Raw genomic sequence first — 57,671 nt, 5'->3', positions numbered from 1 at the left:
CAGGTCAGTCGGCGATATTCTCGTTGCGGTGATCCGTTGGTTTCTCGGCAGTTTACGCTGCGCTTGACCCTGTACACTATCCAATTTCCTGATGCGCGACGACTTTAGAAATCGACCGCGATCCCCTTCTTTTCCCAATCGCCATAGCGGACCGGTTCTGGCCCGTCGCGACCCCCAAGTTCTGTCGGAAGGTCCAACGCTTGTGCTGCCTTCCGGCGTTCTGCGGCCTCCGCCAACGCGCGTTGCGCGGCGGCGGGAAGCTCTTGGTTTACCATAGGCATCGGATCGGGCGTGGGTTGCGGTGGAATATCCGGCCCGGGCTCCGGCATGGGGGTCGGATCATGGGGTGGGCTTGGCATGGGTCGTTTGACGGCTTCGGTCATTCTCTCATCCTCTTGAGGCCACTGTCACCTTGATATACGCCGGAACCAAGCCCAGACAACCCGGGCACCCTAAAGAAGAAAGCGTATCGCATGTCAGACACCGGCGTTCAGGCCCGCAGAAGTGCGGTGTACCTTTTGGATATGATCCTGGGGGAAGAACGTTTGATGTCAGAGCTTCTTGCGGCGGGTGTGCTGGACAAGCTGCCCCCCGATGATCGTGCGCGGGCACAACGTCTGGCCACTGATACCTTGCGTGGGATGGAAAGGGCGGATCGCCTGCTTCAGAAACACCTCTCGAAATATCCGCCGCTGACCGTGCGCAATGCGTTGCGAGTCGGCACGGTCGAGCTTTGTCAGGGCGGTGCGGCGCATGGCGTGGTGAATGCGATGGTTGAACTGGTCGCGACGCATAAAAAACTGGGTCACCTCAAAGGGCTGACTAACGCAGTGCTGCGCAAGATTGCCGCCGAAGGGTCTGAAGCTTGGGCGGCCTTGCGCTCTCCACGGTTGCCCAAGTGGCTACGTGGTCCGCTTACCGAGGCGTGGGGCCCCGAGGCTATAACCGGCATCGAAGCCGCGCATTTCGCAGGTGCACCGCTTGATTTGACCGCCAAACGCGACCCCGCAGCACTGGCAGAGGCCGTGGGCGGTGTCGTTCTGCCAACGGGTTCGGTGCGCGTTGTGGATGCAGGGCAGGTGACAACCATGCCCGGTTTCGCCGAAGGTGATTGGTGGGTTCAGGATGCGGCTGCCGCGTTGCCGGTCAAAATCCTTGCGCCGCAAAAGGGCGAGGCCGTTCTGGATCTTTGCGCCGCGCCGGGCGGTAAGACCATGCAGCTTGCTGCTGCGGGTGCACAGGTCACGGCCGTCGACAGCTCGAAACAGCGGATGCAGCGGGTCAAAGAAAACCTCGCGCGGGTACACCTGCCGGCCAAATCGGTTGTCGTTGATGCGCGGCGATTCGAGGGAATGTTCGATGCGATTTTGCTGGATGCGCCCTGCTCTGCGACGGGAACGATCCGTCGGCACCCTGATCTGCCCCATGCCAAGGATGGTTCGGAATTCGGCGACCTGATCGAACTGCAGTCGGAATTGATCGACCATGCTTGGTCGCTGCTAAACCCTGGCGGCCGCTTGGTTTTCTGTACTTGCTCGCTGCTGCCCGACGAGGGCGAGGTGCAGGTCGACGAAGCGTTGGAACGTCACGCTGACATGCGTGTGGACCCCGATGCCTTGGCCGTGGCCGGCGTAGAGTCGGCATGGACCACAGAAGAGGGCGGGCTGCGCTTGCGTCCGGATTACTGGTCTGATTTGGGTGGTATGGACGGGTTCTACATCGTTTGCCTGCGCAAGGACGCTTAAACATCCCCAATGCGCGGGCGGATTTTCGTCGCCCGAGATACGGCCTGTCAAAATGCGGTGACTCAGGTGGCAACAGCGGCTAACATCCGCGAAACGCCAGCAGAGCGTACAAGGGCAGCCGCATGACAAGTACCAGCTTCAATGCGCGAAAAACGCGTTTTTTAAATCAGTGGCACGCCCGTGCCGCGACCAAGACGCGTACCAAAGCCACGGGATTCGTATCCTCGCCCGAACCCCGCACGATCGGGTCATTTGCACGCGGGCGGCAGTTGATTGCGGGCAACCTTTTGTTTTCAGGCAGCCTGATCGAAGCACCGGACGCCTCGAGCCTCTGGGACGTCGCCACGCCGGATCAGGATTTTGCCCGTGATCTGCACGGCTTTGCCTGGATGGATGATCTGGCTGCGGTCGGCGACGTGTGCGCGCGCGCCACCGCACAGCGTTGGCTTTGGGGCTGGATCGACCATTACGGCAAGGGCCGTGGCATCGGCTGGACCGCTGATCTGACCGGCCGGCGGCTGATCCGCTGGATCAACCACGCGCTGTTTGTGCTGCGCGGCACCTCGCAAAACGAAAGCGATATCTTCTATCGCTCACTGGTCGAACAAACTGATTTCCTGTCGCGCCGTTGGCATGCTGCAGCCCCCGGATTGCCGCGGTTCGAAGCGCTGACAGGGTTGATCTACGCCGGTCTTTCGCTTGAAGGGCAAGAGGCGCGTGCCGATCCTGCGATCAAGGCGTTGGCCCGCGAGTGCGAGGCGCAAATCGACGCGCAAGGCGGTTTGCCCACCCGTAACCCCGAAGAACTATTGCACGCTTTCACCCTTCTGACATGGGCCGCCGCCGCGCTTAGCGATGCAGGGCGCGGCACGCCGGCTGCGCATATGGAAGCGATCGAACGCATTGCCCCAACGTTGCGGACGCTGCGCCATGCTGACGGTGGCTTGGCGCGGTTTCATGGCGGCGGTCGCGGAGCCGAAGGATGGCTCGATCATGCTTTGGCAACGGCCAAGATCAAGACACGGCAGCCGGACGGGTTGTCGATGGGCTATGCGCGTTTGTCAGCAGGGCGCACCAGCGTGATTGTTGACGCCAGCCCGCCTCCGGGTGGGGCGGCATCGTTCAATGCGCATGCCTCTACGCTTGCGTTTGAACTGACCAGCGGGCGCCGTCCCTTGGTCGTGAACTGCGGACCGGGTGATTCATTTGGTGCCGATTGGCGCCGGGCGGGGCGCGCGACGCCGTCGCATTCGGGCTTGTCGCTAGGGGGGTATTCCAGCGCGCGTCTGGCAGAGCCGGACCGGTACACAGGGGCGGAGGCCCTTATTGAATGCCCGACTTATGTGCCCGTGGAAATTGGGTCGGTCGGGGATGGTACGCAGTTTCAGGGCGGGCATAACGGGTATGTCGCGGGCTTTGGTCTGACCCATGCGCGCAGTCTTGAACTGGCCCATGACGGTCGCGGTCTTGCGGGCGAGGATATGCTGCTGGCCATAGAGGAAGCCGAAAAGCGCGCCTTTGACCGCGAAATGGATGCGGTGAAACTGGGCGGTATCCCGTTCGAGATTCGTTTTCACTTGCACCCCGATGTGGATGCCACTGTTGATCTGGGCGGGGCGGCGATCTCTATGGCGCAGAAAAGCGGCGAAATCTGGGTCTTCCGCCACGACGGGACGCATAAACTGTCTTTGGAACCAAGCGTTTACCTAGAGCGCAACCGCCTTAAGCCCCGTGCGTCCGTGCAGATTCTACTCAGCGGGCGGGTCGTTGACTATGCCAGCAGGGTCAGGTGGTCCTTGTCCAAAGCGCAGGAAACTGCGATTGGCGTGCGAGATTTATCGCTCGACGATCCATATGATGACCAAGATTGACCAAAGGAACCTCCCTGATGCCTGATCTCTACCCCGTCTCCCGCGCGCTTCTTTCCGTATCTGACAAGACCGGTCTGGTCGAGCTGGGGCAGGCGCTCGCGGCGCATGGGGTCGAATTGCTGAGCACCGGCGGCACCGCCAAGGCGCTGCGCGATGCAGGTCTGACGGTGAAAGATGTGTCCGAGGTCACCGGCTTCCCCGAGATGATGGACGGACGGGTGAAAACTCTGCACCCCGTTGTGCATGGCGGGTTGCTGGCGTTGCGGGATAATGACGAACATGTCGCGGCGATGGGTAAGCACGACATCGGCGCGATCGATCTGGTTGTGGTGAACCTTTATCCATTTGAAGAGACCGTCGCCAAGGGTGCGGAATACGCCGAGGTGATCGAGAATATCGATATCGGTGGGCCTGCGATGATCCGCTCGGCGGCCAAGAACCATGGTTTTGTGAATGTGATCGTCGACGTTGAAGATTACGCGACAGTGATGACAGAGCTTACCGAGAATAACGGCCAGACCACCTATGCACTGCGTCAGCGTTTGGCGCAGACGGCCTATGCCCGCACAGCGGCGTATGACACCGCTGTCAGCACATGGATGGCTGCGCAGGTCGGGGGCACCCCGCGTCGTCGTACCGTGGGCGGCACGCTGGCACAGACCCTTCGCTATGGTGAAAACCCCCACCAGCAAGCGGCGTTCTACACCGATGGGTCAGCCCGTCCGGGCGTCGCCACAGCCACCCAGCATCAGGGTAAAGAGCTGTCGTATAACAACATCAACGACACCGATGCCGCCTTTGAACTGGTCAGCGAATTTGATCCTGCCAAAGGGCCTGCCTGTGCGATCATCAAGCATGCCAACCCCTGCGGCGTGGCGCAAGGCACGTCGATGGTCGATGCCTATACCCGCGCGTTTGACTGTGACCGCACCAGCGCTTTTGGCGGGATTATCGCCTTGAACCAGACGCTTGACGCAGAAACCGCCGATGCAATCAGCGCGATTTTTACCGAGGTCGTGATCGCCCCGAACGCCACACCCGAAGCGATGGAGATTTTCGGCAAGAAAAAGAACCTGCGCTTGCTGACCACCAACGGTCTGGCGGATCCGGCACAGGCGGCGCTGTCGTTCCGTCAGGTATCGGGTGGCTATCTGGTGCAAGACAAGGACGTCGGTCGCATTACTATGGATGACCTGAAGGTCGTGACAAAGCGTCAGCCGTCCGACCAAGAGCTGTCGGATCTGATGTTCGCTTGGACTGTCGCGAAACACGTGAAATCCAACGCAATCATTTACGTTAAGGATGGCGCGACCGTGGGCGTCGGTGCCGGCCAGATGAGCCGCGTCGACAGCACACGTATCGCCGCACGCAAGGCACAGGACATGGCCGAAGCCATGGGCTTGCCCGCACCGCTGACGCAGGGCTCTGTTGTGGCGTCCGATGCGTTTTTCCCCTTTGCTGACGGGCTGATCACCGCCGCCGAAGCAGGGGCGACAGCCCTCATTCAACCAGGTGGGTCCATGCGAGACGACGAAGTGATCGCAGCAGCGGACGAGGCCGGCCTTGCCATGGTCTTTACCGGCATGCGCCACTTCCGCCACTAACCACGGAAAGCGGTCGGTATGCGTATTATTTTCTGGGCCGGTTTCGCGGCGTTTTTGGCGGATCAACTGAGCAAGTATATTGTTGTGCACGCGATGGAGCTCAGCCGCATCCGGTCTATCGACGTATTGCCGCCGCTGATCAATTTTCGCTACGGTGAGAACCGCGGGATTAACTTTGGCCTTTTCGGTGACGGGTCCGACGCAAGTCGTTGGATCCTCATCGGGCTGGCCTGCGCCATCTGCGTGGGTGTGGTGGTCTGGGCCAGTCGCCAAACCATGAGCCTTTGGGCCAATATCAGCGCAGGCATGCTGATCGGTGGCGCACTGGCGAATGTTGTTGACCGGTTGATCTATGGCTATGTACTTGATTTCTTGAACATGTCTTGCTGTGGTATCAATAATCCTTTCGTCTTTAACATCGCGGATATCTTCATTTTCGCGGGCGCGTTGGGGCTGATTTATTTCACGGGCGACCCCAAGAAACCGGCAAAAGCCACACCGAAAAAGGCCCCGAAAAAAGGCCAGTGACAATTACCGCGTGACTGCGATATTGGTACAAAGACCTTAACAAGTCCTTAAGGAGATCCGTCATGCGCTTTGTCGCCGCTCTTGTCTTGCTACCGCTTGCCCTTGGGGCCTGCGGCAACACTGGCCTGCGGGACATTCGCAGCTCTGCGAAAGGGCCTGACGAATTCATGATCCAGCCCGCCAAGTCGCTGCAGCAGCCTGATAGCTATACCACGCTGCCCGTGCCAACACCGGGGCAGGCGAACCTGACCGATCGTAATGCGGTTGCCGAAGGGGTCTTGGCCTTTGGCGGCACGCCGCAAAGCAACGCCGAGGGCATTCCGGCGTCCGACGCGGCGCTGGTGCAACAGGCCAGCCGCATGGGTGTAACCAACAATATCCGTCAGGAACTGGCCGAAACCGACGCCGCCTTCCGCAAACGCAAGGCACGGTTCACGCAAATCAAGATCGTACCGACGGATCGCTACGATCAAGCCTATAAACGTCAGATTCTAGACGCCCCCCGCGAGGCCGCGCGTTGGCGTCGTGCCGGTGCGCGCACACCCTCTGCGCCTCCGGCAGAGTGACGCTGGCTGAATTACAATTCTGTTAGGTCCCTTGATCGCCCCGCGAGGTGGCGTAAGTAAGAGGTCTTAGGACCCTGCTCAAAGGACCGACCATGATCAGATTACCGGCCCTCGGGGCTTTATTGGCGCTTGCCTTGCCCACCTCAGCGGCGCTGGCGCGAGACAACGAAGACGTTACCCATTTCACGCTGAATAACGGGATGGAGGTCGTGGTCGTCGAAGACCACCGTGCCCCGTCCGTGCAGCAGATGGTGTGGTACCGCGCCGGTTCCGCGGATGAACCCAAAGGGTCTTCCGGCGTGGCGCACTTTCTCGAACATCTGTTGTTCAAGGCCACCGATAAGATGGACGCCGGTGAATTTTCCGCCACGGTTGCCAAGAATGGTGGGCGCGATAACGCCTTCACTAGCTATGATTATACCGCCTATTTCCAGCGGGTTGCCGCGGATCGGCTCGAGTTGATGATGCAAATGGAATCGGACCGGATGAAAAATATCCGCCTGACGCCGGAAAACATCGCGACCGAACGCGACGTGATCATCGAAGAACGCAACCAACGCACCGAGAATGACCCGAGCGCGCTATTCCGCGAGCAGTTGAACGCGGCGCAATACCTCAACCACCGCTACGGCACGCCGGTCATCGGCTGGATGCACGAAATGCGCGAGCTGGACCTGCAGGACGCGCTAGATTTCTATAAGCTCTACTATTCGCCCAACAATGCTATTCTCGTCGTCTCTGGCGATGTGGAACCTGACAATGTGCGACAGTTGGCTGAGCAATATTACGGTGAAATCCCCGCCAATCCCGAACTGCCTGAACGTTTGCGCACCCAAGAACCGCCCCAAACCGCTGAACGCCGTCTGACTTTTCGCGATGACCGCGTCGCGCAGGAATACGTGAGCCGTTCGTATCTTGCCCAGGAGCGTGACCCCGGTGATCAGAAAACCGCAGCAGCGCTCACGATATTGGCGGAGCTTCTGGGCGGCGGCACGACGTCCTATTTCGCCGAAAAGCTGCAGTTCGATACGTCAATTGCAACCTATTCTGCGGCGTTCTACAGCGGCCAATCGTTGGATGATACGACCTTTAACATTGTCGTGGTCCCGCAACCCGGCGTCTCCCTACAGGACGCCGAAGATGCGATGGACGCGGCTGTTGCCGGTTTCATGAAAGACGGTGTGGATGCCGAACAGCTTGAACGGATCAAGCAACAGGTCCGCGCCGAACAAATCTATGCGCGCGACAATGCCGATAGCGTCGCCAATCGCTATGGCAGCGCCTTGGCGATCGGGCTGAGCGTGCAAGACGTTCAAGACTGGCCCGATGTGCTCGAGGCCGTGACGGCCGATGACATTATGCAGGCCGCCAAGGATGTGTTTAACCGCGAGGCTTCTGTCACAGGGTGGCTGATGCGCGAAGAGGTGACAGAATGAGACTGTTTTACGCTGTAGTTCTGACGGTTTTAGCCGCTCTGCCCGCCCGGGCCGAGGTGGATATCCAAGAGGTCACATCTCCGGGTGGCATCACTGCTTGGCTGGTAGAGGAACATTCGATCCCCTTCGTGGCGCTTGATCTGCGGTTTCGCGGGGGCGCGTCGCTGGATGCGCCCGAAAAACGCGGTGCTACCAACCTGATGACCGGCCTGCTTGAAGAAGGGGCCGGTGACCTGGACGCCCGCGATTTCGCCCGTGCCGCCGAAGGTCTCGCGAGCAGTTTCCGGTTCAGTGTGGATGATGACGCATTGGCAATCTCAACGCGCTTTCTGACCGAAAATCAGGATGCTTCCATCGCGCTGCTGAAACAGGCGGTGCAGTTCCCCCGGTTTGATCCCGACGCAATTGAACGCGTGCGCGGTCAGGTTTTGTCCGGTATCCGGTCCAGCGCCAAAGACCCCAATGATATCGCGCGCAAGAAGATGGATGAACTGCTCTATGGCGATCATCCCTACGGCTCGCCCCTGAGCGGGACGAAAGATACCGTGACCGCCCTGACCCGTGACGACCTGATCGCGGCGCACAAGGCGGTTCTGGCCCGCGACCGCATCTTCATTGGCGCGGTGGGGGATATTACGCCCGAAGCGCTTGGCCTGATGCTGGACGACCTGCTGGGAGATCTACCTAAGACCGGCGCGCCGCTGCCCCCTCGTGCCGAGGTGACCATCCCCTCGGGCACGACGGTCGTGGATTTCCCGACGCCGCAATCGGTCGCGCTCTTTGCGCAGAACGGTATCTCGCAGAAAGACGACGATTTCTTTGCTGCGACGGTACTGAACCAGGTTTTGGGCGGCGGGTCATTTGAAAGTCGTCTCATGACCGAAGTCCGCGAGAAGCGCGGGCTGACCTATGGCGTGTATTCCTCTCTGGTTCCTATGGATCTGGCAGAGACGATCCAAGGCTCCGTCAGCTCGGCCAACGATCGGATCGGGCAGGCGATGGACGTAATCAAGGAGGAATGGACCAAGGCCGCAGCCGACGGTGTGACCCAGCAAGAGCTGGAGGATGCCAAGACCTATATCACAGGTTCCTACCCGCTGCGCTTTGATGGCAACCAGACCATCGCCAGTATCCTTGTGGGGATGCAAATGATCGACCTGCCCATCGACTATATCGCCACCCGCAACGCCAAGGTCGAAGCCGTGACCCTGGATGATGTGAAGCGCGTTGCAGATGAGTTGCTTGATCCCGAAGGACTGGCCTTTGTCGTCGTCGGGCAACCCCAAGGGGTCGATGGCACCGCACCAGTTCAGAACGACTGACGGCTCCTTTAGCAAACCACACATACAGAAAAACGGGCGCTCCACAGCGCCCGTTTTTCGTTTCAGCAGGACAAGCAGACGTTATTCGCCGTAGGGGATCCAGATATTCTTGACCGAGGTCGCGGCTTGCAAGAACGCTTTGCCTTCGCCCTCCGCCCCATCCCAGTCGCGCGCCATGCCGTTGTTCACCCATGTGCGTTTGAGGTTCTGCGCGCTGGCCCGTTCCACGGTTTCGCTTTGCGCTTTGTCGCCAAAGCTCCAGACCGCATTTACATCCATATGCCGCGCCAGTGTTTCGGCCGTGTCCTTTTGCGGGCCGGTTAGGATATTTACCACACCCGCCGGTACGTCAGAGGTTTCTAGAACCTGAACAAACTCCGTCGCCGCAAGCGGGAAGGGGCCGCTGGCCGCAAGAATGACACGGTTGCCCATGGCAATCGCCGGGGCCATGCAGGAGATCAGCCCAAGCAATGGGGCCTCTGCGGGGCAAAGTGCGCCGATAACGCCAACGGGTTCTTTCATCGCAAGCGCGACCCCGCGGATCGGCACGCCATGCACCTGACCGTCGTATTTGTCGGCCCAGGCGGCATAGGTGAACAGCCGTTTGACCGCCAGATCAACCTCGGCTTTGCCGGCCTTGCCACCCTGCATCGCATCCAGCCGTTGCGCGAATTCATTCTCGCGCGCCGCTAGATTTTCAGCGATGTAATACAGGATCTGCGCGCGCAAATGGCCAGTTGTCTTGCTCCAGCCCTTTGCAGCGTGCGCGGCCTCCACGGCGTTGCGCACATCCTTGCGCGACGCGAGCGAGACATGCCCCAGCAGATCGCCGGACTTACCCCACACAGGTGAGGAATAGCCGCTGTCGGGACGGCTTTGCTTGCCCCCGATATAGAGTTTTGCGGTTCGGTCAATCGGGTCTGCGGGCGTGCCACTGCCGGTAAGGGCGGTGACCTCTTTCAACGGCTTTTGCGTGGTTTTCGAACGGGTATAGGCTGCCAGCCCTTCCCAGCCGCCTTCGCGACCAAAGCCGCTTTCGCGCACCCCGCCAAAGCCTGCGGCGGCATCCATCATGTTGGTCCCGTTCACCCAGACGATGCCCGCGACCAGCTTGGGCGCGATATCCAGCGCCAGATTGATATTCTCGGACCAGACCGTCGCGGCCAGACCGTAGCGGGTGTTGTTGGCCAGTTCGACCGCCTCGGCGGGGGTGCGGAATGTGGTGGATACCAGCACGGGGCCAAAGATTTCGTCCTGCATCAAGGCATCGGCAGGGTTCATGCCGGTGATCAGTGTTGGGGGATAATAGCAGCCGGTCGCAGGGATATCGCCTGCGGTAAAGACTTCGCCACTGGTGTTGGCCGCGACCATATCGGTCACGCGCTGCACCTGAACGGGATCGACCAGCGCGCCCACGTCCACGGATTTATCCAGCGGATCACCGACCCGCAGCTTCGCCATCCGCGCCCGCAGCTTGGCATAGAACCGATCCGCCACAGGCTCATGCACCAGCAGGCGCGAGCCTGCACAGCAGACCTGCCCCTGATTGAACCAGATCGCGTCGACCAGCCCCTCGACGGCTGAATCCAGATCCGCATCGTCGAATACGATATAGGGCGACTTGCCCCCCAGCTCGAGCGTCAGCGCCTTGCCGCTCCCGGCTGTCACCTCGCGGATATGCCGGCCCACGGGCGTTGATCCAGTAAAGGCGATCTTGTCGACATCCGCCTGCACGATCAACTCGCCCACGGCACCGTCGCCTGTTACAATATTGACGACACCCTTGGGCAGGCCCGCCTGCACACAGATATCCGCAAACAGCAGCGCAGTAAGCGACGTATACTCCGCCGGTTTTAATACCACCGTGTTCCCCATCGCCAAAGCAGGTGCGACTTTCCACGCCAGCATCAATAGCGGGAAATTCCACGGGATGATCTGCCCACACACGCCAAGCGCCTCTGCGTCGGGAAGCTCGGACTCCATCAACTGGGCCATGCCTGCGTGATAGTAGAAATGCCGCTGTGCCAAGGGCACATCCACATCGCGCGCCTCGCGTATGGGTTTACCGTTATCCAGCGTTTCCAGCACGGCGAACAACCGGCTGTGTTTCTGCAGCAACCGCGCCAAGGCATATAGGAACCGCGCACGCCCGTGACCGCCCAGCTTGGCCCATTTGGGCTGTGCCTTGCGCGCCGCGGCAACCGCGGTGTCGACCTCTGCTTGGCTGGCCTGCGTCAACGTTGCCAGCACATTGCCATTGGCGGGGTTGCTGCTTTCGAAATCATCGCGTGCGTCGGTGAACGCGCCGTCGATGAAATGCCCGAAACGGCTGCCTTGATCGACCAGCCACGCCAGCGCGTCAGCGGCATTCTCCGGTGCCGTCCCATAGTCCATGGTTTCATAGATTTCGGACACGCTCATGGGTTCACCCTTTTCAAAATACTCAAATCCGACATTGGTTTCACGCGGCTCAGCTGATGGCGTGACGATGGCTTGCGGAATAGCTGCCCGACACATGGTGGTCGAGCTGGCGTTCGATGTCGCCCAACAGCGACGACGCCCCGAAACGGAACAGGTCAGGCTGCAACCAGCGGTCGCCCAATTCCTCTTTCATCATGGCAAGATAGACCAGTGCGTCCTTAGCTTTTGAGATCCCGCCCGCAGGTTTATAGCCGACGCGGAAGCCGGTCCGGTCGAAATAGTCGCGGATCGCGCGGATCATCACGAGAGTCACGGGCAGGGTCGCATTAACGCTTTCCTTGCCGGTCGAGGTTTTGATGAAATCTGCCCCCGCCATCATGCAGATCAGCGACGCACGCACGACGTTGCGCAGGCTGCCCAACTCTCCGGTTGCGAGGATCGCTTTGACGTGGGCATCGCCGCATGCGGCGCGGAAGGCACGCATTTCATCATAAAGCGCCTGCCAGTCGCCCGACAGGACATGGCGGCGCGAAATAACGATGTCGATCTCGGCGGCACCGGCGGCGACGCTCATCTCGATCTCGCGCAGGCGCAGCTCGAACGGGGAGAGACCGGCGGGAAAACCTGTAGAAACGGCGGCAATCGGGATGCCCGTGCCCTGCAGTGCTGCTTTGGCGGGGGCGATCATCTCGTGGTAGACACAGACCGCGCCCACGGTGATCTGTGACATGCCAAGCGCGTCCAGCAGCGCGGGCGCAATCGGTTGACGGGCCTTCGCACAAAGCCGTTCTACACGGCGGGCGGTATCATCCCCCGACAGCGTGGTCAGGTCGATACAGCTGACGGCGCGCAGCAGCCACGCGGCTTGATGGTCTTTTTTCACGGACCGGCGTGCGGGCAGGCCAGCGGCACGGCGCTCTACCGCAGAGGTGTTCACCTGCACGGCGCGCACCCAATCCATATCCAACGGCATCCCCGGATTGCGGGGGTCAGTCACCTGTGGCAGGTGGCTTTGGGCCAGTTCGGTCGGGGTGTTTACATGCGTGGACATGGGCGCTTTCCTGTCTGATCAGACAGGTAATGTGCCACGGGGCAGCCGCGCAATGCAAGCATCGCGCCCTCACGTCACATCCGGCAGCGACGTTCAGCTGCCGCGATAGGTGGAATACCCGAAAGGCGACAGCAAAAGCGGCACGTGGTAATGCGCGTCCGTGTCCGAAATGCCAAAACGCAGCGGGATTTGATCAAGGAACCGCGGTGCCTCTGGCTCTGCCCCAATCGCGTCGAGATAGCCACCGGCGTCGAACACCAGCTCGTACGTGCCGGCTGCAAACTGGCCTTTGGGCAGGATCGGCGTGTCGGTGCGCCCGTCGGCATTTGTGCTCATCTGGACCAGCTTCATGCGGTTGGTCCCTTCGATCCGGTACAGCGTGATCTCCATCCCCCCTGCGGGGCGTCCGCGTGCGGTGTCCAAAACATGCGTCGTCAAGTAGCCGTTTGCCATGAGTAGGGTCTTTCCTGATCCGTTGGACCCTTACGATAGGCAGGTGTCGCGGTAGGTCAATGGCGGATCAGCGGCGAAGGCCGAGGGGCGGGAAAAGTCGCTGATTCGGGCGGCGATGAAAAAATATGCGCATACCGATTCGTTTTTACTTGAGCCGCGAATCATCCTGAGCCTATATGGTAGACAACATACAATCGGAGGTGTCGCCTGCCAGCGATCCATACAATCCGAATATGTATTCTGGGGGACAGAATTCTTATGATCGGGCAAGCTGCACCTGGTGCGGCGATCATTGGGCAGGGGCCGACAGGACTCGTGTTGCATAGCGCAGCAAGAGCGGCCCCTTCCACTCACCTTCCCGCCCGATTTTATCCCCGCATGTGTTTTAGTTTCAGGCCGGCCAGCGCCTTAGAACTTTCGGTATAAGAGAGCAGGGCCACTCGAGCCGATCTGGCAGCCAGCCAACCTTCTGTAAGGGGGTGGCTGGCTGTACATTGCGAAAAATCAGTGCCAGAAAACTGTAGGTTGAACAAAACAATCGGCCCACAGTGCGAGGTTTCCCTTTGCAGGCGGGCGCTGACCAAAGGACGATCTCATGACACGTTACCCTCGTGATTTTCACGGCTACGGCCCGACACCGCCTGACGCTCAATGGCCGGGAGGGGCGCGGATCGCTGTACAATTTGTGCTGAACTATGAAGAGGGCGGCGAAAACTGTCTGCTCCACGGGGATGCCGCATCAGAGGCATTCTTGTCCGAAATCGTCGGGGCCGCCCCTTGGCCGGGGCAACGCCACTGGAACATGGAATCCATCTATGACTATGGCGCGCGGGCGGGGTTCTGGCGGCTGCACCGTCTGTTCACCGGTGCCGATATCCCTGTCACCGTCTATGGCGTCGCCACCGCCTTGGCGCGGTCCCCCCAGCAGGTAGAGGCAATGACCCAAGCTGATTGGGAAATCGCAAGCCACGGGCTGAAGTGGATCGACTACAAGGATCACACTGCCGAAGTCGAAAGCGCCGACATGGACGAGGCGATCCGCCTGCACCGTGAAGTCGTCGGTCATGCGCCGCGCGGCTGGTACACGGGGCGCAGCTCTGTGAACACGGTCGCGCTGGCGGCAGAGACGGGGGCGTTCGATTATATCTCTGATACATACGACGATGATCTGCCCTACTGGACACAGGTGGCGGGCCGCGATCAGCTGATCATACCCTATACGCTCGACTGTAACGACATGCGGTTTGCCACGCCGCAGGGCTTTAACTCGGGTGAACAGTTCTACACCTACCTGTGCGATACCTTCGATGCGCTTTATGCCGAAGGCAGCGCAGGGCAGGCCAAGATGATGTCGGTCGGGCTGCATTGCCGTCTGATCGGGCGGCCCGGACGGATACAGGCGCTGAAACGCTTTATCGACTATATCAAAGGGTTCGAGGGCGTCTGGACGCCGCGCCGCATCGACATTGCCGACCATTGGCGCGCAACCCATCCGCCTCAGCCGCGCCTGCGTCTGGACCAGATGGACCGCGCCAGCTTTGTCGCAAAATTCGGTGGCGTGTTTGAACATTCAGCGTGGATCGCCGAACGCGCCTATGAGCTTGAACTTGGGCCGGCGCATAACTCTGTCGCGGGTATTCACAATGCACTGGCGCGGATGTTCCGGTCGGCGACGCGCGCGGAACGCCTAGGCGTGCTGACCGCGCACCCCGATCTGGCGGGCAAGCTGGCGGCGGCCAAACGGCTGACGGCGGAAAGCACGCAGGAGCAAACCAGCGCCGGGCTGGACGCGCTGACCGACGCCGAGCGTACGCGGTTCGAGACGTTAAACAGCCAATATGTCGCGAAACACGGGTTTCCCTTTATCATCGCCGTCAAAGATCACGACAAGGACGGCATCCTGCGCCAGTTCGAGACCCGCATCGCCAACGCAACCGAAGACGAATTTACCACCGCATGCGCGCAGGTCGAACGGATCGCACGTCTGCGTCTAGAGGATATGCTATGACCTATGCCTTCCCCCCCGGCGGTCTGCCGGATCAATCCGTGTCGCCCGAAAGCACAGCTGTTTTCACCGATGCCTATGCGGTGATCCCTGCCTCGGTGCAGCGGGACATCGTGACCAGCCTGTTGCCGGGATGGGAGAACACACGCGCTTGGGTGCTGGCGCGGCCGCTGACCGGTTTTGCCGAATCCTTTGCGCAATACGCGATAGAACTTGCCCTCAATGGTGGCAGCGACACCCCCGAGCCGGACGCACAGGCGCAGGCGGTCTTGTTTGTGGCGACGGGGACGGCGCAGCTGATGCTGGATGGCGACGCCCACGATCTGGTCGCGGGGTCCTACGCGTATATTCCTCCTGCTACCCCGTGGACGCTGTGGAACACCGGCGATACGCCGTGTGGTCTCCATTGGGTGCGCAAACGGTATGTCCCTGCCCAAGGGATCGACGCGCCAGATGCTTTCGTCACCCATGACAAGGATGTCGCGCCTATTGCCATGCCCGATACCGATGGGGCTTGGGCAACCCAGCGTTTTGCCGACCCCAGTGATCTGCGCCACGACATGCACGTCAATATCGTGACCTTCCAGCCGGGCGGTCGCATTCCTTTCGCAGAGACCCATGTGATGGAACACGGGCTTTACGTCATTCAGGGCACGGCAGATTATTTGCTGAACCGCGACTGGGTGCCGGTTGAGGCGGGTGATTTCATGTGGCTACGCGCTTTTTGTCCGCAGGCTTGTATCGCGACGGGGGAAGAACCCTTCCGCTATCTGCTGTATAAGGATGTGAACCGCCATATGCCGCTAGCGCTATGACCGGCGCTGCCATGCGCGAGATCACCGTTCAGCCCCTGACCGCAGATGCCTTCGCCCCTTTCGGAGAGGTGCTGGACGCCTCGGGCGCGCCGGACCGGATCATCAACGCGGGGCTTTGTGGGCGGCATCATGATCTGGCAAAGCTCGATTTCGGGCCCGACGGTCGCGCGGGCATCAGCATCTTTAATGCGCAGGCCCGTAGCCTGCCGTACCAGTTGGACCTGCTTGAACGGCACCCCGAAGGGTCGCAAGCCTTCCTCCCGCTGACGGGCGAGCCGTTCCTTGTGATCGTGGCACCCGACGAGGGCGATGCCCCCGGCACGCCGCTGGCTTTCATGACGGCACCGCATCAGGGCGTGAACTTTCGCCGCGGGACATGGCACGGCGTGCTTACGCCTTTGGCAGAGCCAGGGCTATTCGCGGTTGTGGACCGCATCGGCACAAGCGCGAACCTTGACGAATACCCGCTGGACCCGCCTTATGTGATCAAGGGGTAAACCCCGCAGATAAACGGACCGCACCAATAGCGGCCAGTGATCAACAAGGGACATTTGACATGACACGCCACGCCATCGGCACGCCGGAACAACTGCGCGACCCCAATTACATGCCGCCGCTGCATCGCGCCATTCCTTTGGGTGTTCAGCATGTGCTGGCGATGTTCGTGTCAAATGTCACTCCCGCCATCATCATCGCAGGCGCGGCGGGCTTTGGCTTCGGGTCGAATTCGCCCGATTTTCCCGAACTGCTGTACCTGATCCAGATGTCGATGCTGTTTGCCGGTGTCGCGACGTTGTTGCAAACATTGACGCTCGGGCCGGTCGGGGCAGGGCTGCCGATTGTGCAGGGCACATCCTTTGCATTCATCCCCATCATGATCCCGCTGGTGGCGGGCAAAGGTGTCGACGGACTGGCTGCCTTGTTTGGCGGTGTGGTGATCGGGGGCTTGTTCCACGCGTTTCTGGGGCTGTTTATTGGCAAGATCCGATTTGCATTGCCGCCGCTTGTCACCGGGCTGGTGGTCACGATGATCGGTCTGGCTTTGGTCAAGGTGGGCATTCAATACGCCGCAAGTGGTGTGCCCGCGATTGGCACGCCCGCCTATGGCAGCCTGCTGAACTGGTCGGCCGCGCTGGTGGTCATCTTTGTCACGCTGGGGGTCAAGTTTTTCACCCGCGGGATGCTGTCCATTTCCGCGGTGCTGATCGGATTGATCGTAGGGTATGTCTATGCACTGGCCGTCGGTATGCTCAGCTTTGGTGATATCAGCGGGTCATGGTCACGGTCCGCCGCTTTTGCACTGCCCAACCCGCTGAAATACGGGTTCGAGCTTTCGGCAGCCGCGATCATCGGCTTTTGCCTGATGGCGTTTATTTCGGCGATTGAAACCGTGGGCGACGTCGCAGGGATCACCAAAGGCGGCGCAGGCCGCGAAGCGACGGATAGCGAAATTCAGGGCGCGACCTATGCCGACGGGATCGGGTCAGCTGTTGCGGGCATCTTTGGTGGCCTGCCCAACACCTCGTTCAGCCAAAATGTCGGCCTGATCGCCATGACCGGCGTGATGAGCCGCCATGTCGTCACCATCGGCGCGCTGTTCCTGATCGTCTGTGGGCTGGTCCCCAAGGTGGGCGGCGTGATCCGTACCATCCCGATCGAGGTGTTGGGCGGCGGGGTTATCGTGATGTTCGGCATGGTCGTGGCCGCCGGCATGTCGATGTTGTCGGATGTGGACTGGAACCGCCGCAATATGGTGATCTTTGCCATCTCGATCTCGATCGGTCTGGGGCTACAGCTGGAACCGGGTGCGGTTCAACACCTGCCCGATACGGCCAAGATCTTGCTGACCAGCGGTCTGCTTCCCGCGGCCCTGATTGCTATTGTACTGAACCTGCTTCTGCCCGAAGAACTGGCCGAAGAATCAACCGAGGAAGTCTCGGGCGGGTTATCGGGCAGATCCAAGGGCAAGCTGCCGCATACAACCAAGACACGTCACTAAGGAGCTACCCCCCATGTACGATATGGCCGCCATTGGCGCTTGGATCGAGTTTGCCGTTCGCTGGGTGCATGTCATCACGGCCATCGCGTGGATCGGGTCGTCGTTCTATTTCATCGCGCTGGATCTGGGCCTGCACCGTGACCGCAACCTCAAAACCGGCGCGGACGGGGAAGAATGGCAGGTCCACGGCGGCGGGTTCTATCACGTGCAGAAATATCTGGTGGCCCCCGCGCAGATGCCCGACGATCTGATCTGGTTCAAATGGGAAAGCTATTCAACGTGGCTCTCGGGCTTTGCGTTGCTGATCCTGGTCTACTACCTCGGGGCCGAATTCTATCTTGTTGATCCCAGTGTTGCAGAACTGGCAAGCTGGCAGGCGGTAGGGATTTCCCTGCTGTCGCTTGGCTTTGGCTGGCTGGTCTACGATCAAATTTGCAAAAGCAAATTCGGCGACAACAACACGCGGCTGATGATCGGCCTGTATGTGATCCTCGTGGGGATGGCCTATTTCTATACGTCGGTCTTTTCGGGGCGCGCGGCGCTGCTGCATCTGGGGGCTTTCACCGCGACGATCATGTCGGCAAACGTGTTTTTCATCATCATGCCGAACCAGCGGATCGTGGTGGCCGACCTCAAGGCGGGACGGGTGCCGGATGCGAAATACGGCAAGATCGCCAAACAGCGCAGCACGCATAATAACTATCTGACTTTGCCGGTTATTTTCCTGATGCTCAGCAACCACTACCCGCTGGCCTTCGCGTCGGACATGAACTGGCTGATCGCGGCGCTGGTATTCCTCATGGGGGTCACGATCCGCCATTACTTCAACAGCCTGCACGCGCGTCAGGGCAATCCGACGTGGACATGGGCGGTCACCGCGCTGTTGTTCGTCACGATCATGTGGCTGTCGACTGCGCCCATGTTCCGCAGCGTCGAGCCGGAAGAGGCCACCGGCCCCGCGCTGCGCTTTGCCCAGGCCGAAGGGTTCGACCGGGTGCATGACATCGTGCGTGGCCGGTGCAGCATGTGCCACGCCGCAGAACCCGCGTGGGACGGGCTGCTCTGGCCGCCGAAATCTGTCCGGCTCGAGACCGAACACCAGATCGCCAGCGCCGCGAAACAGATCTATTTGCAAGCGGGTGTGACAGATGCCATGCCCCCTGCAAACCTGAGCCATATGCAGGCCAGCGAACGCGCCGAGATCGTCGCCTGGTTTAACGCGGCCACACAGGATTAACCTCGCCGACGCGCGTTAACCATCCGTATTCGCGGCTTTCAGAATCGCGCGCCTCTATGCTAGGTCTAGCTGCATGGCACATCCAAACCCCAATATAAGCGAAAATCGTCCGGTTATCCGGCAACTGGACGACTCGGCGATTAACCGCATCGCCGCCGGGGAGGTCGTTGAACGCCCTGCCTCAGCGGTCAAGGAGCTGGTCGAGAACGCGATTGATGCGGGGGCCCGCCAGATCACGGTTGAATATGCCGATGGTGGCAAGACGCTGATCCGCGTCACCGACGACGGCTGCGGCATTGCGGCGGTCGATCTGGCGCTGGCGCTGTCACGGCATGCGACCTCCAAGATCGACGGAACGGACCTGCTGAACATCCACACATTCGGCTTTCGTGGCGAGGCGCTGCCCTCGCTTGGGGCTGTCGGGCGGCTGACCATTTGCAGCCGTGTTGCCGGACAGGACGGGGCCGAGATTTCGGTCAACGGCGGCGTGACCGGCCCTGTGCGCCCTGCTGCGCTGAATGGTGGCACCGTCGTCACCCTGCGGGATCTCTTCTTTGCTACGCCCGCACGATTGAAGTTCCTGCGCACCGATCGCGCCGAGGCGCAGGCGATCTCTGACATCATCAAGCGGTTGGCGATGGCGGAACCTTTCGTGCGTTTCACCTTGCGCGATGTGTCCGGCGATGGTCCAGGCCGCGAGGTGTTTCGCGCGGACGCCGAACAAGGCGATATGTTCGCAGCACTGCATGGCCGTCTGGCGCAAGTGCTGGGGCGCGAGTTTGCTGAAAACGCGCTGGCCATCGATGCCGAACGCGATGGTCTGCACCTGACGGGCTACGCGGCCCTGCCGACGTATTCGCGCGGCTCTGCCGTAACGCAATACCTGTTCGTGAATGGCCGCCCGGTGCGCGACAAGCTTTTGGTGGGCGCGTTGCGCGGCGCCTATTTTGACCTGCTCAGCCGTGACCGCCATCCGGCAGCCGCGCTGTTTGTCGATTGTGACCCCAAGCTCGTCGACGTGAACGTCCACCCCGCCAAATCCGAAGTGCGCTTTCGCGACCCCGGTCTGGCGGGCGGGTTGATCGTTTCAGGGTTGCGGCATGCGCTGGCGGATGCGGGGCACCGCGCCTCGACCACTGTGGCGAACGCGACCTTGGGGGCAATGCGGCCCGAACAACCTTCAGGGCGCGTATATCAGATGGACCGCCCCTCGCTCGGTGCGCGCACGACCGCCTATCAGGCCCAAGCGCCGGAGCCGGGATTTGCCGAAACCGCCGGCATGTGGGGCCGTGTTGAAACGCCCCCCCAGTATGGTGCTGACGCCCCTGATGCACAAAGCCATGACGCGCAGACGCCGGCACCCGCGCCGGACTTTCCTTTGGGAACCGCACGCGGGCAGGTGCATGAGAATTACATCATCGCACAAACGGCGACAGGCATGGTGATTGTTGACCAGCACGCAGCGCATGAACGTCTGGTCTATGAAAAGCTGAAACGCCAGATGGCGGAAAACGGTGTCGCAGCGCAGGCCTTGTTGATCCCCGAAATCGTGGATCTGTCAGCGTCGGACTGTGCGCGGCTGCTTGAGGTCGCGGATGAACTTGCGCGCTTTGGGCTGGGGATCGAACCCTTTGGCGGTAGCGCGATCGCCGTGCGTGAAACACCCGCGATCCTTGGCACGGTGGACGCCAAGGCGATGGTGCTGGATATCCTCGATGAACTGGCGGACCAAAATGAAAGCAACACACTGCAGGCCCGGATCGAGGCGATCCTCAGCCGTGTGGCCTGTCACGGATCAATCCGGTCGGGACGCTGGATGCGCGGCGAGGAAATGAACGCGCTGCTGCGCGAGATGGAGGCGACGCCCCATTCAGGCCAGTGCAACCATGGCCGCCCCACCTATGTAGAGCTGAAGTTGAGCGACATTGAACGTCTGTTCGGACGCACATGATCCAGCTTGGCGGTGAAACCTACGCACTGACAGACCCTGCCATGCTGCTGCTGATCGGTGGCGGTTGCGTGGTCTTGCTGGTGCTAATCTTGCTGGTGATGGCCGTGCGGGCCGCGGGCCGCACGGCGCGTGTTGCTGCGCCGTTGACGCGACAGATGCAAATCTTGGGGGGCCATGTGCAACAGCTTGGCATGGGGCAGGAACAACTGCGCGGCGGCTTGCAGACCGTGTCGGACACGCAGGCCAATGCGCAAGCCCAGATGGTACAAAGCATCGAGACGCGGATGGCCCATGTACAGCAGCAGATGCAGGACCGGCTGGCCGATAACGCGGCCCGATCCGCGCGGTCGCTTGCAGAGATGCAAGAACGGATGAGCGCGACGTTGCACGGGTCAAGCAAGCAGACAAACACCAGTCTGACCCAGCTTCAGGAACGGCTGGCGGCGATCGACAAGGCGCAGGATAATATCACCAAATTGTCCGGCGACGTGCTGTCGTTGCAGGATATCCTGAGCAACAAACAGACCCGTGGCGCATTCGGTGAAATCCAGCTGCGTGATATCGTCTCCAAGGCGCTGCCAAGCGACAGCTATACCATGCAGGCGACGCTCTCGAACGGCAAACGCGCGGATTGTATGATCCACCTGCCGAACCCGCCCGGGCCGATCGCGATCGACAGCAAATTCCCGCTTGAAGCCTATGAAGCCCTGCGCCGTGCCAAGACGGAATACGAGGTCAAGGATGCCGCCCGCGCCATGCGCGTCGCGGTCAAATCACACATTCAAGCAATCACTACGAAATACATCATTGAGGGCGAGACTGCCGATGGCGCGCTGATGTTCCTTCCCTCCGAGGCCGTGTATGCGGAACTCCACGCCAACTTTCCCGAACTGGTCCGCGAAGGCTTTGACGCGCGGGTCTGGATCGTGTCGCCGACGACCTGCATGGCGACGCTGAACACCATGCGTGCGATCCTGAAAGACGCGCGGATGCGGGAACAGGCGGGGGCCATTCGCAAGACGCTCAAGATGTTGCACCGCGACGTAGAGCTTGTGGTGGAACGCGTGGGCAAGCTGAACACCCATTTCGGGCAGGCCCGCGCCGACCTTGAAGGGTTGGGCACTGCCGCCGAACGCGCGGGCAAGCGTGCGGCGCGGCTTGATAATTTTGATTTCGAAGAGTTGTCAGAGCAGGATAGTCGCGTCGTGCCCTTATCGCGCCCTGACAAAACGCCCTGACGGGCTAACTAAGCGAGGAGCCACGCCAAGGGTGTTACAGAAAGTCATAGTTAGTGCGTTATTAACTGCAACTCATGTAGCGTCCGGACCGTGTATCAGCCCAAGCACAGATCAAACCTGACAGACTGGAATTTCTCGCCTTATGCCATTTGAAGCCATCGACCCGCCACAGAACACCCCTTTGGCTGGCCACCGAAAAATTGCCGTCATCGGCGCGGGTATTTCCGGCATGGGGGCGGCGCATATGTTGGGCGACGACCATCAGGTCACATTGTTCGAAAGCTGCCCCCGTCTGGGCGGTCATGCGCGCACCAAGATGGCGGGCAAGAACGGCGACCAGCCTGTGGATACGGGCTTTATCGTGTTCAACTATGCCAATTATCCCAACCTCGCCGCGCTGTTCAAAGAACTGGACGTGCCCGTGGTTAAATCCAACATGAGCTTTGGTGCGTCCATTGACGGCGGGCGGCTTGAATATGGCCTGATGACGCTGGATTCGATCTTTGCGCAGCGGCGCAATGCACTGAACCCCAAATTCCTGCGGATGCTGACCGATATTGTGCGGTTCAACAACACGGCCACCAAACTGGCGCAGGATCGCACGCTGACCATCGCGGGCTTTTTGGACAAGCTGGGTGCGGGCGAATATTTCCGCAAATATTACCTGACGCCGCTGTCCGGCGCGATCTGGTCCACACCCGTAGACAAGATCATGGATTTCCCAGCCTATTCGATGATCGACTTCTTTGAAAACCACGCTCTGTTAAGCCACACAGGGCAGCACCAGTGGTATACGGTCGACGGCGGGTCCCAGGAATATGTGAACCGTCTGGGGGCATCGCTGTCGGGCAAAGGCGTTGACATCCGTCTTGGCACCCCTGTCCAATCCGTCCGCCGCACCCCGTTGGGGGTAGAGGTGAAAACCAACGGCGCGGAATGGGAAGCCTTTGACGAGGTCGTGTTTGCCAGCCATTCGGATGACGCACTTGCACTGCTGGCCGACCCCAGCGCAGCAGAGCGTGCAGCCTTGGGCGCCGTGAAATACCAACCGAACGACGTGGTGCTGCATGCGGATGCGTCCGTGATGCCCAAGCTGCGCAAAACATGGGCATCTTGGATTTATGCTGAGGACAAGGGACAGCAGACCGACCGGATCGACCTGACATACTGGATGAATTCGTTGCAACCTATCCCGATGGACGATCCGCATTTTGTCACGCTCAACACCAAACGCCCGATCCGCGAAGAGCTGATCTATGATCAGGTCACTCTGCGCCATCCGGTCTATGATCTGGGCGCGTTGGCAGCGCAGGAACAGGTGCGCGGTTTCAATGGCGTACAGAACACCTGGTTCTGCGGCGCATGGATGAAGCACGGCTTTCACGAAGACGGCTTGTCCAGCGCTGTTGACGTGGTGCAGGGGCTGCGTGCCAAGACCAAGGTCGCATTGGCCGCAGAATGAGCGCCGGCGTCGATCATATCCGGGGCGTGACCTATCATGGGCGCAAGGGGGCGGTCGAAAACAGCTTTCGCTATTCTATCGATTATGTCGTGCTGGATGCAGAGGCGGATCTGCAAACGCCCGCGCTATTCGGGCGCAACCGTGGCGCTGTGACATCCCTGTGGGACGCGGACCACGGTGGCCCCAAAGGTGCGGGTCGCGGGGCCGCTTGGGTGCGCGATGTTCTGGCGCAGCACGACGTTACGGGTGTGGCTCGGATAGAGCTGATGGCACAGCCTCGGGTCCTGGGGCATGTCTTTAACCCTGTTAGTTTCTGGCTCTGCCGGCGCGCGGACGCGGCGCTGATCGCGGTGATATCAGAGGTGTCGAATACATTCGGCGACCGTCACAGTTATCTGTGTCACCACGATGACCTGCGCCCGATAGAGTCGACCGATCACCTGCACGCAACCAAGGTTTTTCATGTCTCGCCCTTTCAGCCGGTCGAAGGCGGATACAGCTTTCGCTTTGATATTCGCGATGATCATATCGGCGTCTGGATCGACTATACCCAAACTGATGGCGGATTGATCGCCACCCTGACCGGTACGCGCAGCCCGCTGACGAACCGTGCTATTCTGTGGTCGCTGCTGCGGCGTCCGTTCGGAGCGCGGCGTGTGCTCGGGCTAATTCATTGGCAGGCGCTAAAACTCTGGTGGAAGGGCGGCGGCTATCGCCCGCGCCCCGAACCGCCGGTGAATGACGTCTCGAAAACGTGACCCGTTCGGCGCATCACCTGCCGGCATATGCGCTGTTTGCGTCGCTGTTGGCGGCGGCGGGGCTGCCGATTTATATTCACGCGCCCAAGTTCTTTGTTGATGAATACGGGGTGTCCCTTGGTGCATTGGGGTCGGTGCTGTTTGGGCTGCGCCTGCTTGATGTGGTCCAAGACCCGCTGCTGGGGCGACTGTCACATATGCTGCGCCACCAACGCGGGGTGGCTGTCGCTATTGGCACAGCCCTGATGGCAGGGTCGATGTTTGCGCTGTTTGCGGTTCCGCCGTTGCTGCCGCCGCTGATCTGGTTTGCGCTGACCCTGACGGGCGTGTTTTCCGCGTTCAGTTTCCTCACGATCTGTTTTTATGCTCAAGGCGTCGCCAAGGCGGCAACGTTGCCCGGGCGTGGGCATTTGATGTTGGCACGCTGGCGCGAAACGGGGGCTTTGCTGGGCGTCTGCGTCGCCTCGGTGCTGCCTGTGATGCTCGGGGTGGTGTTAGGTGCACCGTTTGCGGGGTTCGCCGTCGGCTTTGCCGTGCTTGGCGCGGCGGGCGTTTTTGCCATGCGGGGCGAGTGGCACAGCACAGGCGTTGAGGGCACCACGGGTATCGGCGTTGTGCTGCGCGATCCCGTCGCGCGTCGGCTGCTGGTGATCGCGCTGTTTAATGCAGCCCCGGTTGCAGTCACGTCGACGCTCTTTCTATTCTATGTCGAAAGCGTGCTGCGCGCACCGGGGTGGGAGGGGCCGCTGTTGTTGGTGTTTTTCCTCTCTGCTGCCGTCGCGGCCCCGTTCTGGGGCAAACTGGCAGAGCGTTTCGGCCCCAAGCCCGTCTTGCTTGCTGCAATGACGCTGGCGATTGTGGTGTTCGCGGGCACATTGCTGTTGGGGGCGGGGGATTTGGCGTGGTTTGTGCTGGTGTGCCTTGCCTCCGGTGCAGTGCTGGGGGCCGATCTGACGCTTCTACCTGCCATGTTCGCGGCACGTATGGCGGTTGTGGCACCGTCTGCCGCCGAAGGGTTCGGGCTGTGGTCACTTGTGTCGAAATTCTCCCTTGCCTTCGCTGCCATAGCGCTACTTCCCACCCTGCAAGCGTCCGGTTTTGACAGCGCTGCCACGGGAAATGCACCTGTGGCGATCACTACCCTTATAGGGCTTTATGCCGGAGTGCCTTGCGTGCTCAAGCTGATTGCCATCGGGTTGATGGCCGCCACGCCGCTGCAAAAGGATGACGAAAAATGATGGATGTGGTTTATGTCTTTATAGGGGCTGCCCTGGTGCTGGCGGTCTGGCTGGCGCGGCGGCTTGTCATGAGCTTTTCTGCACAAAAGCCGTCGGACTATGCGGATGACTACACCGTCTTCGACATGAAGAAGCATCTGAACGGGGCCATGGTCTGCGAGGGCGTAATCTTTGGCCCGTCGGGGCGGGTGACCAGCAGCTTTGTGGCTGACTTTATCGTGACATGGGACGGCGACACCGCGCAAATCAACGAACATTTTGTCTATGATGACAACACCACCCAAGACCGTGTCTGGACGATCACATTGGGCGAGGCGGGGCATTTCACCGCGACAGCACCCGATGTCATCGGCACCGCCAAAGGGCGCAACGTTGGCGCGACGGTACAATCGAAATATGTCATCCAGCTGCCCGATGACGTCGGTGCGCACCAGCTGAAAACTGTGGACTGGATGTATCTTACTCGCGACGGGACGATCATCAACCGCAGCCAATTTCGCAAATTTGGCCTGAAGGTGGCCGAACTTGTTGCGACAATTCGTAGAAAGGATGAACAATGACCGAATGGACCGGAAAGCGCTATTGGCTGATCGGGGCGAGCGCGGGATTAGGCGAAGCGCTTGCGCATAAGCTTGGCCGACTTGGTGCCGAAGTCATTGTCTCGGCCCGATCCGAAGACAAGCTGGCGGCATTGACCAGAGAATTGCCCGTGTCCGCCAGCTATCAGACCATCGATGTGCAGGATATCGATAGTATCCGTGCCGCGGTCAAAGCTGTTGGTCCAGTAGACGGGATTGTCTATCTGGCAGGGGCCTACTGGCCCTTTGGCGCGCAGGCGTGGGAGCCTGAACACGCAACCACTATGATAGATGTAAATCTTACCGGCCTTGTGCGCGTGATGGGAGAAGTCGTGCCTGATATGGTCAAGCGAGACGCGGGGCATATTGTTATTACCTCGAGCCTTACGGCCTATCGTGGATTGCCAAAATCTATCGGCTACACAGCCTCCAAGGCGGGGACCCTGTCGCTGGCGGAATGTATGCACGCTGATCTACGCAAAACCGGCATCAAGGTGCAGGTAATCAACCCCGGTTTTATAAAGACGCAGCTGACTGACAAGAACGATTTCAAAATGCCGTTCCTGATGGAGCCCGAAGCCGCCGCCCAACAGGTGGTCGAACATATGAGCGGCACCAGCTTTAAGAAGAGCTTTCCGTTCGGATTTTCGCTGTTCTTCCGGCTGGCGCAGTTCCTGCCCGACGGCATTTATTACCGCCTGTTCGGGTGATCCGGTCGGGCGGGTGTCTTGCCCGCCCGCAAAGCATTACAGCTTTGCGCTATGCGTAACGAAAAGCGTGCGTGCACGCTGCCAGACAGGGGCGTCATGATCCGCCAGCGCGGACAGCGTCGGCAGCAGCTGCGCGGCGTAGTCTTCAGAGCTTTCCAGCGGCAGCATCGATGGCAGGTTATCAATCGCGGTGACATCCAACGGCGGGGTATTGTGGACGCGCAAGGCGGGCTCTGCCCATGTTGTTGCGCGGTCATAAACCGGCACAGGGTTGAAATCGCTATCGGGGTCGCAGGCAATATCCCCGATCACCCGCAGCGCCCGTGGCCGATCAAGCGCGCTTTGGGGCACGAAAACCGGTGTCTGCGGCCCCGCCAGAATGCAGTTGAAAAACAGCACGTGCTGCAAGATTTCCGGGAAGGGGCCACCGTGAGCCGTTTCCTTCATGTCCCAACCGGTCACTTTGATGCCAAGGCGCGCGCATAAATCCGCCGCACCGCTGCCGACACGCCCAAGTGCGCCGATGACCAAAGCGTCCGGCACCTCGAGTCCGTCAATCTGTGCCGCAAGGTCGCGGGTCAGCGCGTCGGCGTCCGGATAAGGCGTGATCGCGGCGACGGCCTTGTTGCGGGTTTGGGCTGCCCAGCATTTGACGGCCACCGCAGCGCCGGCAAACCCTGCCCAATACCCAAAGGCGGCGACACGGCGACCGGAATCCTCTGTTAGATATTCCAAATCCAGCAACGTGCCGCCGCCAGCCTTGAAACGCCCTAACAGCGTCCGCCCCGCCGATTGTCCTTTATAGGCGTGCCCAAACATGATGTGCCGATGGACCAATGGCGTGCCGTCTTCAGGTAGCTCTTTCAGGCCAAAGATGATCGCATCAGCGGGGGCATCAGGCCAGCTGTTCTGGGGCGCGATGGCGCAGCCTGTGGCCTTGTAGGCGTCGGTTGCGATGACGCGGGTGTCTGATGCTTCGACCGTGACGCGGAAACCCTGTTCCATCAGCGTCGAAACCCCTTTGGGCGTAATGCCCACGCGGGTTTCATTGTTGCGCTGTTCGGCGCGGACCCAGAGATGTGGCGCGGTCATAGCATGCCTTTGTCTTTTACCGTGACGACACTGTCGCGGGCTTTCATTTGCTGCATGAACGCGGTGATCTTGGGATAGGCCGCGGTCTCTACGCCGTCCCCCTCAAGCCAGTTGCACACAACGAACAGATACGGATCGGCAAGGCTGAAAGCGTCGCCCAATACATACGGTCCGCGCAGGATGTCATTTTCGACAAAATCGGCGCAGGCGGCCATGGTCTCGGGCACCTGAGCGGTCATATCGTCAAAGCTTGACTGGTGCTTGGCCCACCGCGATCCGCGCATTTTGTGGGCGTGTGCGACATGCATGGTCGAGGCGAGGTAATACATCGCACTGCGCATCTGTGCCGCTGCAGTCGCGTCCGACGGGGACAGGCCTGCCTTGGGGGCGATGGCGGCGACATAATCAAGCAAGGCACCCGTTTCTGTCAGGATCGTATCATCCTCAAGGCGCAGCGCGGGAACGCGGCCCTTGGGGTTGATCGCCAGATAGTCAGGTTTTGTCTGCTCTGCCGTGGCGAAATCGACGCGCACCGCGCGATAGGGCAGGCCCGCCTCTTCGAGGGCGACCGCCACCGCAACAGAGATGGTTCCGGGCGTGTAATAAAGCGAAAGCATCATTTTACCTTTCAAATATGGGTCTGCGCGACACGGCGTGCAGGCGTGTCCAGATGAGGCACCGCGTTGAACAATACCGGTGACCAATGGCCGCCGATGGGGAACAGCCTGTGCATTGACGTGTGCATAATCGCCAGCGCAATGCGCGACATGGCCGGAATACCCAGCCCCATCGCCTGCGCCATCACCATAGAAATCAGCCCCCCTGACGTCACCACCAGCGCGGGACCGTCCCCGTCCGAGATTTCCTGGAGCACGGATTTGATGCGGCTTTCAAAGTTGGCGTAGCTTTCGGGCGGGTTTTCAAGCTGGTCGCTTTTCCACGTCTCGAACACCAGCGGGAGGTGTTTGGTAAAGCCGCCCTGCTCGGTCGGAAAGGGGATGCCGTGCTGTTGCTCCATCATGGTGGCAAGCGTGAAATACTCAAGCTCGTTCAGCCGTGCATCGCGGACCGGTTCAAGCCCGGTGTTCATGCCTTCGGCGGTTTCTTTATGCCGCCGCAGCGTGCCGGTATAAAGCCGCGTATGATGCGTTTCCGACTGCCGCAGGTGATCGCCCAGCCACGCGGCCTGTTCATGACCAAGCGGGCTGAGCTTGTCATAACTGATTTCGTCTTTGGCATGTGAATTTGCCTGACCGTGGCGGATAAGAGTAATGTGGGACATGGCGCGCCTTTTTCTGTTGCGCCATTGATAGGCAAGCCTTGCGCGGGTTGAAAGGCTGCCGGCACATGGCGCAGGGATTTTTTGCCGCAGGCCCCCGGCGTCGCATATCGGAAACGCCGGTGGCGCAAAAACGGGGCAGGGTGTCGGGATTATGACTGCCGCCGCGCACATGCCCTGCCTATACTGCGGGACGGTACAGGAGGTTTCCACATGGCGAACAAGGTTAAATTCACGCTCGACGGCGAAACGGTCGAGGCCGATGCCGGGCTGACCATATGGGAAATCGCCAATGGTCGCGGGCTGAAAATCCCGCATCTGTGCTTTACGCCAGAGCCAGGGTATCGCCCTGACGGGAACTGCCGCGCCTGTATGGTCGAGATCGAAGGCGAGCGCGTTCTGGCTGCGTCTTGCCTGCGTGAACCAAGCGACGGCATGGTCGTGACCACCAACAATGCCCGCGCCGAAAATGCCCGCAAGATGGTGATGGAACTGTTGGTTACAGATCAGCCCGCGCGAGAGGTGGCCCATGATAAGTCGAGCCATTTGTGGGATATGGCCGAGATGGAGGGTATCTCGGAAAGCCGCTTTCCCAAGCTGGAAGAGGGGCGCATTCCGCTGCTGGACGACAGCCATGTCGCAATGCGTGTGAACCTTGATGCCTGTATCCAGTGCAACTTGTGTGTGCGTGCGTGCCGCGAGGTGCAGGTGAACGACGTGATCGGCATGGCCGGTAGGGGGCAGGACAGCTATCCGGTGTTCGATATGGACGACCCAATGGGCGCGTCCTCTTGTGTGGCGTGCGGTGAATGTGTGCAGGCCTGCCCAACGGGGGCGCTGATGCCCGCCACGGTGGTCGATGACGCGCAGGTTGGGGACAGCGCCGACTTTGATAGCGAAGTCGACAGCATCTGCCCGTTCTGCGGTGTGGGCTGTCAGGTGTCGCTGAAGGTCAAGGACGGTAAAATCAAATACGTCGACGGCATCAATGGCCCCGCGAACGAGGGGCGGCTGTGCGTCAAAGGGCGCTTTGGCTTCGACTATATCCACCACCCGCACCGGCTGACCAAACCGCTGATCCGTCGTAAGGACGCCCCCCCCAAAGGGCTGAACGTGGACCCGGGCAACTGGCAAACCCACTTCCGCGAAGCCACCTGGGACGAGGCCTTGGATTTTGCCGCGGATGGCATGAAAAAGATTGGCGGCACGGGCGTGGCGGGTTTTGGGTCGGCGAAATGCACGAACGAGGAAGCCTACCTGTTTCAAAAGATCATCCGTCAGGGTTTTGGTCATAACAACGTCGACCACTGCACGCGGCTTTGCCATGCATCGTCCGTGGCAGCACTGATGGAGAACGTCGGTTCGGGGGCCGTTACCGCGACATTCAACCAGATCGAAAACGCCGATGTGGCGATTGTGATCGGCGCGAACCCGACCGAGAACCACCCCGTCGCGGCGACGTTCTTCAAGCAATTCGCCAAGCGCGGCGGCAAGCTGATCGTGATGGACCCGCGCGGCCAAGCGCTGAAACGTCATGCGTCGCATATGCTGCAATTCCGCCCCGGCACCGATGTGTCGATGTTAAACGCGATCATGCATGTGATCGTCGAGGAAAAGCTGTTCGATCAACAGTATATCGAGGCTTACACCGAAAACTGGGAAATCGAGAAAGCCCACCTGAAAACCTTTACCCCCGAGAAAATGTCCAAGATCTGCGGCATCGACGCGGAGGTGCTGCGCGATGTGGCGCGGACCTTTGCGGGGGCCAATGCGGCGATGATTTTCTGGGGCATGGGCATTTCGCAGCACATCCACGGCACCGATAATTCGCGCTGCCTGATCTCGCTTGCGCTGATGACGGGGCAAATCGGACGGCCCGGTGCGGGGCTGCACCCGTTGCGGGGGCAGAACAATGTGCAAGGCGCATCCGACGCGGGGCTGATCCCGATGTTCCTGCCCGATTACCAGCCGGTGTCCGATGATGGCGTGCGGTCTGCCTTTACCGACGTGTGGCAAAGCAGCGATTTCAGCAGCCAGAAGGGTCTTACCGTGACCGAAATCATGGACGCGGTGTATGATGGCGACATCCGGAGCCTATATGTTCTGGGTGAGAACCCCGCCATGTCCGACCCCGATGTGGAACATGCCCGCGATGGGCTGGCCAAGCTTGATCATCTCGTGGTGCAGGATATCTTTTTGACCGAAACCGCGAACTTTGCCGATGTGATCCTACCCGCAAGCGCCTTTGCCGAGAAATCCGGCACAGTGACCAACACCAACCGTCAGGTGCAAATGGGCCGCCCCGCCGTGCCGCCGCCCGGCGACGCGAAAGAAGACTGGTGGATCGAGGTCGAACTGGCGAAACGTCTGGGGCTGGGGTGGACCTATACCGACCCAAGCCAGGTCTTCGCCGAGATGAAGCTGAACATGTCGTCACTGAACAACATTACATGGGACCGTCTAAAGAACGAAGGGGCCGTGACCTATCCCTCGACCAGTCCCACGGATCCGGGGCAGGCGATTGTCTTTGCCGACGGGTTCCCGCGGCAAGACGGGCGCGCACGGTTCACGCCTGCCAGCATTATCGCACCTGATGATGCGCCCGACGAAGACTATCCGATGATCCTGACCACAGGGCGCCAGCTGGAACATTGGCACACGGGATCCATGACGCGGCGGTCCTATGTGCTGGACGGGTTAGAACCCGAGGCGAACTGTTCGCTCCACCCGTCGACCTTGCGCAAGCTGGGGGTTCAGCCGGGGGCGTATATCCGTCTGACGACAAAGCGTGGATCGATCGAGCTGATGGCCCGCGAAGACCGCGCCGTGTCGCCCGATATGGTTTTTCTGCCCTTCGCTTATGTCGAAGCCGCGGCGAATATCCTGACCAATCCGGCGGTTGACCCCTATGGGAAAATCCCCGAGTTCAAATTCTCGGCGGTGAAAGTAGAGGCCGCAACAGTCCCCCAACCCGCAGAGTAACCCTGCAAATCAACCCCAACCTTTTGCGCGACCACAATATCGCCTGAGACGTTGGGGCAGATGCCGGCCCGGCTCGATATCTATTTAGGTTCAGTGGCGTAGATACCCGCGGCGTTCAGCACGGTTGCGATAGCGGTCGGCCATTTTTGACGCCTCGCGCAAGTTGCCGAAACACTGGATGACCGCTTTGGGTTGTCCGCCGGCCACACCCCATTCGCGCAGTACGGATACTTCGCTAAAGAGGTTCATCGCGATTTCCACGCGGTAAAACAGCCGTCGTTGGGCCACATTGGTCCGGTAGAGCAAACATTCGATCATCGGTGGAATCTAACGGGCGACAGGGCAGGCGCGCAATACCAAGGTTCATGTCGACGCTAAAAAGATGGGACATGAAAGGGGTGTCAGCTCCATGTAACGTCGCCCAGAAAGATATAGCCCGCCCCATAGATTGTCTTGATAAGCTGGGGGTTCTTGGGGTCTTCGCGCAGCTTGGTCCGCAAACGAGAGATGCGGACATCCATCGCCCTGTCAAAGCTTTCAGAGGCGACGCCGCCCAAGCTTGACTGCATCTGTGCGCGGCTCAGCAGGCGTTTGGGCGCGTCGAGAAACAGGCGCAGGACCTCCCCCTCGGCATGGGAAAACGGGATTTCGGCACCGGTGTCATCCTCCAGCGCGTAGCGGTCGAAATGCGCTTTCCAGCCGCTGAACGCCGCGACCGTGCCTGCCTGCGGGGACGGCTTGGCGCTGCGCAAGCGGGCGCGGATACGGGCGACGACTTCGGCCGGATCAAAGGGTTTGATGATATAATCATCGGCCCCAAGCTCCAGCCCCGTGACGCGGTCCTGCACCTGAGCGCGCCCCGAGATGATGATAACAATCGCACCCTGTTCCAACGCGAGACGGTGCACCAAAGTCAGCCCGTCGGAATCCGGCAGGGACAGGTCGACAAGGCAAACGTCGGGGGTGTGGGTCGCCAAAGCGGCCTCGAACGCGCGGGCGCGGCCGAACGAGAGCGTGTCAAAGCCCGCTTCCTCCAGCGCGACAGCCAGAAGGGTGCGGATTTCGGGTTCATCGTCCAGAATGGTGACAAGGGGGCGGGTCATTGGGCGGCGATCTCTTTCGGGGCAATCAATGCGGTCAGGTCCGCGGCTTCGAACGGTTTGCGCAGCACGGGTGCGAGGGTTTGCGCCTCTAGGAACTGGGCGTCATCGGGCGGCAGCGAGGTCATCAGCACCAGTGGCGGCGCGTCGGGTGGTAGCCGTTTGGCAAGGTCCAGCCCTGTCGCCTCGCCGACAAGCTGGATGTCAGACAGGATCAGCGCGATATCGGGCAGATCGGCGAGTAGCGCGGTCGCTTCGTCCGCGCTGGCAGCTTCGATCACGGAATGGCCCAGGCCCATCAGCATATCCCGCACGAGCGCGCGCAGATCATCGGCGTCTTCGACCAGCAACACCAGCCCGGTGGTGGCAGCGACGGCGGGGCGGTAGGGCAGCCGCATGGTCACCTGCGCGCCATGGGCCGTATTGCCAAGGCGCAGATCGCCCCCCGCCGATTTCACCATATCATAGACCATCGGCAGCCCCAGCCCCGATCCTTCGGCCCCTTTGGTCGTAAAAAACGGATCAAACCCGTGCTCCAGCGCCGAGGGCGAAAAACCGGGGCCGGTATCGCGCAAGACCCATTCGATCCATGTGTCATGGACCTGTCGTACTTCAAGCGAGATCGCCCCCGCAGCCCCGCAGGCATCGCGGGCGTTCAGGATCAGGTTCAGCAGCCCGTCCTGCACCAACCCGCTGTCCAGCAGCACGGGGGTGTCACCCATCTGGTTGTCGATGCTCAGGGTCATGCCCTTGGGCAGGGTGGGGCGCGCGATCAGGGTCAGATCTTCAAGCAGCCGCGGGATATGGGTCGCGGTCGGACGCAGCGTGCGCGCGCCCGTCATATCGGCAATAGAGCTAAGCAACGTGCCGCCCCGGCGCGCCGCGGCAAGAGTGCCTTCGATGAGGGGGGCCGCCTCTGCCGGTTGGCCGTCCAGCCGCCCCAGCCGGGACTGCAGGCCAAGGATGATCGTCAGTAAGTTGGAAAAATCATGCGCCAGCCCCGAAATCACCTGCGCCGCGATCTCGCGCCGGCGGGTCTGCTGCAGCGCGACACGGTTCTGGGTTTCCTCGGTCACATCCATCGACAGGATATAGACCCCGCCGTTTGTATCGGGGGTAAACGCTCCGCGGATGCGCCGGGCACTCATCTCGTCCGTGAATTCGATCACCGACGGCTTTCCGGCAAAGGCTTGGGTGAGCGAGGGGGCGATAGAGTCGTAGGCCTGCTTGCCCAGAACCTCGGTAATATGGCGGCCGATCAGGTCCGCGCGCCGCCCCGGCATGACAGAGGCCAACCGCCGGTTTGAATAGGTGTAACAGGCGTTTGCATCCACATGGGCGATATGGGCCGGCATCATTTCTGTGGTCAGCCGCGTGCGGGCTTCGGACAGGGTAAGCTGGCGTTTCGCCTCTTCCAGCGCGGTGTTCATCGCGGCAAGTTCGCGGTTGGTGGCTGACAGTTCTTCGGCGTGGGCCAGCACCTGCCCCGACAGCGCATCAGACCGCGCGCGCAGCAGTGCCTCTTGCTGTTTGGTGCGGGTGATGTCGGTGTAGACGGTGACCCAGCCGCCTTGGGGCAGGGGCGACCCTTCGACCGAGATGGTGCGGCCATTGGCGCGGGTACGTTCCATATAATGCGCTTCAAACGCGCGGGCCTGTTCCACCCTTTCGGCCACAAAATGCGCCACGTCGTCCACGTCACCGTATTCTCCCAACTGTGCCAGCAGGGTGATCGTTTCTTGAAAGCTCGCGCCGGGGGTGACCAGCGCTTTGGGGAGGTCAAACATCTGCTGGAACGGTGCATTACACAGCACCAGCCGCAAATCCGCGTCATAGATCGTCAGCGCTTGCGCGATCAGGTTCAGCCCCGCAGCCGTCATGAGTTTTGTCTGATGATCGTCGATCTGCATGCGTCCTCCCCCCGGCGGCAGACTGCACCATCCCCAAGGTGCCGCCAAGCGCAACCTTGGGAAATCACGCCTGTTACAATTCGTTAGAATTGAGAAATCATTAGGTAAAAGTTGACGCAGAGCATCGGGTCAACATCATGGTGTGACATCAGAATCGCACCAGCGATCGACCTGCCGAAAAAGAGCAGGGTTTGGGAGGAAGACATTTGGCTCACACGCTCGTGAGCGCCGACGGACCGCAATCGGTTCCGGCGCTGCTGCATCGTAATGCAAAGCAATTTGCGAACGCGCCTGCGTATCGCGAAAAGGAATATGGCATCTGGCAAAGCTGGACGTGGGCACAGACCCGCGACGAGGTCGAGGCGCTTGCGCTTGGCCTGCTGGAGCTGGGCGCGAACGAGGGTGACTTTATCGCCATCATCGGCCGCAATCGTCCCTATCTCTATTGGGCCATGATGGCCGCAGAGATGGTCGGTGCCGTGCCTGTGCCGCTGTATCAGGACGCTAACGCCGAAGAGATGGCCTATGTGCTGGACCATTGCGGCGCACGGTTTGCCATCGTGGGCGACCAGGAACAGGTCGATAAGGTGCTGGATGTTCAAAACCAGCTGACCCAGTTCGAACGTATGATCTATCTCGATCCGCGCGGCTTGCGCAAATACGATCACGCCGCGCTGGACCAATATAGCGCCGTCCAAGACATGGGCCGCAAGGCACGCGATAAACACATCAAAGAGCTTGAGGCACGTCAGGCCAAGCTGGATTACGACAGCACCGGCGTCATGCTTTACACCTCGGGCACCACGGGCAAGCCCAAGGGGGTGGTGCTGAGCAACCGCAACATTATCGAGACAGCCAAATCTTCTTCTGCCTTCGACAAGTTGCGCCAGACCGACGATATTCTGGCCTACCTGCCGATGGCTTGGGTGGGGGATTTTATCTTTTCCGTAGGGCAGGCGCTGTGGACGGGGTTTTGCACGAACTGCCCTGAATCAGCTGATACGATGCATGTTGATTTGCGCGAAATCGGCCCGACCTACTACTTTGCCCCGCCCCGTGTATTTGAAACCCAGCTGACATCGGTGATGATCCGGATGGAGGACGCGAGCCGGTTCAAGAAGTGGCTGTTCGATAAATTCATGGCCCATGCGCGCAGGGTTGGCCCCGCCATTCTGGACGGTAAATCCATCGGCGCGATGGACCGCGCGAAATATGCCCTGGGCGAGCTGATGATCTATGGCCCGCTGAAAAACACGCTGGGCCTCAGCCGCGTGCGCGTCGGTTATACCGCGGGCGAGGCGATCGGGCCGGAGATCTTCGATTTCTATCGCTCGCTCGGGATCAACTTGAAACAGCTTTACGGACAAACAGAGGCGACGGTGTTTATCACCGCGCAGCCGGACGGCGAAGTGCGTAGTGACACGGTCGGCGTGACCTGCCCCGGCGTAGAACTCAAGATCGCTGAGAATGGCGAAGTCTTCTACCGTAGCCCCGGCGTTTTCGTCGAGTATTACAAAAACCCCGAGAGCACCGCAGATACCAAGGATGCCGAGGGTTGGGTCGCGACCGGTGACGCTGGCTTTATCGAGGAAAGCTCGGGCCATCTGCGCATTATCGACCGGGCCAAGGATGTGGGCAAAATGGCCGATGGCAGCCTGTTCGCGCCGAAATACGTGGAGAATAAGCTGAAGTTCTTCCCCAACATCCTTGAAGCGGTGGTGTTTGGCAACGGACGCGACGCCTGCACTGCCTTTATCAACATCGACCTGACCGCGGTCGGAAACTGGGCGGAGCGCAACAACATCGGCTATGCGTCCTATCAAGAACTGGCGCGGCATCCCCAAGTAATGGACACGATCCAGAGCCATGTGGAAGAGGTCAACGCCTCTATCGCCGAGGATGAAATGCTGTCGGGTTGTCAGGTGCATCGCTTTGTCGTGCTGCACAAAGAGCTTGATGCCGACGACGGAGAGTTGACGCGCACGCGCAAAGTGCGGCGCAAAGTCATCGGCGAGAAGTTCGATGACATCATCACCGCCCTCTACGACGGGTCGCCTTCGGTCAGCACGGTCACCGAAGTGACCTATGAAGACGGGCGCAAGGGGTCGATTGCGGCCACGCTGGAGGTGCGCGACGCCAAGGTGTTCGCAGACACCCGCAAGATGGCCGCGCAATGAGCATGACATCAAACGGATCATGCGGGCGCTGCGGTTGCGCAGTGGATTTTAAGACCATTTGGAAGGGGGCTGCGGCGTGAAAGATATGACCGACGGCTATGTCACAGCGGATGGGCGCCAGATTGGCCCCGTTGTGATGGAAATGAAAAACATCACCCTGCGGTTTGGTGGGGTAGAGGCGATCAAGGATATCTCCTTCGATATCCGTCAGGGCGAGATTCGCGCCATCATCGGACCGAACGGCGCCGGCAAGTCATCCATGCTGAACGTGATCAGCGGGTTCTATGTGCCGCAGGAAGGCGAGGTTTGGTACAAGGGGGCCCCACGTCCGTCGATGAAACCTTACGAGGTGGCGCAGCAGGGCATCGCACGCACGTTCCAGAACATCGCCCTGTTCGAAGGGATGTCGGTGCTGGATAACGTCATGACCGGGCGTTTGACCAATATGAAGACCGGCATGTTCTGGCAGTCGATCTGGAAGGGCAAGGCAGAGCGCGAAGAGACCGCGAACCGCGAAGTCGCCGAAAAGATCATCGATTTCCTTGAGATTCAGGCGATCCGCAAGACGCCCGTGTCGCGGCTGTCTTATGGGTTGAAGAAACGTGTCGAGCTGGCGCGCGCGCTGGCTGCCGAGCCGTCAATCTTGCTGCTGGACGAACCGATGGCGGGGATGAACGTAGAGGAAAAAGAGGACATGAGCCGCTTTATTCTGGATGTGAACGATGAATTTGGTACGACGATTGCCCTGATCGAACATGACATGGGCGTTGTGATGGACTTGAGCGACCGCGTGGTTGTGATGGATTACGGCAAGAAGATCGGCGACGGCACCCCAAGCGAGGTGCGCAACAATCAAGACGTGATCGACGCGTATCTGGGGGTTGCCCATGACTGATTTTGCCACTGGTTTTGCGATGAGGAGGGTCTGATATGCCTGAGCAACTGGCCTTTACAATCGAGGTGTTCCTGAACGGTCTGATGGCGGGCGTGCTGTATGCACTGGTCGCGTTGGGGTTTGTTCTGATCTACAAAGCCTCGGGTATTTTCAACTATGCCCAAGGGGTGATGGCGCTGTTCGCGGCTCTGACTCTTGCCGGGATCATCGACGGGCAGGTGCCGTTCAGCCATCTGATCAACGCGATCCTGGGCACGGATATTCACCATTTCGGATGGCATGTACCGGCGTTCCTTGCGATCTTGCTGACCATGGTGGTGATGATCGGTCTGGCTTATGCGGTCCAGCGGTTGGTGTTTCGCCATCTGGTCGGGCAAGAGCCGATCATCCTGTTCATGGCGACCATCGGTCTGGCCTATTTCCTTGAAGGGGTGGGCGATCTGATGTGGGGGTCCGACATCAAATCTATGGATGTGGGCCTGCCGCAGGGTTTGAACACCTGGATCGACGACACCACTTTTAACGCCTTTGGCTACGGGTTCTTCATTGATAATCTGGATATCGTAGCCAGCATTATCGCCGCGTTGCTGGTGATCGGGCTGGTGATGTTTGCACAATACACCAAGCAGGGCCGCGCCATGCGGGCAGTGGCGGATGACCACCAAGCGGCTTTGTCGGTCGGCGTGTCGCTGAACTTTATCTGGATCCTCGTGTGGTCGTTGGCGGGCTTTGTCGCACTGGTGGCAGGCATCATGTGGGGCACGAAATCGGGGGTTCAATTCTCGCTCTCGCTGATCGCGCTCAAGGCGTTACCGGTGCTGATGCTTGGGGGGTTCACCTCTATTCCCGGTGCCATCGTGGGCGGCTTGATCATTGGTGTGGGTGAGAAACTGTTCGAATTCCTGATCGGTGCGCCTTTCCTTGGCGGTGCAACTGAGAACTGGTTTGCTTACATGTTGGCGCTGATCTTTCTGGTGTTCCGTCCGCAGGGCTTGTTCGGGGAGAAAATCATTGAGCGTGTGTAGTTTTGGCAACTTCCTGACCGGGGCTTTGCCAATGTGTAGGGTTCGGGCCCCAGGATTTAAAACCATTTGGAATGAGGGGCGCATCTGATGCTTTATCGTGAATCAGGGGATTTCAGCTCCACCTATGCGGAAGACAGCCAGACGTTTCCGATCAAGTTTGATCGGTATCGCTATTACTTTGTGCTGTTCATCGCCATCGCGGTGATCCCGTTTATGATCAATGACTACTGGGTGAACTCGCTGTTCCTGCCGTTCCTGATCTACGCCATCGCGGCGATCGGGTTGAATATCCTGGTGGGCTATTGCGGACAGGTGAGCCTGGGAACAGGCGGCTTTATGGCTGTGGGGGCCTATGCCTGCTACAAATTCATGACCGCCTTTCCCGAGGTCAGCATGCTGGTGCATGTGCTGTTGTCGGGTCTGGTCACGGCCTGTGTCGGCGTGTTGTTCGGCCTGCCATCGCTGCGGATCAAAGGGTTCTATCTGGCCGTGGCCACGTTGGCGGCGCAGTTCTTTTTGGTCTGGCTCTTCAACCGTGTGCCGTGGTTCTACAACTACTCTGCCTCGGGCCAGATCAGCGCGCCGGAGCGGACCTTTTTCGGGATCGAGATCACCGGACCGAATACGCAAGCCTGGGCGACCTATCTGTTCTGCCTGATGTTTGTGATCTTTAGCGCCTATGTGGCGCGCAACCTGACCCGCGGGTCGGTGGGGCGCAAATGGATGGCGATCCGTGACATGGATATCGCGGCCGAGATCATCGGGGTGAGCCCGCTGCGGGCAAAATTGACGGCCTTTGCGGTCAGCTCCTTCTTTATCGGCATCTCGGGTGCGTTGTTCTTTTCTGTCTATCTCGGCGCGGTCGAGGTCGGCGAAGTCTTTGGTATCCAGAAATCATTCCTTGTGCTCTTTATGATTATCATCGGTGGGCTGGGGTCGATCTTTGGCAGCTTTGCCGGGGCCGCGTTCCTTGTGCTCTTGCCTGTGGCGCTGAAAATCGTGGGTGTCGACTGGTTGGGCTGGCCGACGGATATCGTGGCACACTTGCAGCTTGTGATCGTCGGCGGGTTGATCATCATTTTCTTGATCGCGGAACCGCACGGGCTGGCGCAGCTGTGGCGTGTCGCCAAGGAAAAACTGAGATTGTGGCCCTTCCCGCACTAGCGGGGGGCGGCATGGCCAGCGGGGGAGGAGACCCAAGGCCGAAGAAGACGACCGGGACAACCCGGCAAGATCGGATACATCCAAGGGAGGAAACACCGATGAAACTGAAGATGACTACGTTGGCGCTAGGCGCTGCTCTGGCTGCGGGCCCCGCAATGGCAGAGCTTGTATTCCCGTCGCTCAGCTATCGCACGGGCCCCTATGCGGCGAATGGCATTCCGTTTGCCGACGGTTATGCGGATTATTTTACGTTGCTGAACGAACGTGACGGCGGCATCGGTGGAGAACCGATCCGGATGATCGAATGCGAAACCGGCTATAACACCGAAAAAGGTGTGGAATGCTATGAAAGCACTAAGGGCGAAGGCGCGTTGGTCTATCAGCCGCTGTCTACTGGCATCACCTACCAGCTGATCCCTAAAGCGACGGCAGACGGCATTCCTGTCCACTCGATGGGCTATGGCCGCACATCGGCCAAAGACGGGTCGGTCTTTAGCAACATCTTTAATTACCCCGCGAACTACTGGGACGGCGCATCGGTCGCGATCAAGCACTTGCTGGATCTGAACGGTGGCAGCCTTGAGGGTAAGAAGATCGCGCTAGTCTATCACAACTCTGCCTACGGCAAAGAGCCGATCCGCACGCTGGAAGAGCTTGGCAAAAAGCACGGGTTCGAACTTTCGCTGTTGCCCGTTGACCACCCCGGTCAGGAACAGAAATCCCAGTGGTTGCAGATCCGTCGTGAAAAGCCGGACAACGTGATCATGTACGGTTGGGGCGTGATGAATCAGGTCGCCGTCCAAGAGGCCGCGAACATCCGCTATCCGATGGATCAGTTCATCGGCATCTGGTGGTCCGGTTCTGAAAACGACGTGCGTCCAGCAGGCGAAAAAGCCAACGGCTATAAGGCGCTGACCTTCCACAATGTGGGCGATGACTTCCCCGTCTTCGACGACATCCAGAAGTTTGTTGTTGATGCAGGTAAAGCAGCAGGCGCGGGCGACCAGATCGGGACCGCTTTGTATAACCGTGGTCTTTATGCGGCGATGCTGGCGGCTGAAGCTGCCAAAACGGCACAGGGCATTCACGACACCAAGGCGCTGACACCGGCGCAGATGCGTGATGGCATGGAAGCACTGGAAATCACCGAAGCCAAAATGGCGGATCTGGGTCTGCCCAACTTTGGGCCGGAGTTCACCGTGTCGTGCGAAAACCATGGCGGCAACGGCTATGGTGCTGTGGCGCAATGGGATGCAGCGGCCGACAGCTGGAGCCTGATCACCGACTATATCCAGTCGGACCAAGACGTGCTGGCCCCGCTGGTCACCGAAGATGCGCAGGCCTTTGCCGCAGAATCCGGTATCGAACCCAGCTGCTAAACGCAGCCATTAAACAAGGGCGCGGCGGCAGTGCTGCCGCGTCCGATCCCCACGCCACCTAGTGAAAGAGACACCCATGCTGGATGCCACCCCAACGCCCGACGCGCAGGTCGAGACCCTTCTTGAGGTCAATAATATCGAGGTGATCTACAACTCGGTCATTCTGGTGCTAAAGGGTGTGAGCCTGAAGGTGCCCAAGGGCGGTATCACGGCCTTGTTGGGCGGCAATGGCGCGGGCAAGACGACGACGCTCAAGGCGGTCTCGAACCTTCTGCATTCAGAACGCGGCGAGGTGACCAAAGGGTCGATCAAATACCGCAACGAGCCGGTCCATAACTCGGGCCCTGCAGATATGGTGAAACGCGGTGTCGTGCAGGTCATGGAGGGGCGTCACTGTTTCGAGCACCTCACCATCGAAGAGAACCTGCTGACCGGGGCCTATACCCGTAGCGACGGCAAGGCGGCCATCGCGCGTGATCTAGAGATGGTCTATGAATATTTCCCGCGGCTGCGCGAACGGCGTAAATCGCAGGCGGGCTATACCTCGGGTGGGGAACAACAGATGTGTGCGATCGGTCGCGCCTTGATGTCGCGCCCCGAAACGATCCTGCTGGACGAGCCGTCGATGGGCCTTGCACCGCAGCTGGTTGAGCAGATTTTCGAGATCGTCAAATCGGTGAACGAAAACGAAGGCGTAACGTTCTTGCTGGCCGAGCAAAACACCAACGTCGCGCTGCGCTTTGCGCACTATGGCTATATTCTGGAATCGGGTCGCGTCGTGATGGACGGCCCTGCCGCCGACCTGCGCGAGAACCAGGACGTTAAGGAATTTTACCTTGGCATGTCGGACGAGGGGCGCAAATCCTTCCGCGATGTGCGCAGCTACCGTCGCCGCAAGCGCTGGCTCAGCTGATCCGGCGCACGCCTCACGATCCTTCCCTTTCCTGACCACCCAAATGAATTGCGAGCAAGCGACATGGCACAGACGTCCCATTTTGACAGCCTAGAGACCCGCAGCCCAGAAACACGGGCGGCTGACCTCGCTCGGTCCTTGCCCGCCCAGATTGCACGGGCGCAGGCGCTTCCGGGCTATGCCGGATCGTTGGACGGGGTCGCGCCAGAGACGATCACCAATGCTGAGGCGCTGGTCGCGCTGCCGGTTCTGCGCAAATCCGAGATCGGGAAACAGCAGGCGCAATCGGCACCCTTTGGCGGTTTCACGACCAAACCCCCTCATGCATTTACCCATATCTTCCAGTCTCCCGGCCCGATTTACGAACCCTCGTCCGACGCGCCAGACTGGTGGCGTATGGGGCGGTTCCTGCATGCGGTGGGGATCGGCGCGGGCGACATTGTTCAGAACTGCTTTGGCTATCATCTGACACCTGCGGGCATGATCTTTGAATCCGGTGCGCGGGCTGTGGGGGCGGCGGTTTTGCCTGCGGGCACCGGCCAGACCGAACTGCAGGTGATCGCCGCGCGCGATATCGGCACGACCGCCTATGCCGGCACGCCGGATTACCTCAAGATCATTCTCGAAAAAGCGGATGAGATGGGGGTGACCCTTGGCATCACCAAAGCCGCCGTTGGTGGCGGTGCGTTGTTCCCATCCTTGCGCGACTATTATGCGCAGCGCGGCATAACTTGTCTGCAAAGCTATGCGACAGCCGATTTGGGAAACATCGCTTATGAAAGCCCCGCCGCAGAGGGCATGATCGTGGACGAGAATGTAATCGTCGAGATCGTGACCCCCGGTACGGGCACGCCCGTCGCACCCGGTGACGTAGGCGAGGTCGTGGTGACCACGTTGAACCCTGATTACCCGTTGATCCGTTTCGCGACAGGAGATCTGAGTGCGGTTTTGCCGGGGGCGTCGCCCTGCGGTCGTACCAATATGCGGATCAAAGGTTGGATGGGCCGTGCCGATCAGACCACCAAAATCAAGGGGATGTTCGTGCGCCCCGAACAGGTCGCCGCCCTTGTCGCGCAGCACCCCGAGGTAACTAAGGCCCGTGTTGTGGCAAGCCGCGCCAACGAACAAGACGTGATGACGGTCCACCTTGAGACGACAGGCGACGATACCGAAGCCTACGGTGCCTCTGTCGCGGCGCTGCTCAAACTGAAGGGTAAGGTCGTGCTGGCCGCCCCCGGAAGCCTGCCGAATGATGGCTTGGTGATCGAGGACCAGCGTAGCTATGATTAAATCGCGCCGGCGTCCGGCCTGAAACAGGCCACAAAGGCAAGATCACGCCTCTGCGCATGGGGCGGCGGTACAATTTTCAGTCATCCCGCTGGTATTTCCGACTGAATTAGTCGAAACCAATCGAATGACGACACAGGATATAAATACAAGCCCCGCCGCCGTGAAAAAATCGCGCGATGGCGTGCGTTTGCTGGCGGGGGTTGCGGTCGCGATTGCAGCGACCTGTGCCTTGCCGATGATTGCCGTGCTGCTGGCTGCATTGGTCGGAGGCACCGATACGGTACGCCATCTGATTGATACTGTTCTGCTCGGCTATGCTGGCACGACGCTGCTCTTGGTGGCAATGGTCGCGATGGGGACCTTTGCCTTGGGCGTCGGGACCGCGTGGCTGGTCACCATGACCCGCTTTCCCGGTGCGCGCGTGCTTGAGATCGCGCTGGTGCTGCCGCTGGCTTTTCCTGCCTATGTGTTGGCCTATGCCTATACGCATATCCTTGACCATCCGGGCATTGTGCAGACCGTTCTGCGCGACGTGACAGGCTGGGGCCCGCGCGATTACTGGTTCCCCGAGATACGGTCTTTGGGGGGGGCGGCGCTGATGTTGGTGCTGGTGCTTTACCCCTATGTCTACCTGCTGGCGCGTGCGGCCTTCTTGCAGCAATCCGCCACGACGTTTCTGGCAGCGCGTGCATTGGGCAGCAGTGCATGGGCTGCGTTCTTTAAGGTCAGCCTGCCGCTGGCGCGTCCTGCGATTGCCGCAGGCGTCCTGCTGACGGTGATGGAGACGATCGCCGATTTCGGGACCGTCGCCTATTTTGGGGTGCAGACTTTTGCCACCGGGATCTACACCAGCTGGTTCTCCCTGTTCGACCGCGCCGGTGCGGCGCAGCTCGCGCTGTGCTTGCTCAGCTTTGCGCTGCTGCTCGCGATGCTTGAGCGCATTCAGCGTGGCAAGGCGAAGTACCATGATCCGGCCCGCCGTGCCGTGGCCATGCCTCCGGTGCCGCTGACAGGCTGGCGTGCTGCTGCGGCGCTGTTGGCCTGCGGCATACCCGTGATCTTTGGTGCGATCCTGCCGGTTATTGTACTGATCTGGATGGGCACAGGGTCAGAGCAGGACCTGCTCAGCCCGCGCTATCTGGGCTTCATCCGTAACTCTGCCACGCTGGCGGGGGTGGCTGCGGTGCTGACCGTGGCCGCGGCGGTCTGCGTGGGGTTCTTTCAGCGGCTACGTCCGGGCAAGCTGTCCTTTGGGGCGGGGTATATTGCACGTCTTGGCTATGCGGTGCCGGGCGGGGTGATCGCGGTGGGGCTGATGGTGCCCTTTGCGACATTCGATAACCAGCTTGACGCATGGATGCGCAGCACCTTTGACATTTCGACCGGCCTACTCGTGACGGGGTCGATCTGGCTTTTGGTCGCCGCCTATATGGTGCGCTTCCTTGCGGCCGCATTGGGCGCGTATGAGGGCGGGCAGGCGATGGTGCATGCCAATATGGATTCCGCAGCACGGTCGCTGGGGGAAACCCCTGTCGGCACGCTGCGCCGTGTGCATCTACCGATCCTGTCGCCAAGCCTGCTGACCGCGCTGTTGATCGTCTTTGTCGATGTGATGAAAGAGCTGCCTGCAACGCTGATCATGCGGCCGTTCAACTACGACACGCTTGCGGTGCAGGCCTACCGGCTGGCCAGTGACGAACGCCTAGACGGAGCTGCGGTGCCGAGCCTTGTGATCGTGGCGATGGGGCTGCTTCCGGTCATCCTGATCTGCCGGCAGGTTGGGCGGCAGAAATAAACAAATTGCTTTGCCCATGAAAAAAACCGCACCGGCCAGTGGCCGATGCGGTTCGATGTCGTGTCTCTGCCGTGGCAGGCTGGGATTACTCCCAGCCAACCGCGTTAAAGATTTTCTGTGCTGTCGGGATGTTCTTAGCCACTTCTGACAGGTTCACTTCGTCTGCTTTGAACGTGCCCAGCTTCTCGACGGATTCCGCAAGCTCTACACCTTCGACGGCGGGGAATTCGTCGTTCCCCGCAGAGAAGTAGGATTGCGCGCTGTCGGAGGCCAGATACTCGAGAAATTTAACCGCGTTGTCGCGGTTTGGCGCATTGGCTGCAACGCCAGCACCGGACAGGTTCATATGCGCGCCGTTGCCATCCTGATCGGGGAAGACCAAACCGATTTTATCCAGATCGGCGCTCAGCCCGTCTACTTCGGTGCGGATGGCACGGGCAAAATAGTAGGAGTTCGAGACGGAGACTTCGCATTCGCCCGAAACCAGACCACGCAGCTGGTCGGTGTCGCCGCCCTGTGGAGCGCGTGCCATGTTGTTCACAACGCCCTGCGCCCATTCGGTCGCTTTTTCTTCGCCGTGGTGCGTAACCAAAGCGGCCAGCAAAGTCTGGTTATAAGAGTTGGTGGAGGAGCGGATGCAAACCTGACCCTCATAGGTCGGGTCGGCGAGGTCCAGATAGGTTTGCGGCGGGTTGTCTACGGCATCCTTGCTGTAAAAAATGATCCGCGCGCGCTGCGAAAAGCCGAACCATTCGTTGTCGGCGTCTTGCAGATTGCCTGGGATACGCTCTTCGAGGATGTCGCTGTCAACGGGTTGCAGCAGGCCCATTTCCTTGGCGCGGCTCAGGCGGCTTGTGTCGACGGTGATCAGTACGTCCGCAGGAGAGTTCGCGCCCTCGGCAGCCACACGGGCCAGCAGCTCGTCTGCTTTGCCTTCGATGCGGTTGATGGTGATGCCGGTTTGCTCGGTAAAGTCTGAATACAGACGCTCGTCAGTGTCGTAGTGACGTGCAGAATAGAGGTTCAGCTGACCTTCTGCAAAAGCGGGTAGGGCAACCGTTGCCAACAAGGCAGCCGTGAACGTGGTTTTCGTAAAAGTCATAAGGTGACCTCCATCTGTGTAAAACTTATAAAAAGAGTAAGAAACAGATTTGAGGTCAGACATCAAGCAATACTTGACTGTATTTATAGGATAAGCGTCTTGCCGCACAGGGACGGCAAGACGCGGTCGTTTAGTCGCCGATCTTGTCTTGGGTCTTGGTATCGAAATCGCTGGCGTCGTGACGTTCGTGCAGCTGCATTTCGGGTTCACCGAAGGGGCGGTTAACCATACGGCCACGCGTCACGGCAGGGCGCGCATCGATCTTCTTGGCCCATTTCATCAGGTTTTCATAAGAGTCGACGTTCAGGAATTCAGCCGCATCATAAAGTCGGCCCAGAACCAGCTGACCATACCAAGCCCAGATCGCCATATCCGCAATCGAATACTCGCCCGCCATATATTCGTTATCGGCCAGATGCCGGTCCAACACGTCCAGCTGACGCTTCGTTTCCATCGCGAAGCGGTCGATGCAGTATTTAATCTTGACCGGCGCATAGGCGTAGAAGTGGCCAAAGCCGCCGCCGAGATAGGGTGCACTGCCCATCTGCCAGAACAGCCAAGACATGCATTCGGTGCGCTGGCTTGGGTTTTTGGGGATGAATGCGTCAAACTTCTCGGCCAGATGCAGCATGATCGAACCGGATTCGAACAAGCGCTGTGGCGCATCGCCGGACCGGTCCATCATCGCGGGGATTTTAGAGTTCGGGTTGATCTCGACAAAGCCGGACCCGAATTGGTCGCCTTCGCCGATGTTGATCAACCAAGCGTCATATTCGGCGCCTTTGTGGCCCGCAGCCAGCAGTTCTTCGAGCAGCACGGTGACTTTGACACCATTGGGCGTCGCGAGGGAGTAGAGCTGATAGGGGTGTTCGCCGACTGGCAGCTCTTTGTCTGCGGTTGGGCCTGCGACGGGCCGGTTAATATTGGCGAATTTGCCGCCGTTACCGGGTTCCCACTCCCATACGGCGGGCGGGGTGTAGTCGGGCAGATCGGTCATAAGATCCCTTTCAGTTCATCTTTTGAAGTTAAGGATGAACCTAGGGGGTATTGGGGGGATCGCAAGGGGCCAGCCGCGAATGGCCGGGGTGGCGGCGCAGGGCGTGGCATGTTCCGTCAGACCAAACGAAAAAAGCCGCCCCCGAAGGAGCGGCTTTTAATCAAATGCGCGCGAAGCTTAACCCTGACGGGCTTTGAAACGGCGCTGTGTTTTGTTGATTACGTAAACGCGGCCTTTGCGACGCACAACGCGGCAGTCACGATGCCGATTCTTGAGCGAGCGGAGCGAATTGCGAACCTTCATGGTCTTTCTCCTGTGTCGTGGCGCGGGCCAGCGCCGGGTTGCGGGCAGCTCAGCGAATGCTGAGCCATGAATTAGGTGGTGGGCGATACTGGGATCGAACCAGTGACCCCTTCGATGTCAACGAAGTGCTCTACCGCTGAGCTAATCACCCCCTATGTAGCACAAAATTTGCACCCCGAACCAAATCAGGGCACGAATATCTGCACCGGTAGCGGGGTCTATAAATAGAGTCGCAGGCATGATCAAGGGGTTTTGGCTTTGTAAAAACATGCGCTATGTTCATTTTTGAAAGGTGCAACAATGCCACACATTCCTTACGAAGTCGTTCGCCCCGATCAAGCCCGTTCCTGCGCGGTGTTCGCGTCGCCCCATTCGGGTCGGAATTACAGCTTTTCCTTCCTCCGGTCCACGGTGCTTGACGGGCATAGCATCCGCTCGTCAGAGGACGCGTTTGTTGATCTTTTGTTCAAATCCGCCCCGCATTTCGGGGCGCCGTTCTTGATGGCAGGAGCCCCGCGGGCGTTCCTTGACCTGAACCGGTCGCGAGACGAGCTGGACCCGGCCTTGATTGAGGGGGTGCGCCGGCAGGCGCATAACCCGCGAGTGGCCTCGGGTTTGGGCGTTATCCCGCGTGTTGTGGCGAATGGGCGGTCGATTTATCAGGGCAAATTGACGCTCGACGAAGCCCGAGAACGAATCGCGGCGTATTGGGTGCCGTATCACGATATGCTGCAAAGCCTGCTGAACGACGCCCGCGGGGATCACGGCCAGGCGATCCTCGTAGATTGCCATTCCATGCCGCATGAGGCGATGGAAGGGGTGGCGCGGATGGGGCTCAAGCGGCCCGATGTTGTGTTGGGCGACCGGTTTGGTGCGGCTGCGGGCAGCGATGTTGTTGATCAAATCGAAGCCGCTTTCTCGAGGGCGGGTTTTACCGTCACACGAAACACGCCTTTTGCGGGGGCCTATATCACGCAGGCTTATGGCCGTCCGGCGCGGGGGCAGCACGCGGTACAGGTCGAATTGGACCGATCGCTGTATATGAACGAATCATTGGTGCGTCCCAATGGCGATTTCGAGGATGTCCAAAAAGCGCTGAGCGGCGTTGTTGCTGAAATCGCGCGTATCCGGCCTGAAAGTCTTGCGCTCGCGGCGGAATAATCAGCGCAGCGCGCGCCCTTTGACGATGGCCTTGTCCCCGAACCGGTTGCGGATGGCATCGGTCGCCCGTTCGGCCCGACCCCGCCGCACGGCATCGGGGTCCAGAAGATCACCCGCCGTGTCGGCCCCATCAGCGGCGTTAAGATCGGAAATGCCACATCCCAGAAGCCGGAACGGCCCCGGCTCGCCCAGCTGATCAAACAGCCCGCGTGCAGTGCGGTAGATGCGGTCGGCCAGCTGAGTGGGGTCATACAAAGACACCCGCCGGGTAATCAGCGAAAAATCGGCACGCTTCAGCTTGAGCACGACAACGCGCCCCGCAAGCTCTTTGGCCTTTGCGCGGTCCGCCACTTTTTGCGCCATGCGCCACAGGTGACCGTCCAGCAGTTCGGGGTCCGAGGTGTCCTCGTTAAAGGTGGTTTCATTGCTAATGGATTTCATCGGTTCGTGCGCGGAAACGCGACGGTTGTCCTGGCCTCGGGCCAGATGCCAAAGGCGGTCGCCCATGCTCCCGAAACGGGCAATCAAATCGGTCCGTTCCCACCGCAGCAGGTCAGCAAAGGTGCGTATGCCCGCCTTGTTCAGGGCCCCGAGGGTGGCAGCGCCCACGCCCCAGATCATGCTCACCGGTTTGTCGTTTAGAAACCTCTGTGTTTCCTCTTTGCCGATCACTGAAAACCCGTGCGGCTTATCTAGATCAGAGGCGACCTTGGCCAGAAACTTGTTATGCGACAGCCCGATAGAGCCGGTAAGCCCCAGATCGACCTTCATCCGGCGCACCAACTTCGCGAGCATCATCGCAGGCGGCGCGCCGTGCAGCTTGGTCGTGCCGGTCATGTCTAGAAATGCCTCGTCCAGCGACAGCGGTTGCAGGGCGGGCGTGAGCTCTTCCATCAAGGCGCGGATCGCACGGGAGGCTTCGACATATGCATCCATGCGTGGCTTGATGATGACCGCTTCGGGGCAGAGCTTGAGCGCCTGAAACATCGGCATGGCGGATCGAACCCCTTTGACCCGTGCGATATAGCAAGCGGTCGATACCACGCCGCGCCGTCCGCCGCCGATGATCACGGGTTTACCGTTCAGGGCTGGGTTGTCACGCTTTTCCACCGACGCATAAAAAGCATCGCAATCCATATGGGCGATGGAGAGGTCAAATAATTCGGGATGCGACGTGATGCGCGGGCTGCCGCAGGCAGAGCACCGGCGGGCAGGCGTGATTTCGGACAGGCAGTCACGGCAGAGTGCGGGCATGGCGAATAAATGGGGTTAAGGGAAGGTGAAGGCAAGTCTATTCGATTGCGTGCCGTTGCGCCATGGGCAGACGCGTCGCGGTCAGTTCGCGGCTGGATGCAAAATTTAGAGTGGGAAAAGAAAGACCCCCGCCTAAAGCGGGGGGAGGTGACGAACTTCAGGAAGAACCAGTCCGTCGGGGAGTATCACCAAAGTAAGGTTGCCATATGAATGTCATAAAACATATACGCAACTTCGCTTGGTCGGTAGCGAGTTTGGGTTTGTTACCGATTTATCACATAGGCCAGGCCCGCTATTCGTCGGGTTTGGTGCCATTTCGGGGTGGTTAGGGCAGCTCTGCCAGAACCGCGCGGGCGGCGGCTGCGGGGTCTTCGGCTTGCCAGATCGGGCGACCGACGACGATATGATCCGCCCCATCCTTGATCGCCTGGCCTGGCGTCGCGACCCGTTTTTGATCGCCAAGAGCCGCACCGGTCGGGCGCACGCCGGGGGTTACGATCAGCTTGCCTTTTGCCTCTGGCAGAGCGCGGATCAGCGCGGCTTCTTGAGGGGAAGCGATGACCCCGTCGGCGCCTGCATCCAGTGCGCGACCGGCCCGGGTTTGTACCAGATCGGGAATGTCGCCCGCCTGGATCATAGCGGCGTCCAGATCGTTCCGGTCCAGCGACGTCAGAATTGTCACTGCGAGAATTTTGGTGCGCGACCCCGCGGCACCCTGCATCGCGGCGCGCACCACATGGGGGTCGCCGTGAACAGTCAGGAAATCCAGATCAAACTGCGCAAGGCCCCGTACCGCGGCTTCGACGGTCGCGCTGATGTCAAAAAGTTTCATATCCAGAAAGATGCGTTTGCCATGCTCTTGGATGAGCTCATTTGCCAGCGCCATGCCGCCGCCTGTCAGCATTCCCAGCCCGATTTTGTAAAAGCTCACCGTGTCGCCAAGTTTGTTCGCGAGCTCAAGGCCGGCAACAGCATGGGGAACATCAAGGGCGACGATCAGGCGGTCATCTGACATGGGGCGAACTCCGATAGGAATGAAATTGGACAAACGCCGGAGGCTTACGGCGTTCATGCTCTCGTGTCTACGCAAACACCTCGCGACAGGTACAAAAAAGCCCGGGCAGCACAAGGGCTGTCCGGGCAAGTGTCAGAGACGTGCAGGCAGGCAGAAGTCTCTGGATCGGGCGGGACATGCGCCGGGACGGGCGCACAGGCAGTTCCGCCGAAACTGAAACTCAAGCGGCGCGGTGGCCGTTGAGCTTTGCAACAGATTGCAACCAAGCCTTGGGGTCGAACCGTGGGCGACCGCTGCGGGGCGATGGTTTGATGTTGCGAATTTCCGAATGCATGCCGCCGCGGCCCATGTGCCGACGTTCTGCCTGTCTGGTCAGCCCTTCGGCGGCCTGATCAAATGACATCGTCATGGGCGCATTGATTGCGCAGGCATATCTCCGGGAGCGATCGCCATCATGAACAGTGACAAGTGCCTCGAAGCATTGCTCTGTCGCGTTATATATAACGTCGTGCATCTGGATTTGGCGCGTCTGCATGTTCGTACCTCAAAACTTGTTGTACTGATTAAACTTGGCTTGATCGGCTTCGTCATTCTCTGCCGGTACAACGTGGGTGTGACTAAAAAGTTCCATCTATTATCGCTACCCTTGTGGATAAATGTAAATTTTCCCTTAAAAACAGTCAATTAACTTTTATTTGATTGCCTATTGCCATAAGCGGAATTTTGCGAAACTGTATTTTTTACTGCGAATCCAATGACTTCGCGATGTGGTTAATTTTCACCAGTCGTTCAAATATTGCCTCAGTGCGCGTTATTTTTGTTGACGTTTTTGTGAGCGCCTTCTCTTGAAGCCGACCCTGCCTGTCCCCAAATTCTAGTACGAGGATCACACAATGGCGTGCTGCAAAGCAGGCGTCTCACCCGTGGTCGCTTTGAGAAAAGGAGAAGCTCATGGACTTGAGCAAGTTTACAGAACGGTCGCGCGGCTTCATTCAGGCTGCGCAAACAATCGCGACGCGTGAAAGCCACCAGCGGCTGACGCCGGAGCACTTATTAAAAGCGTTGTTGGATGACGACCAAGGGCTGGCAAGCAATCTGATTGCCGCTGCGGGTGGCAATCCGGCGCGCGTTACCGAAACGCTGACACTCTCTTTGGGTAAGTTGCCAAAGGTGTCAGGCGATGCGGCACAGGTCTATCTGGATAATACCACAGCCAAAGTTTTGGCCGAAGCAGAGGCGCGTGCGAAAAAAGCAGGCGATAGCTTTGTACCGGTAGAACGCGTGCTGATGGCGCTTGCTATGGTCAAGTCCGGTGCCAAGGACGCATTGGTCGCGGGCAAAGTCACCGCGCAGGGCCTGAACGCTGCCATCAATGATATCCGGAAAGGGCGCACGGCTGATAGCGCCAGTGCCGAAGACGGGTATGAAGCGCTTAAGAAGTATAGTCTGGATCTGACCGAACGTGCCCGCGAAGGGAAAATCGACCCGATCGTTGGCCGGGACGAGGAAATTCGCCGCGCCATGCAGGTCTTGAGCCGCCGCACGAAGAATAATCCGGTGCTGATTGGTGAGCCGGGGGTGGGTAAGACTGCTATCGCCGAAGGACTTGCGCTGCGTATCGTTGATGGGGACGTCCCTGAATCGCTGCGCAACAAACGGCTGCTGGCGCTGGACATGGGCGCATTGATTGCCGGCGCGAAATATCGTGGTGAATTCGAGGAGCGGTTGAAAGCCGTCCTGACCGAAGTGACTGAAGCCGCAGGCGAGGTGATCTTGTTTATCGACGAGATGCACACGCTGGTCGGTGCCGGTAAGGCTGATGGTGCAATGGATGCTGCCAACCTGATCAAACCTGCCTTGGCGCGGGGGGAATTGCACTGCGTTGGTGCGACGACCTTGGATGAATACCGTAAATACGTAGAGAAAGACGCGGCTTTGGCCCGTCGGTTCCAGCCTGTCATGGTGAGTGAACCTACGGTCGAGGACACCATATCGATCTTGCGGGGTATCAAAGAGAAGTATGAGCTGCACCACGGTGTGCGGATCAGTGACTCTGCGCTTGTTGCCGCGGCCACTCTGTCGCACCGCTATATCACGGACCGCTTCTTGCCCGACAAGGCCATCGACTTGATGGACGAGGCAGCCAGCCGTCTGCGGATGGAGGTCGACAGCAAGCCCGAAGAGCTGGACGCGCTGGACCGCCAGATCATGCAGCTGCAGATCGAAGCGGAGGCATTGAAGAAAGAGGACGACGCCGCCAGCAAGGACCGGTTGGACAAGCTGGAGAAAGAGCTGGGTGATCTGCAGGAAAAAGCAGACGCAATGACGGCGCAGTGGCAGGGCGAACGCGATCGCCTTGAGGGCGCGCGCGAGCTGAAAGAGCAGTTGGACCGTGCCCGCGCCGAGCTGGAGATTGCCAAGCGCGAAGGCAACCTCGCCAAAGCGGGGGAGCTTTCTTATGGTGTGATCCCTCAACTCGAACGTAAACTGGGCGAGGCCGAGGAGAACGAAGCCGACGTCATGGTCGAAGAGGCAGTGCGCCCTGATCAGATCGCCAGTGTGGTCGAACGTTGGACCGGCATTCCAGCTGGCCGTATGCTCGAGGGGGAGCGCGACAAGCTGCTGCGGATGGAAGACCAGCTGCACAATCGCGTCATCGGCCAAAACCAAGCGGTCAAGGCGGTGTCGAACGCAGTCCGCCGTGCGCGTGCTGGCCTGAACGACGAGGCACGCCCCTTGGGCAGCTTCCTGTTCCTTGGCCCAACAGGCGTGGGTAAAACCGAGCTGACCAAGGCCGTGGCCGAATTCCTGTTCGACGACGAGAACGCAATGGTGCGGATCGACATGTCGGAGTTTATGGAGAAACACGCCGTGGCCCGCCTGATCGGTGCGCCTCCGGGGTATGTCGGTTACGACGAAGGCGGTGTATTGACCGAAGCCGTGCGGCGTCGCCCTTATCAGGTCGTGTTGTTCGACGAGGTGGAAAAGGCGCACCCCGATGTGTTCAACGTCCTGTTGCAGGTCTTGGATGATGGCGTGTTAACCGATGGTCAGGGCCGCAAGGTCGACTTCAAGCAGACGTTGATTGTGCTGACCAGCAACCTTGGTGCCCAAGCGCTGAGCCAGCTTCCGGAAGCGGGCGATATGGCGCAGGCGAAACGGGATGTGATGGATGCGGTGCGGGCCCACTTCCGCCCCGAATTCTTGAATCGTCTGGATGAAACGGTGATCTTTGACCGTCTTGCACGTGGCGACATGGCGGGGATCGTCGATATCCAGATGAACCGTCTACTCAAACGACTTGCTGGTCGTAAGATCGGGTTGGATCTGGACGACGCGGCGCGCAAATGGCTGGCCGACGAAGGCTATGATCCGGTGTTCGGGGCGCGTCCTTTGAAACGGGTGATCCAGCGAGCACTGCAAGATCCGTTGGCAGAGATGATCCTGGCTGGTGATGTGCTGGACGGGGATCTCATTCCGGTACACGCCGGTGCCGAAGGGCTGATCATCGGAGACCGCGTTGCTGCTAGCAATCGGGCGAAACCGGACGAGGCGACGGTCCACTGAGCACATAGTATATAGTGTCAGTATATAGTGCGATAACTTGAACGGGCAGGGCCGGGGGAAACCTCGGCCCTGTTTGCATGAGGTGCGCTGACATTCCGGTGTGTCCCTTGAAATGTAACGGATTGCGTTTGGTGGGCGCGCTAACCGGCAGTAGGCTTGTGCCGGTATATTGGTAAGGAGCGCCTGTTATGGCCTATCGCTGGATCAACACGCTAACGGACAAAGACATCACCCCGCATGGTGCGTTTCTGAATAGACGTCAGATCATGGGGGGCGCGTTGGCGGGGATCGGGTTGGCCGGTTTGGCAGGCCGTGCCTCTGCCGCGCCCGAGGGGCTTGAGCCCAACAGCTATGAAGATATCACCAGCTATAATAACTACTATGAATTTGGCACCGGCAAGGACGACCCCGCCAGATACGCAGACCGTCTGACAATCGAGCCTTGGACGGTGCAGATCGACGGGTTGGTCGACAAGCCGGGGGCCTATGGCTTCGACGACATCATGCAGCAGATGACAATCGAAGAGCGTATCTATCGTTTCCGCTGCGTCGAGGCGTGGTCGATGGTGGTGCCGTGGAACGGGTTCGAGCTGGCCGACCTGCTGACTATGGCCGGCGTCCAGTCAGGTGCGAAATACGTGTCATTTGAAACCGCGCTGCGCCCCGATGAAATGCCGGGCGTCGCGTATAAGGTGCTCGACTGGCCCTATGTCGAAGGGCTGCGACTGGATGAAGCGATGCACCCGTTAACGATTATGGCAACCGGTATCTACGGCAAGGACATCCCTAAACAAAACGGCGCGCCGCTGCGGTTGGTGGTGCCGTGGAAGTATGGCTACAAATCGATCAAATCCGTGGTGCGGATAACCCTCACGGACACGCAGCCGCCAACCAGTTGGAACAAGGCGAATGCAGGGGAATACGGCTTCTATAGTAATGTGAACCCCGAGGTCGATCACCCTCGTTGGTCCCAAGCGAGCGAGCGGGTCATTGGCGGCGGGTTGTTTTCCAAGCGTGTGCCCACACTGATGTTTAACGGCTATGAGGATGACGTCGCTGATCTTTACGCCGGGATGGACCTGAACAAGGATATCTAAACCAGTGTGCCGTAAAGAAGTGAGCGGGGCGGTATGATTGACCGCCTGAATACCATCGCCCGACGCGTCCCAACATGGGTTGTATATATAGTGGGGCTGATGCCGGTCCCGTGGTTCCTGTTTCAGGCCCAGACCGGTGGGCTGGGGGCGGAGCCGATCAAGGCGCTGGAAAAAGAGCTCGGCTTGCTCGCGCTTCAGCTTTTGGTGGCAGGATTGGCGATCACGCCTGCGCGCCGCTACCTGCGGCTGAACCTGATCAAGTTTCGTCGGGCTCTGGGATTGCTCGCCTTTATCTATGTCGCGTTGCACCTGTTGGTGTGGTTGGTTCTGGATGTCGGGATACTGTCACAGATTTGGGCAGATATTTTAAAGCGGCCGTATATCACGATCGGCATGGCCGGTTTTGCCTGCCTGTTGCCTTTGGCCGCGACGTCTAACAGCTATTCCATTCGCAAGCTGGGGGCCAAATGGCGCAAGCTGCATCGGCTGACCTATCTGGCTGTGGTTCTGGGCGCGGTGCACTTCATTTGGTTGGTCAAAGGTTTTCAGATCGAGCCGCTCCTTTATATGGCAGCGATTCTGGCTTTGCTGGCACTACGAGTAATCAAACGCCGCTGATTCCGAACCCGCCCTGCGATTCTGACCGGAATTCCCCGAGATTCGGGGGGGCGAGGGGGCCAAACAATCCACATTTGCGCCGCCAGTCTGTGGATAACCCTTGAGGGGATGAGCGAGTCGGCTGAGCGTGATGTTAGCGTACGAAATAAAGCTGCGCAAAATGACGGCTGAACGGAATTTTCAAAATCAAACTGTTGTTTTTATGGGAAAATTCAGAAAATAGAGAAAAACTGTCATAATCCTAAAAAAGGGGTTGCGGGTATTTGGAACAAACCTTAGAACGCCCCTTACCGGAGACGCAGACAAGCAGACACGGGGCGCTAGACGGGGACGACGAGCTGAGGTTCGGAGCTTACGTAGCGGGGAAATTCAGAGGTAATAGAGGCGGGGCGCGCTGAAAGTTTTACGGCGCATCTTGGTTTCTTTTGTCTCAACGCTCTTTGAAAATTTGATATCTGAAGAGATATGTGGGCGGTTTGGTTCATTCGATGGATCAACCTCTTCATATCGCGCCGATAGCGACGCACTTATGTGTTTAGCGATTATTCGGTGTCAGCTTCACTGTTTG

At 59.6% G+C, this 57,671-nt stretch carries 49 protein-coding genes and 1 tRNA gene (1 of these 50 running past the window's edge); 33 read left to right on the top strand and 17 right to left on the bottom strand.

Annotated elements, in window-relative coordinates; genetic code table 11:
• A protein-coding gene (locus BLQ98_RS15130) for a dihydrodipicolinate reductase (protein ID WP_093734097.1) crosses the window boundary here: on the top strand, window positions 1-32 show its final stretch. Its footprint begins 325 nt before the window's first position; the window shows 32 of its 357 coding nt (coding positions 326-357); its start codon lies off the left edge, out of view; it ends in the stop codon at window positions 30-32.
• A gap of 72 nt (window positions 33-104) precedes the next feature.
• On the opposite strand, the gene BLQ98_RS18645 is transcribed toward BLQ98_RS15130, so the two are convergent.
• Window positions 105-383 (bottom strand): DUF1674 domain-containing protein, encoded by a 279-nt coding sequence (locus BLQ98_RS18645; RefSeq protein ID WP_093734096.1) that lies wholly within the window; start codon window positions 381-383, stop codon window positions 105-107.
• A gap of 90 nt (window positions 384-473) precedes the next feature.
• Here BLQ98_RS18645 and BLQ98_RS15120 point away from each other — a divergent pair, with 90 nt between their 5' ends.
• From BLQ98_RS15120 to BLQ98_RS15090, 7 genes are all read left to right on the top strand, one after another.
• Complete coding sequence (locus BLQ98_RS15120) at window positions 474-1,745, top strand: RsmB/NOP family class I SAM-dependent RNA methyltransferase (protein ID WP_093734095.1); 1,272 nt, start codon at window positions 474-476, stop codon at window positions 1,743-1,745.
• A 122-nt stretch (window positions 1,746-1,867) separates the two neighbouring features.
• Entirely contained in the window at window positions 1,868-3,616 is a 1,749-nt protein-coding gene (locus tag BLQ98_RS15115; protein WP_093734094.1) for a heparinase II/III family protein, read from the top strand.
• Window positions 3,617-3,633: 17 nt separating this feature from the next.
• Window positions 3,634-5,220, top strand: coding sequence for a bifunctional phosphoribosylaminoimidazolecarboxamide formyltransferase/IMP cyclohydrolase (purH, locus tag BLQ98_RS15110; protein ID WP_093734093.1), 1,587 nt, complete (start codon window positions 3,634-3,636; stop codon window positions 5,218-5,220).
• Window positions 5,221-5,238: 18 nt separating this feature from the next.
• Entirely contained in the window at window positions 5,239-5,748 is a 510-nt protein-coding gene (gene lspA / locus BLQ98_RS15105; RefSeq protein ID WP_093734092.1) for a signal peptidase II, read from the top strand.
• A gap of 62 nt (window positions 5,749-5,810) precedes the next feature.
• Complete coding sequence (locus tag BLQ98_RS15100; RefSeq protein WP_093734091.1) at window positions 5,811-6,314, top strand: DUF3035 domain-containing protein; 504 nt, start codon at window positions 5,811-5,813, stop codon at window positions 6,312-6,314.
• Between the two features lie 92 nt (window positions 6,315-6,406).
• Window positions 6,407-7,750, top strand: a complete 1,344-nt coding sequence (locus BLQ98_RS15095) for a M16 family metallopeptidase (RefSeq protein WP_167354556.1) — start codon at window positions 6,407-6,409, stop codon at window positions 7,748-7,750.
• Window positions 7,747-9,072, top strand: coding sequence for a M16 family metallopeptidase (locus tag BLQ98_RS15090; protein ID WP_093734090.1), 1,326 nt, complete (start codon window positions 7,747-7,749; stop codon window positions 9,070-9,072). Before BLQ98_RS15095 ends, BLQ98_RS15090 begins: the two co-directional genes overlap by 4 nt.
• Before the next feature lie 81 nt (window positions 9,073-9,153).
• Here the strand turns inward: BLQ98_RS15090 and BLQ98_RS15085 are convergent, their stop codons facing one another.
• The 3 genes from BLQ98_RS15085 to uraH form a co-directional block, all read right to left on the bottom strand.
• Complete coding sequence (locus BLQ98_RS15085) at window positions 9,154-11,493, bottom strand: aldehyde dehydrogenase family protein (protein ID WP_093734089.1); 2,340 nt, start codon at window positions 11,491-11,493, stop codon at window positions 9,154-9,156.
• A 49-nt stretch (window positions 11,494-11,542) separates the two neighbouring features.
• The gene (deoC, locus tag BLQ98_RS15080; protein WP_093734088.1) at window positions 11,543-12,544 is read right to left on the bottom strand and encodes a deoxyribose-phosphate aldolase; all 1,002 of its coding nucleotides are present in this window, start codon (window positions 12,542-12,544) and stop codon (window positions 11,543-11,545) included.
• Window positions 12,545-12,637: 93 nt separating this feature from the next.
• On the bottom strand, window positions 12,638-12,997 hold the full coding sequence (gene uraH / locus BLQ98_RS15075) for a hydroxyisourate hydrolase (protein ID WP_093734087.1): 360 nt from the start codon (window positions 12,995-12,997) through the stop codon (window positions 12,638-12,640).
• Window positions 12,998-13,592: 595 nt separating this feature from the next.
• On the opposite strand from uraH, the gene puuE reads away from it, so the two are divergent.
• The 12 genes from puuE (at window position 13,593) to BLQ98_RS15015 (ending at window position 26,988) form a co-directional block, all read left to right on the top strand.
• Window positions 13,593-15,005, top strand: a complete 1,413-nt coding sequence (puuE, locus tag BLQ98_RS15070; RefSeq protein WP_093734086.1) for an allantoinase PuuE — start codon at window positions 13,593-13,595, stop codon at window positions 15,003-15,005.
• Window positions 15,002-15,817, top strand: coding sequence for a bifunctional allantoicase/(S)-ureidoglycine aminohydrolase (locus BLQ98_RS15065; protein WP_093734085.1), 816 nt, complete (start codon window positions 15,002-15,004; stop codon window positions 15,815-15,817). The genes puuE and BLQ98_RS15065 overlap by 4 nt, the downstream gene beginning before the upstream one ends.
• Window positions 15,814-16,314, top strand: a complete 501-nt coding sequence (locus BLQ98_RS15060) for an ureidoglycolate lyase (protein WP_244148449.1) — start codon at window positions 15,814-15,816, stop codon at window positions 16,312-16,314. The genes BLQ98_RS15065 and BLQ98_RS15060 overlap by 4 nt, the downstream gene beginning before the upstream one ends.
• 59 nt (window positions 16,315-16,373) lie before the next feature.
• Window positions 16,374-17,816, top strand: a complete 1,443-nt coding sequence (locus tag BLQ98_RS15055) for a uracil-xanthine permease family protein (protein ID WP_093734084.1) — start codon at window positions 16,374-16,376, stop codon at window positions 17,814-17,816.
• 13 nt (window positions 17,817-17,829) lie between these two features.
• On the top strand, window positions 17,830-19,053 hold the full coding sequence (locus BLQ98_RS15050) for a urate hydroxylase PuuD (protein WP_093734083.1): 1,224 nt from the start codon (window positions 17,830-17,832) through the stop codon (window positions 19,051-19,053).
• Window positions 19,054-19,126: 73 nt separating this feature from the next.
• Entirely contained in the window at window positions 19,127-21,004 is a 1,878-nt protein-coding gene (gene mutL, locus BLQ98_RS15045) for a DNA mismatch repair endonuclease MutL (protein ID WP_093734082.1), read from the top strand.
• On the top strand, window positions 21,001-22,242 hold the full coding sequence (locus BLQ98_RS15040; RefSeq protein ID WP_093734081.1) for a DNA recombination protein RmuC: 1,242 nt from the start codon (window positions 21,001-21,003) through the stop codon (window positions 22,240-22,242). The genes mutL and BLQ98_RS15040 overlap by 4 nt, the downstream gene beginning before the upstream one ends.
• Before the next feature lie 142 nt (window positions 22,243-22,384).
• The gene (locus tag BLQ98_RS15035) at window positions 22,385-23,704 is read left to right on the top strand and encodes an NAD(P)/FAD-dependent oxidoreductase (RefSeq protein WP_093734080.1); all 1,320 of its coding nucleotides are present in this window, start codon (window positions 22,385-22,387) and stop codon (window positions 23,702-23,704) included.
• A complete protein-coding gene (locus tag BLQ98_RS15030; protein ID WP_093734079.1) occupies window positions 23,701-24,462 on the top strand; it encodes a DUF1365 domain-containing protein in 762 nt (253 codons plus the stop codon). Before BLQ98_RS15035 ends, BLQ98_RS15030 begins: the two co-directional genes overlap by 4 nt.
• Entirely contained in the window at window positions 24,459-25,700 is a 1,242-nt protein-coding gene (locus BLQ98_RS15025) for an MFS transporter (protein WP_093734078.1), read from the top strand. The genes BLQ98_RS15030 and BLQ98_RS15025 overlap by 4 nt, the downstream gene beginning before the upstream one ends.
• A complete protein-coding gene (locus BLQ98_RS15020; protein ID WP_414718540.1) occupies window positions 25,700-26,260 on the top strand; it encodes a DUF3833 family protein in 561 nt (186 codons plus the stop codon). Before BLQ98_RS15025 ends, BLQ98_RS15020 begins: the two co-directional genes overlap by 1 nt.
• Window positions 26,257-26,988, top strand: a complete 732-nt coding sequence (locus BLQ98_RS15015; protein WP_093734076.1) for an SDR family NAD(P)-dependent oxidoreductase — start codon at window positions 26,257-26,259, stop codon at window positions 26,986-26,988. The genes BLQ98_RS15020 and BLQ98_RS15015 overlap by 4 nt, the downstream gene beginning before the upstream one ends.
• Before the next feature lie 36 nt (window positions 26,989-27,024).
• On the opposite strand, the gene BLQ98_RS15010 is transcribed toward BLQ98_RS15015, so the two are convergent.
• The 3 genes from BLQ98_RS15010 to BLQ98_RS15000 are packed head-to-tail and all read right to left on the bottom strand — an operon-like array spanning window position 27,025 to window position 29,362.
• A complete protein-coding gene (locus BLQ98_RS15010; RefSeq protein WP_093734075.1) occupies window positions 27,025-28,080 on the bottom strand; it encodes a saccharopine dehydrogenase in 1,056 nt (351 codons plus the stop codon).
• Window positions 28,077-28,697 (bottom strand): glutathione S-transferase family protein, encoded by a 621-nt coding sequence (locus tag BLQ98_RS15005; protein WP_093734074.1) that lies wholly within the window; start codon window positions 28,695-28,697, stop codon window positions 28,077-28,079. The genes BLQ98_RS15010 and BLQ98_RS15005 overlap by 4 nt, the downstream gene beginning before the upstream one ends.
• An 11-nt stretch (window positions 28,698-28,708) precedes the next feature.
• Window positions 28,709-29,362, bottom strand: coding sequence for a histidine phosphatase family protein (locus tag BLQ98_RS15000; RefSeq protein ID WP_093734073.1), 654 nt, complete (start codon window positions 29,360-29,362; stop codon window positions 28,709-28,711).
• A 210-nt stretch (window positions 29,363-29,572) separates the two neighbouring features.
• Between BLQ98_RS15000 and fdhF the strand changes: the two genes are divergently transcribed.
• Window positions 29,573-32,341 carry a formate dehydrogenase subunit alpha gene (gene fdhF / locus BLQ98_RS14995; RefSeq protein ID WP_093734072.1) on the top strand — a complete coding sequence of 923 codons (2,769 nt, stop codon included), beginning with the start codon at window positions 29,573-29,575 and terminating at the stop codon, window positions 32,339-32,341.
• 90 nt (window positions 32,342-32,431) lie between these two features.
• Here the strand turns inward: fdhF and BLQ98_RS14990 are convergent, their stop codons facing one another.
• The 3 genes from BLQ98_RS14990 to BLQ98_RS14980 all read right to left on the bottom strand — a co-directional run bounded on the left by BLQ98_RS14990 (window position 32,432) and on the right by BLQ98_RS14980 (window position 35,351).
• A complete protein-coding gene (locus BLQ98_RS14990) occupies window positions 32,432-32,659 on the bottom strand; it encodes a WGR domain-containing protein (RefSeq protein ID WP_093734071.1) in 228 nt (75 codons plus the stop codon).
• An 83-nt stretch (window positions 32,660-32,742) separates the two neighbouring features.
• Entirely contained in the window at window positions 32,743-33,444 is a 702-nt protein-coding gene (locus tag BLQ98_RS14985) for a response regulator transcription factor (RefSeq protein WP_093734070.1), read from the bottom strand.
• On the bottom strand, window positions 33,441-35,351 hold the full coding sequence (locus BLQ98_RS14980) for a PAS-domain containing protein (protein ID WP_093734069.1): 1,911 nt from the start codon (window positions 35,349-35,351) through the stop codon (window positions 33,441-33,443). The genes BLQ98_RS14985 and BLQ98_RS14980 overlap by 4 nt, the downstream gene beginning before the upstream one ends.
• Before the next feature lie 206 nt (window positions 35,352-35,557).
• Between BLQ98_RS14980 and BLQ98_RS14975 the strand changes: the two genes are divergently transcribed.
• The 8 genes from BLQ98_RS14975 to BLQ98_RS14940 all read left to right on the top strand — a co-directional run bounded on the left by BLQ98_RS14975 (window position 35,558) and on the right by BLQ98_RS14940 (window position 45,989).
• Window positions 35,558-37,528, top strand: a complete 1,971-nt coding sequence (locus BLQ98_RS14975; protein ID WP_167354555.1) for an AMP-binding protein — start codon at window positions 35,558-35,560, stop codon at window positions 37,526-37,528.
• Between the two features lie 85 nt (window positions 37,529-37,613).
• Complete coding sequence (locus BLQ98_RS14970; protein WP_237272617.1) at window positions 37,614-38,423, top strand: ABC transporter ATP-binding protein; 810 nt, start codon at window positions 37,614-37,616, stop codon at window positions 38,421-38,423.
• 35 nt (window positions 38,424-38,458) lie between these two features.
• Window positions 38,459-39,448: a branched-chain amino acid ABC transporter permease gene (locus BLQ98_RS14965; protein ID WP_005850184.1), complete on the top strand. Its 990-nt coding sequence runs from the start codon at window positions 38,459-38,461 to the stop codon at window positions 39,446-39,448.
• Between the two features lie 87 nt (window positions 39,449-39,535).
• Window positions 39,536-40,612 (top strand): branched-chain amino acid ABC transporter permease, encoded by a 1,077-nt coding sequence (locus BLQ98_RS14960; protein WP_093734067.1) that lies wholly within the window; start codon window positions 39,536-39,538, stop codon window positions 40,610-40,612.
• Between the two features lie 98 nt (window positions 40,613-40,710).
• Complete coding sequence (locus BLQ98_RS14955; protein ID WP_093734066.1) at window positions 40,711-41,991, top strand: ABC transporter substrate-binding protein; 1,281 nt, start codon at window positions 40,711-40,713, stop codon at window positions 41,989-41,991.
• A 76-nt stretch (window positions 41,992-42,067) separates the two neighbouring features.
• Window positions 42,068-42,904, top strand: coding sequence for an ABC transporter ATP-binding protein (locus BLQ98_RS14950; RefSeq protein ID WP_093734065.1), 837 nt, complete (start codon window positions 42,068-42,070; stop codon window positions 42,902-42,904).
• A gap of 63 nt (window positions 42,905-42,967) precedes the next feature.
• Window positions 42,968-44,194 (top strand): phenylacetate--CoA ligase family protein, encoded by a 1,227-nt coding sequence (locus BLQ98_RS14945; protein ID WP_093734064.1) that lies wholly within the window; start codon window positions 42,968-42,970, stop codon window positions 44,192-44,194.
• A gap of 124 nt (window positions 44,195-44,318) precedes the next feature.
• A complete protein-coding gene (locus BLQ98_RS14940) occupies window positions 44,319-45,989 on the top strand; it encodes an ABC transporter permease (protein WP_093734063.1) in 1,671 nt (556 codons plus the stop codon).
• A gap of 85 nt (window positions 45,990-46,074) precedes the next feature.
• Here the strand turns inward: BLQ98_RS14940 and BLQ98_RS14935 are convergent, their stop codons facing one another.
• The 4 genes from BLQ98_RS14935 to BLQ98_RS14920 all read right to left on the bottom strand — a co-directional run bounded on the left by BLQ98_RS14935 (window position 46,075) and on the right by BLQ98_RS14920 (window position 48,542).
• The gene (locus tag BLQ98_RS14935; RefSeq protein WP_093734062.1) at window positions 46,075-47,091 is read right to left on the bottom strand and encodes a Fe(3+) ABC transporter substrate-binding protein; all 1,017 of its coding nucleotides are present in this window, start codon (window positions 47,089-47,091) and stop codon (window positions 46,075-46,077) included.
• Between the two features lie 130 nt (window positions 47,092-47,221).
• On the bottom strand, window positions 47,222-48,088 hold the full coding sequence (gene yghU, locus BLQ98_RS14930) for a glutathione-dependent disulfide-bond oxidoreductase (RefSeq protein ID WP_093734061.1): 867 nt from the start codon (window positions 48,086-48,088) through the stop codon (window positions 47,222-47,224).
• A gap of 177 nt (window positions 48,089-48,265) precedes the next feature.
• Window positions 48,266-48,391: a type B 50S ribosomal protein L36 gene (gene ykgO / locus BLQ98_RS14925; protein ID WP_005850168.1), complete on the bottom strand. Its 126-nt coding sequence runs from the start codon at window positions 48,389-48,391 to the stop codon at window positions 48,266-48,268.
• A gap of 76 nt (window positions 48,392-48,467) precedes the next feature.
• A tRNA-Val gene (locus BLQ98_RS14920) sits at window positions 48,468-48,542 on the bottom strand.
• 149 nt (window positions 48,543-48,691) lie between these two features.
• Here BLQ98_RS14920 and BLQ98_RS14915 point away from each other — a divergent pair.
• Window positions 48,692-49,552: an N-formylglutamate amidohydrolase gene (locus tag BLQ98_RS14915; RefSeq protein ID WP_093734060.1), complete on the top strand. Its 861-nt coding sequence runs from the start codon at window positions 48,692-48,694 to the stop codon at window positions 49,550-49,552.
• On the opposite strand, the gene BLQ98_RS14910 is transcribed toward BLQ98_RS14915, so the two are convergent.
• From BLQ98_RS14910 to BLQ98_RS18505, 3 genes are all read right to left on the bottom strand, one after another.
• Entirely contained in the window at window positions 49,553-50,806 is a 1,254-nt protein-coding gene (locus tag BLQ98_RS14910) for a DNA polymerase IV (protein WP_093734059.1), read from the bottom strand. It lies immediately after the preceding gene.
• 325 nt (window positions 50,807-51,131) lie between these two features.
• Window positions 51,132-51,821: an orotidine-5'-phosphate decarboxylase gene (pyrF, locus tag BLQ98_RS14900; protein WP_093734057.1), complete on the bottom strand. Its 690-nt coding sequence runs from the start codon at window positions 51,819-51,821 to the stop codon at window positions 51,132-51,134.
• Window positions 51,822-52,041: 220 nt separating this feature from the next.
• Window positions 52,042-52,230 (bottom strand): hypothetical protein, encoded by a 189-nt coding sequence (locus tag BLQ98_RS18505; RefSeq protein WP_237273573.1) that lies wholly within the window; start codon window positions 52,228-52,230, stop codon window positions 52,042-52,044.
• Window positions 52,231-52,772: 542 nt separating this feature from the next.
• On the opposite strand from BLQ98_RS18505, the gene clpB reads away from it, so the two are divergent.
• From clpB to msrQ, 3 genes are all read left to right on the top strand, one after another.
• Entirely contained in the window at window positions 52,773-55,388 is a 2,616-nt protein-coding gene (gene clpB, locus BLQ98_RS14890; RefSeq protein ID WP_093734055.1) for an ATP-dependent chaperone ClpB, read from the top strand.
• Between the two features lie 188 nt (window positions 55,389-55,576).
• Window positions 55,577-56,485 carry a protein-methionine-sulfoxide reductase catalytic subunit MsrP gene (gene msrP, locus BLQ98_RS14885; RefSeq protein ID WP_093734054.1) on the top strand — a complete coding sequence of 303 codons (909 nt, stop codon included), beginning with the start codon at window positions 55,577-55,579 and terminating at the stop codon, window positions 56,483-56,485.
• A gap of 33 nt (window positions 56,486-56,518) precedes the next feature.
• On the top strand, window positions 56,519-57,103 hold the full coding sequence (gene msrQ / locus BLQ98_RS14880) for a protein-methionine-sulfoxide reductase heme-binding subunit MsrQ (protein ID WP_093734053.1): 585 nt from the start codon (window positions 56,519-56,521) through the stop codon (window positions 57,101-57,103).
• Window positions 57,104-57,671: the final 568 nt, after the last annotated feature.

The organism is Sulfitobacter litoralis (assembly GCF_900103185.1).
Lineage (GTDB): Bacteria > Pseudomonadota > Alphaproteobacteria > Rhodobacterales > Rhodobacteraceae > Sulfitobacter > Sulfitobacter litoralis.
This window is presented reverse-complemented; position numbering and strand designations above follow the sequence as displayed.

Bases quoted from the DNA above. Each gene is read 5' to 3' on its own strand.
- BLQ98_RS18645 (WP_093734096.1), bottom strand. From the start codon at position 383: ATGACCGAAGCCGTCAAACGACCCATGCCAAGCCCACCCCATGATCCG.
- BLQ98_RS15120 (WP_093734095.1), top strand. From the start codon at position 474: ATGTCAGACACCGGCGTTCAGGCCCGCAGAAGTGCGGTGTACCTTTTG.
- BLQ98_RS15115 (WP_093734094.1), top strand. From the start codon at position 1,868: ATGACAAGTACCAGCTTCAATGCGCGAAAAACGCGTTTTTTAAATCAG.
- purH (WP_093734093.1), top strand. From the start codon at position 3,634: ATGCCTGATCTCTACCCCGTCTCCCGCGCGCTTCTTTCCGTATCTGAC.
- lspA (WP_093734092.1), top strand. From the start codon at position 5,239: ATGCGTATTATTTTCTGGGCCGGTTTCGCGGCGTTTTTGGCGGATCAA.
- BLQ98_RS15100 (WP_093734091.1), top strand. From the start codon at position 5,811: ATGCGCTTTGTCGCCGCTCTTGTCTTGCTACCGCTTGCCCTTGGGGCC.
- BLQ98_RS15095 (WP_167354556.1), top strand. From the start codon at position 6,407: ATGATCAGATTACCGGCCCTCGGGGCTTTATTGGCGCTTGCCTTGCCC.
- BLQ98_RS15090 (WP_093734090.1), top strand. From the start codon at position 7,747: ATGAGACTGTTTTACGCTGTAGTTCTGACGGTTTTAGCCGCTCTGCCC.
- BLQ98_RS15085 (WP_093734089.1), bottom strand. From the start codon at position 11,493: ATGAGCGTGTCCGAAATCTATGAAACCATGGACTATGGGACGGCACCG.
- deoC (WP_093734088.1), bottom strand. From the start codon at position 12,544: ATGTCCACGCATGTAAACACCCCGACCGAACTGGCCCAAAGCCACCTG.
- uraH (WP_093734087.1), bottom strand. From the start codon at position 12,997: ATGGCAAACGGCTACTTGACGACGCATGTTTTGGACACCGCACGCGGA.
- puuE (WP_093734086.1), top strand. From the start codon at position 13,593: ATGACACGTTACCCTCGTGATTTTCACGGCTACGGCCCGACACCGCCT.
- BLQ98_RS15065 (WP_093734085.1), top strand. From the start codon at position 15,002: ATGACCTATGCCTTCCCCCCCGGCGGTCTGCCGGATCAATCCGTGTCG.
- BLQ98_RS15060 (WP_244148449.1), top strand. From the start codon at position 15,814: ATGACCGGCGCTGCCATGCGCGAGATCACCGTTCAGCCCCTGACCGCA.
- BLQ98_RS15055 (WP_093734084.1), top strand. From the start codon at position 16,374: ATGACACGCCACGCCATCGGCACGCCGGAACAACTGCGCGACCCCAAT.
- BLQ98_RS15050 (WP_093734083.1), top strand. From the start codon at position 17,830: ATGTACGATATGGCCGCCATTGGCGCTTGGATCGAGTTTGCCGTTCGC.
- mutL (WP_093734082.1), top strand. From the start codon at position 19,127: ATGGCACATCCAAACCCCAATATAAGCGAAAATCGTCCGGTTATCCGG.
- BLQ98_RS15040 (WP_093734081.1), top strand. From the start codon at position 21,001: ATGATCCAGCTTGGCGGTGAAACCTACGCACTGACAGACCCTGCCATG.
- BLQ98_RS15035 (WP_093734080.1), top strand. From the start codon at position 22,385: ATGCCATTTGAAGCCATCGACCCGCCACAGAACACCCCTTTGGCTGGC.
- BLQ98_RS15030 (WP_093734079.1), top strand. From the start codon at position 23,701: ATGAGCGCCGGCGTCGATCATATCCGGGGCGTGACCTATCATGGGCGC.
- BLQ98_RS15020 (WP_414718540.1), top strand. From the start codon at position 25,700: ATGGATGTGGTTTATGTCTTTATAGGGGCTGCCCTGGTGCTGGCGGTC.
- BLQ98_RS15015 (WP_093734076.1), top strand. From the start codon at position 26,257: ATGACCGAATGGACCGGAAAGCGCTATTGGCTGATCGGGGCGAGCGCG.
- BLQ98_RS15010 (WP_093734075.1), bottom strand. From the start codon at position 28,080: ATGACCGCGCCACATCTCTGGGTCCGCGCCGAACAGCGCAACAATGAA.
- BLQ98_RS15005 (WP_093734074.1), bottom strand. From the start codon at position 28,697: ATGCTTTCGCTTTATTACACGCCCGGAACCATCTCTGTTGCGGTGGCG.
- BLQ98_RS15000 (WP_093734073.1), bottom strand. From the start codon at position 29,362: ATGTCCCACATTACTCTTATCCGCCACGGTCAGGCAAATTCACATGCC.
- fdhF (WP_093734072.1), top strand. From the start codon at position 29,573: ATGGCGAACAAGGTTAAATTCACGCTCGACGGCGAAACGGTCGAGGCC.
- BLQ98_RS14990 (WP_093734071.1), bottom strand. From the start codon at position 32,659: ATGATCGAATGTTTGCTCTACCGGACCAATGTGGCCCAACGACGGCTG.
- BLQ98_RS14985 (WP_093734070.1), bottom strand. From the start codon at position 33,444: ATGACCCGCCCCCTTGTCACCATTCTGGACGATGAACCCGAAATCCGC.
- BLQ98_RS14980 (WP_093734069.1), bottom strand. From the start codon at position 35,351: ATGCAGATCGACGATCATCAGACAAAACTCATGACGGCTGCGGGGCTG.
- BLQ98_RS14970 (WP_237272617.1), top strand. From the start codon at position 37,614: ATGACCGACGGCTATGTCACAGCGGATGGGCGCCAGATTGGCCCCGTT.
- BLQ98_RS14965 (WP_005850184.1), top strand. From the start codon at position 38,459: ATGCCTGAGCAACTGGCCTTTACAATCGAGGTGTTCCTGAACGGTCTG.
- BLQ98_RS14960 (WP_093734067.1), top strand. From the start codon at position 39,536: ATGCTTTATCGTGAATCAGGGGATTTCAGCTCCACCTATGCGGAAGAC.
- BLQ98_RS14955 (WP_093734066.1), top strand. From the start codon at position 40,711: ATGAAACTGAAGATGACTACGTTGGCGCTAGGCGCTGCTCTGGCTGCG.
- BLQ98_RS14950 (WP_093734065.1), top strand. From the start codon at position 42,068: ATGCTGGATGCCACCCCAACGCCCGACGCGCAGGTCGAGACCCTTCTT.
- BLQ98_RS14945 (WP_093734064.1), top strand. From the start codon at position 42,968: ATGGCACAGACGTCCCATTTTGACAGCCTAGAGACCCGCAGCCCAGAA.
- BLQ98_RS14940 (WP_093734063.1), top strand. From the start codon at position 44,319: ATGACGACACAGGATATAAATACAAGCCCCGCCGCCGTGAAAAAATCG.
- BLQ98_RS14935 (WP_093734062.1), bottom strand. From the start codon at position 47,091: ATGACTTTTACGAAAACCACGTTCACGGCTGCCTTGTTGGCAACGGTT.
- yghU (WP_093734061.1), bottom strand. From the start codon at position 48,088: ATGACCGATCTGCCCGACTACACCCCGCCCGCCGTATGGGAGTGGGAA.
- ykgO (WP_005850168.1), bottom strand. From the start codon at position 48,391: ATGAAGGTTCGCAATTCGCTCCGCTCGCTCAAGAATCGGCATCGTGAC.
- BLQ98_RS14915 (WP_093734060.1), top strand. From the start codon at position 48,692: ATGCCACACATTCCTTACGAAGTCGTTCGCCCCGATCAAGCCCGTTCC.
- BLQ98_RS14910 (WP_093734059.1), bottom strand. From the start codon at position 50,806: ATGCCCGCACTCTGCCGTGACTGCCTGTCCGAAATCACGCCTGCCCGC.
- pyrF (WP_093734057.1), bottom strand. From the start codon at position 51,821: ATGTCAGATGACCGCCTGATCGTCGCCCTTGATGTTCCCCATGCTGTT.
- BLQ98_RS18505 (WP_237273573.1), bottom strand. From the start codon at position 52,230: ATGACGATGTCATTTGATCAGGCCGCCGAAGGGCTGACCAGACAGGCA.
- clpB (WP_093734055.1), top strand. From the start codon at position 52,773: ATGGACTTGAGCAAGTTTACAGAACGGTCGCGCGGCTTCATTCAGGCT.
- msrP (WP_093734054.1), top strand. From the start codon at position 55,577: ATGGCCTATCGCTGGATCAACACGCTAACGGACAAAGACATCACCCCG.
- msrQ (WP_093734053.1), top strand. From the start codon at position 56,519: ATGATTGACCGCCTGAATACCATCGCCCGACGCGTCCCAACATGGGTT.